Here is a 54,795-nt window from a genome sequence, read left to right on the forward strand (position 1 = left end):
CCCCCCCCCCCCCCCCCCCCCCCCCCCCCCCCCCCCCCCCCCCCCCCCCCCCCCCCCCCCCCCCCCCCCCCCCCGCTCTCGTACGTACGAGTACCGCTGTGCTCAGACGTTGAAGCCGAGCGCGCGCAGCTGCTCACGGCCGTCGTCCGTGATCTTGTCCGGGCCCCACGGCGGCATCCAGACCCAGTTGATCTTCAGTTCGTTGACGATGCCCTCGGTCGCCGACTTCGCCTGGTCCTCGATGACGTCGGTCAGCGGACAGGCCGCGGACGTCAGCGTCATGTCGAGGGTGGCGACGTTGGAGTCGTCGATGTGGATGCCGTAGATCAGGCCGAGGTTGACGACGTCGATGCCCAGCTCGGGGTCGACGACGTCGTACAGCGCCTCACGGACCTCGTCCTCGGAGGCGGGCTTCGTGGTCACAGTGTTCTCGCTCATGCCGTCTTCCTCTCGGCGCCCTCGCCCAGTGCCTGGGCCGTCGCGTCCTTCCACGCCATCCAGCTCAGCAGCGCGCATTTCACCCGGGCGGGGTACTTCGAGACGCCGGCGAACGCCACCGCGTCCTCCAGTACCTCCTCCATGGCCTCGTCCGGTTCGATCTTGCCCTTGGACTGCATCAGCTCCAGAAAGGTGCTCTGGATTTTCTGCGCCTCGGCCAGCTCCTTGCCGACCAGCAGGTCGTTCAGCACGGAGGCGCTGGCCTGGCTGATGGAGCAGCCCTGACCCTCGTACGACACATCGGCGATGCGCGTCCCGTCGTACTTCACGCGCAGCGTGATCTCGTCCCCGCACGTCGGGTTGACGTGGTGCACCTCGGCGTCGCCATCCCGCAAGCCCCGCCCGTGCGGGTGCTTGTAGTGGTCCAGGATGACTTCCTGGTACATCGAATCCAGCTTCACGTGCCAGCCCCTAGCCGAAGAAGTTCCGTACGTGCTCCAGCCCGTCGACCAAGGCGTCGACCTCGGCCGGCGTGGAGTACAGGTAGAACGACGCTCGCGTGGTCGCAGGAATTCCGTACCGCAGGCAGACCGGCCGCGCGCAGTGGTGCCCGACCCGGACCGCGATGCCCTGCTCGTCCAGTACCTGGCCCACGTCGTGCGGGTGGATGTCGCCCAGTACGAAGGAGATCGCGGCGCCGCGGTCCTCGGCCGTGGTGGGGCCGATGATCCGCAGGTCGGGGACCTCCAGCAGGCGCTTCACCGCGTACTCGGTGATCGCGTGCTCGTGGGCGGCGATGTTCTCCATGCCGATCGAGGAGAGGTAGTCCACGGCCGCGCCGAGGCCGACGGCCTGGGCGATCGGGGGCGTACCGGCCTCGAACTTGTGCGGAGCGGGCGCGTACGTCGACGAGTGCATCGAAACCGTCTCGATCATCTCGCCGCCGCCGAGGAACGGAGGCAGGTCCTCCAGCAGCTCCTGGCGGCCCCACAGGACGCCGATGCCGGTCGGGCCGCACATCTTGTGACCGGTGAAGGCCACGAAGTCGGCGCCGAGCGCCTGTACGTCCAGCGGCATGTGCGGCGCGGCCTGCGAGGCGTCGAGCAGCACCAGGGCGCCGACGTCCTGCGCACGCCGGACGATCGCGTCGACCGGGTTGACCGTGCCCATGATGTTGGAGACCAGCGTGAAGGAGACGATCTTCGTCTTCTCGGTGATGACCTCGTCGATGTTGGACAGGTCGAGCCGGCCGTCGTCGGTGAGGCCGAACCACTTCAGCTTCGCGCCCGTGCGCTGCGCGAGCAGCTGCCACGGCACGATGTTGGAGTGGTGCTCCATCTCCGTGATGACGACCTCGGTCTCGCGGTCGACCCGGTAGGGCTCGTCGGCCCAGCCGAGCATGTTGGCCACGAGGTTGAGCGACTCGGAGGCGTTCTTGGTGAAGATCACCTCGTCGCGGCTCGGGGCGTTGATGAAGGCGGCGACCTTGTCGCGGGCGCCCTCGTACAGCGCCGTGGCCTCCTCGGCAAGCACGTGCACGCCCCGGTGGACGTTGGCGTTGTGCCGCTCGTAGTACCCGTTCAGCGCGTCGAGCACCTGGCGCGGTTTCTGCGAAGTCGCCGCGTTGTCCAGATAAACGATCTTCTTCCCATCGTGGACCACACGATCCAGCAGGGGGAAGTCCTTGCGGATCGCTTCGGTGTCGAGGAGGCCCGGCAGCTGTGTCACGCGGTTGCGCCACCCTTCACGTAGGACTCGTAGCCCTCGTTCTCGAGCTTGTCGGCGAGCTCGGCGCCGCCGGACTCGGCGATGCGGCCGTTCGCGAACACGTGCACGAAGTCGGGCTTGATGTAGCGCAGGATGCGCGTGTAGTGCGTGATCAGCATGGTGCCGACCTCGCCGCTCTCGCGGACGCGGTTGACGCCCTCGGAGACGATGCGCAGCGCGTCGACGTCCAGACCGGAGTCCGTCTCGTCGAGGATCGCGATCCTCGGCTTGAGCAGTTCGAGCTGGAGGATCTCGTGGCGCTTCTTCTCGCCGCCGGAGAAGCCCTCGTTGACGTTGCGCTCGGCGAAGGCGGGGTCCATGTTGAGGCGCTCCATGGCCTCCTTGACCTCCTTGACCCACAGCCGCAGCTTGGGGGCCTCGCCGCGGATCGCCGTCGCCGACGTACGCAGGAAGTTGGAGACGGAGACACCGGGGACCTCGACCGGGTACTGCATGGCGAGGAAGACGCCGGCGCGGGCGCGCTCGTCGACGGACATCTCCAGGACGTCCTCGCCGTCGAGGGTGACGGTGCCGCCGGTGATCGTGTACTTCGGGTGACCGGCGAGCGAGTACGCGAGCGTCGACTTGCCGGAGCCGTTCGGGCCCATGATGGCGTGCGTCTCGCCCTGCCTGACGGTCAGGTCGACGCCCTTGAGGATCTCGCGGGCACCGCCCTCGGCTTCGACGGAGACGTGCAGGTCGTTGATTTCAAGCGTTGCCATGGGTGCCTCAGGACTCCTGGGTGACGGAGACGAGCACATCGTCCCCTTCGATCTTTACGGGGTACACGGGGACGGGGCGCGTCGCGGGAAGGCCGGACGGCTTGCCGGTACGGAGGTCGAAGCTGGATCCGTGCAGCCAGCACTCGATCATGCAGTCCTCCACCTCGCCCTCCGAGAGGGAGACGTTCGCGTGCGAGCAGATGTCGTTGATCGCGTACACCTCGCCCTCGGTGCGCACGACGGAGACCGGCGTGCCGTCGAGTTCCACCCGCTTCGGGGTGTCGTCCTCCAGCTCGCTCAGCGCACAGGCCTTGACGAAGGCCATCAGACCGACGCCTCCAGCTCGGCGTCGATCTTGGCGATCAGACGCTCCTCGACGTCCGGCAGACCAATCTGCTGGACCAGCTCGGCGAAGAAGCCGCGCACCACGAGCCGGCGGGCCTCGCCGGCCGGGATTCCGCGCGACTGCAGGTAGAAGAGCTGCTCGTCGTCGAAGCGGCCGGTCGCGGAGGCGTGGCCGGCCCCGACGATCTCGCCGGTCTCGATCTCCAGGTTGGGGACCGAGTCGACCCGCGCGCCGTCGGTGAGGACGAGGTTGCGGTTGAGCTCGTACGTGTCGGTGCCCTCGGCCATGACGCGGATGAGCACGTCGCCGATCCAGACCGCGTGCGCGTCCTGGCCCTGCAGCGCGCCCTTGAAGGCGACGTTGGAGCGGCAGTGCGGCGCGTTGTGGTCGACCAGGAGGCGGTGCTCCTGGTGCTGGCCCTGGTCGGTGAAGTACAGGCCGAAGAGCTCGGCCTCGCCGCCCGGCCCCGCGTACTGCACGCGCGGGTGGATGCGGACGAGGTCGCCGCCGAAGGTGACGGTGATCGACTTGAAGGACGCGTCCCGGCCGACGAGCGCGTTGTGCTGCGCGACGTGGACGGCGTTGTCGTCCCAGTCCTGCACGGAGACGACGGTCAGCTTCGCGCCGTCACCGAGGACGTAGTCCACGTTGGCGGCGAGCACGGCGTCACCGGTGTGGTCGATGACGACGACAGCCTCGGCGAAGGCACCCAGCTCCACGACCTGGTGGCCGAAGGCGGTACCGCCCTCACCGTGCACCGCGATCCGGATCGGCTCGGCGAGGACGGTCTCCTTGGGCACCGAGACGACCGAGGCCTTCTCGAAGGAGGAGTAGGCCTGGGCGGCGACCCGGTCCACCGGGGTGCCGGCCCTGCCGAGCCGCGCGTCGCCGCGGTCCACCGTCTCGACGGTGACGCCCTCGGGGGCGGTCACCTCGACGGTGAGGACGCCACCGGCCTCGGCGGTGCCGTCGTGCAGACCGCGGAGGCGGTCCAGCGGGGTGAACCGCCACTCCTCCTCGCGGCCGTGCGGTACCGGGAAGTCCGCCACGTCGAAGGACGGGGGCGCACTCATACGGGTGGCGACGGTGGACTCGGCGGCCACCGCGATGGACCCGGCGGTGGTGGAACCCGCCGGAATGTTCTGAGCCTCAGCCATGGCTGTCGTCGTGCTCTCTCTCTACGTCGAAACGTCGAAATCAGTCGCTGCGGGGGAACGGTCGGGCGTTATCCGACCGAACCCTCCATCTGCAGCTCGATCAGCCGGTTGAGCTCCAGCGCGTACTCCATGGGCAGCTCACGCGCGATCGGCTCGACAAAGCCGCGCACGATCATGGCCATGGCCTCGAACTCCGTCATACCGCGGCTCATCAGGTAGAAGAGCTGGTCGTCGGAGACCTTGGAGACGGTGGCCTCGTGGCCCATGGACACGTCGTCCTCGCGGACGTCCACGTACGGGTAGGTGTCCGAACGGGAGATCGTGTCGACCAGCAGAGCGTCGCAGAGCACGTTGGACTTCGCGCCCGGAGCGCCCTCGCCGATCTCGATCAGACCGCGGTACGAGGTACGGCCGCCGCCTCGCGCCACCGACTTGGAGACGATGTTGGACGAGGTGTTCGGGGCCATGTGGACCATCTTGGCGCCGGCGTCCTGGTGCTGGCCCTCGCCCGCGAAGGCGATGGACAGGGTCTCGCCCTTGGCGTGCTCGCCCATCAGGTAGACGGCGGGGTACTTCATCGTGACCTTGGAGCCGATGTTGCCGTCGACCCACTCCATGGTCGCGCCCTCGTACGCCACGGCGCGCTTGGTGACCAGGTTGTAGACGTTGTTCGACCAGTTCTGGATGGTCGTGTAGCGGCAGCGGCCGCCCTTCTTCACGATGATCTCGACCACGGCGCTGTGCAGCGAGTCCGAGGAGTAGATCGGAGCGGTGCAGCCCTCGACGTAGTGGACGTAGGCGTCCTCGTCGACGATGATCAGCGTCCGCTCGAACTGGCCCATGTTCTCCGTGTTGATACGGAAGTAGGCCTGCAGCGGGATGTCGACGTGCACGCCCTTCGGCACGTAGATGAACGATCCGCCGGACCACACCGCCGTGTTCAGCGACGCGAACTTGTTGTCGCCGACCGGGATGACCGTGCCGAAGTACTCCTGGAAGAGCTCCGGGTGCTCCTTCAGCGCGGTGTCCGTGTCGAGGAAGATGACGCCCTGCTCCTCCAGGTCCTCGCGGATCTGGTGGTAGACGACCTCGGACTCGTACTGGGCCGCGACACCGGCGACGAGGCGCTGCTTCTCCGCCTCGGGGATGCCGAGCTTGTCGTACGTGTTCTTGATGTCCTCGGGCAGGTCCTCCCACGAAGCGGCCTGCTTCTCGGTGGAGCGCACGAAGTACTTGATGTTGTCGAAGTCGATGCCCGACAGGTCGGAGCCCCAGTTCGGCATGGGCTTCTTGTCGAACAGGCGCAGACCCTTCAGCCGCAGCTTCAGCATCCACTCCGGCTCGGACTTCTTCGCCGAGATGTCGCGGACGACCTCCTCGGAGAGGCCGCGCTTCGCCGAGGAGCCGGCTACGTCGGAGTCGGCCCAGCCGTATTCGTACGTGCCCAGGCCTTCGAGCTCAGGGTGGGCAGTCTCCGTGGGGAGAGTCATGCGGGGTTCCTCCCGGCCGTGCTTGCAGATGCTGTGGTGGTGGTCTGTGGTCCGCTGTGCGGAGTCCCGCTGCGGGGAACGAACGTCGTGCACACTCCGTCGCCGTGGGCGATGGTGGCCAGACGCTGCACATGGGTCCCGAGCAGCTGGGAGAAGACCTCGGTCTCCGCCTCGCACAGCTGCGGGAACTGCTCGGCAACATGGGCGACCGGGCAGTGGTGCTGGCAGAGCTGTTCGCCGACCGGTGCGCTGCGCGCTGTAGCAGCGTACCCGTCCGCGGTCAACGCCCTCGCGAGTGCCTCGGTACGGCCCTCGGGAGCGGCCGTCTCGACGGCCTCCCGATAGGTCTCGGCCTGTGCGGCCAGCCGGGCGCGGGCGAAGGCGGCGACCGCCGCTTCTCCCCGCTCCCCGCCGCCCGCGGCGTCGGAGATCCAGCGCATGGCGTCGACGGCCAGCTTGTCGTACGACTGGTCGAAGGCGTCCCGGCCGCAGTCGGTGAGCGCGAAGACCTTGGCCGGACGGCCACGGGTCCGCGCTCCGTACACCCGCTGCTCCCGGGCCTCGACCACGTCGTCACCGACGAGCGCGTCGAGGTGGCGGCGTACGGCCGCCTGGGTGAGGCCGAGCCGCTTGGCGAGGTCCGCCACGGTCGAGGGACCGTGGTCCAGGATGGACCGCGCGACTCGGTTGCGGGTGGACCGCTCACCGGTCGCGAGCTCCTCATGGGCCTCGCCGACGTATTTCACAACACCATTGTTGCGTAATTCCCCGAGCCGCGACAAGCGCTGTGGGTGGCGGCCTCGGGTGGCCTCGGTCACTAAGGGTTACCTAATCGGCCCCAGGGGCCGGGGTCCCACGGCCGCTCTCTAGACTCGCCCGTATGCGAATCGAGCCCGCCCCGGTCCAGGTCCGTGGCCTGGTCAAACGGTACGGAAAGAAGACCGCGGTGGACGGCCTCGACCTGGACGTCCGGGCGGGTGCGGTCACGGCCGTCCTCGGACCCAACGGCGCCGGCAAAACCACCACCGTCGAAACCTGCGAGGGCTACCGCCGTCCGGATGACGGCACCGTACGGGTCCTCGGCCTGGACCCGGTCGCGGACGCCTCGGCGCTGCGCCCCCGGATCGGCGTGATGCTCCAGTCCGGCGGGGTGTACTCGGGCGCCCGCGCCGACGAGATGCTGCGGCACATGGCCAAGCTGCACGCCCACCCGCTGGACGTGGACGCGCTCATCGAGCGGCTCGGGCTCGGCAGCTGCGGCCGTACGACGTACCGCAGGCTCTCCGGCGGCCAGCAACAGCGGCTCGCCCTTGCGATGGCCGTGGTCGGCCGTCCCGAGCTGGTCTTCCTCGACGAGCCGACCGCGGGCCTGGACCCGCAGGCCCGCCGGGCCACCTGGGCCCTCGTACGCGAACTGCGCACCGACGGCGTCAGCGTCGTCCTCACCACCCACTTCATGGACGAGGCCGAGCAGCTCGCGGACGATGTCGCGATCATCGACGCCGGCCGGGTGATCGCCCAGGGCAGCCCCGAGGAGCTGTGCCGCGGCGGCGCGGAGAACACCCTGCGCTTCACCGGGCGGCCCGGTCTGGACCTGGCGGCCCTCCTCAAGGCCCTGCCCGACGGGACCGCGGCGGCCGAGCTGACGCCCGGCGCGTACCGAATCACGGGCAACGTCGGCCCGCAGCTGCTGGCGACGGTGACCACCTGGTGCGCCCAGCACGGCGTCATGCCGGACGGCATCTCGGTGGAGCGGCACACACTCGAAGACGTCTTCCTTGAACTGACCGGTAAGGAGCTGCGCGGATGAGCGCCGGTACGTTCACGCCGAAGCCGGGGGCGGCGCCGCTGCCCCGGATGATCGCGGCGCAGACCGCCCTGGAGACCCGGATGCTGCTGCGCAACGGCGAGCAGCTGCTGCTGACCGTGGTCATCCCGACCCTGCTGCTGGTGCTCTTCGCCACGGTCGACATCGTCGACACCGGAGCGGGCAGGGCCGTCGACTTCCTGACGCCCGGCGTCCTCGCGCTCGCCGTGATGTCCACCGCGTTCACCGGGCAGGCCATCGCGACCGGCTTCGAGCGCCGCTACGGGGTGCTGAAGCGGCTGGGCGCCTCGCCGCTCCCCCGCTGGGCCCTGATGACCGCCAAGACCCTGTCCGTACTGGTCACCGAGGTGCTCCAGATCGCGCTGCTGACGGTGATCGCGTTCGCTCTGGGCTGGTCCCCCCAGGGCGGTCCGGCCGCCGTGGTGCTCCTGCTCGTCCTCGGTACGGCGGCCTTCTCGGGCCTCGGCCTGCTGATGGCCGGCACGCTGAAGGCCGAGGCGACCCTGGCCGCGGCCAACCTGGTCTTCCTGCTGCTACTGGTCGGCGGCGGGGTGATCGTGCCGCTGGAGAAGTTCCCGGACGCGGTGGCCTCGGTACTCGGCCTGCTGCCGATCTCGGCGCTCTCGGACGGCCTGCGCGACGTACTCCAGCACGGCGCCGGGATGCCGTGGGCCGACCTCGGGATTCTCGCGGTGTGGGCGGTACTGGGGCTGGGCGCGGCGGCGAAGTTCTTCCGCTGGGAGTAACCCCTCGCGTGGGAGCAGCCCCTCGTGAATCGGTGCACAAGCGCTCCGCCTACGATGGAGCCCGTGTTGACCCCCCTCGCCCTTATCGCCCGGCGCTGGACTCCGTCACCCCGGACCCTCCAGCGCGCCGCGCTCGCCGCCCTCGTGATGAGCGTCGTCATCGTCGTCACCGGCGGCGCGGTCCGGCTGACCGGATCCGGTCTCGGCTGCGACACCTGGCCCAAGTGCACGGACGACAGCCTCATCGCGACGCCCGAGCAGGGCGTGCACGGCGCGATCGAGTTCGGCAACCGGATGCTGACGTACGTACTGTGCGCGGCGGTCGGCTGGGCGATCATCGCCGCCCGTTCGACCAAGCCCTGGCGGCGTGGCCTGACGCGGCTGGGCTGGGCCCAGTTCTGGATCGTCATGGGCAACGCCGTCCTCGGCGGCATCACCGTCATGGCGGGCCTCAACCCGTGGACCGTCGCGGGGCACTTCCTGCTCGCCACCTCGCTGATCACCGTCACCACGATCACCTGGCAGCGCACCCGCGAGGGTGATGGCACCGCGCGTCCGCGGGTCCCGCGCCCGGTGCGCAAGCTGTCCTGGGCCCTGATCGCCGCGTCCGTGGTCCTGATCGCGGCGGGCACGGTGGTGACCGGCTCCGGTCCGCACGCCGGCGACAGCAGCGACGTCCCGCGGATGGGGTTCGACTGGGCGGGCGTCGCCCATGTGCACGCCATCGCCGCCTGGGTCGTGTGCGCGCTGGCCCTCGGGATGTGGCTGGTGCTGCGCGTGGTGGACGCGCCGCTGGACACCAGGGCGCGGGCCAGGGATCTGCTGCTGGTGCTGCTGGCCCAGGGGGTCATCGGGTACGTGCAGTTCTTCACCGAGCTTCCCGAGGTCCTGGTCGCTGCCCACATGCTCGGCTCCTGCCTGGTGTGGATCGCGGTGCTGCGGGTCGCGCTGAGTCTGCGGGAGCGCCCGCACACGGCAGCCGGCATCCCCGCCCAGCACGACCAGGCCCTGTCGGCCGCGGTCTAGGGACTGCCCCCTCACCCCGCCTGGCCCGCGTCGAGGCCGTACACGCGGCGGGCATTGCCCGCCGCGATCATGGCGGCGACCCGTTCCGCGTCCCTGCGGGACCACGCCCCGTCGGCGACCCAGCCGCCGAGCACCCGCGCCATCGCCTCCCGGAACACCCGCGCCCCCACCACATGGAGCTCCGGCAGGCCGCGCCCGCCGCTGGAGAACAGCAGCTTGCCGAAGGGCGCCAGTTCCAGGATCTCCGCGAGTACGGCCGCGGCCCTCGCCCCGGTGTGCGCGAGGGCCGGCCCCAGATCGGCGTACACATGCGGAAAAGCGCCGGCCAGATGGGCGGCGTGGCGGTGGTACGGATAGCCGTGCAGCAGCACCAGATCGGTGCCCAGCCCGCCGGTGGCCCGGACGAAGTCGGTGAGCAGGGTCGGGTCGGTACGGTCGATGCGCAGCCTGGGGTCGCCCGCCCCCGCGTGCAGTTGCAGCGGCAGCCCCGAGGAGACCGCGATCCACAGCAGATGTCTGAGCAGGACGGGGTCGGTGAGCCTTCCTCCGGCCGGGCGCCGGGCCAGCCAGCGTCCCGCGGCGCCGCGCACCTCGCCGGGCCCCGGAGGTTCGGGGGCGTACGCCAGTCCGTACCCGATCCCGGCGACCGAGGTGAAGGCGACGGCCGAGGCGGCCGCCCCGTGCACCGCCTCCGCGAGATTGGCGAGGAACGACTCGACGGTGCCGGAGGTGTCGGCCACCTGCTCGGCCAGCAGTTCGAGCCGGACGATCTCATGCGCCTCGGCGGCGCCCGCCACGGCCAGCTCGCCCGGGCCGGTCAGGTCGCCGGGCAGCCCGGTGTCCACCAGATAGGTGGCGATCCCGGTGCCGCGCAGCAGCCGCCTGCCGGACTCGATGACGCCCAGCTCCCTGCGGCGCGCGAGGTAGTGCGCCGGCGGGCAGTGCGGCTCCAGCCCCAGCAGCGGCGGGCACCAGCGGCGCACGGCGAAGCCGGTCTGGGTGTCGAAGAAGGTGGTGCCGGGGGCCGGTGGCCCCTCGGCCCTGCCGAGATACGCCTCGAAGGTGCCGAGGCCCAGCTCCGTACGGAGCACCCCGTGGCAGTACTGGTCCACCAGGGACGGCGTTTCGATCATCCGGGCATCCCGTTGTGGACGAGGGGGTCCCCCGGAGGGAGGACGTGCTTCCACCCCTCCTAACGGGTGAGCACCGCGTCAGGTGTTGCTCGCGCTGTTGCTCGGACCGCCCAGCTGCAGCCCCGCCATGCGCGTCCACTCGTACGGACCGGTGCGCACCTTCGCCGCGAACTCGCCGTCGAACGACTCGTGAAGGGTCAGTCCGGCCTTCTCGGCGGCCTGTGCGGCGATGGCGTGGCTCGGGGCCACGAGGTCGCCCCAGCCGCCGTCGGCGCCGACGAGGACGATGCGGGTGCCCATCTGCCCGATGTACGCGAGCTGCCCCTCGGCGCCGCCGTGCGCCTTGGAGAAGGCACCGATCTGCTTGGCGAGCTTCGCCGCCCTGCGCTCGGCGCGGGCGTCGGGGGCGGTCTCTTCAGCCTTGGTTTCTGCCATGAGTCGCATGCTACTCACGAGTAAGGCCCGTGCCTACTGCCGGCCGGTGCCTACCGCAGGAAGGGGTCCACCGCGACGGCGACGAAGAGCAGCGACACATAGGTGATCGACCAGTGGAACAGCCGCATCTCCTTGAGCTTGGCGCCCGTCGCGCCGCCCTTGGCGCGCGACTGCAGCGCGTGCGCCTCCCAGAGCCACCAGCCACCGGTGACCAGCGCCACAGAGGTGTAGAACCAGCCGGTGTAGCCCAGCGGGGTCAGCAGCAGCGAGACGCCGACCATCACCCAGCTGTAGAGGACGATCTGGCGGGCCACCACCGTGTTGGAGGCGACGACCGGCAGCATCGGCACGCCCACCCGGGCGTAGTCCTCCTTCACCTTCATCGACAGCGGCCAGTAGTGCGGCGGCGTCCAGAAGAAGATGACGAGGAAGAGGATGACGGCGGCCCACGACACCGAGTTCGTGACGGCGGACCAGCCGATCAGCACCGGCATACAGCCGGCGATGCCGCCCCAGACGATGTTCTGAGCCGTGCGCCGCTTGAGCACCATCGTGTACACGACGACGTAGAAGAGCAGCGCGCCGAGCGCGAGCGCGGCGGACAGCCAGTTGACGAGCAGTCCGAACCACAGGGTGGAGACGACGGCGAGGACGATGCCGAAGACCAGGCCCTCCCGCGGACTGACCATGCCGGTGACGAGCGGCCGCTGCGAAGTTCGGTCCATCAGCGCGTCGATGTCGCGGTCGATGTACATGTTCAGCGCGTTGGCGCCGCCCGCGGAGAGGTACCCGCCGACGCAGGTGGCCAGCACGAGCCACAGGTCGGGCACGCCCTGCTCGGCCAGGAACATCACCGGTACGGTGGTGATGAGCAGCAGTTCGATGATCCGCGGCTTGGTCAGTGCCACGAAAGCCTTGACCCGGGCCCCGGACGGCCGGTGGCCGGGGCTCGTCCCGAGCTCCCCCACAGCCCTACGGGCGTGGGAGGTGCCCCCACCCGCTGGACGGGATTCGACGGCCGTCACGTACACCCCTGACGAAAGACTCCCAGCAAGTTCCGGACGTGAAGGCCCGGTAAAAACTTGCGCGTACCACGCCACTCTAGACGTTGCCCGGACACCGCTCTGCGCCGGGGTGGGTCGTGTTGAGCGTCGGGCCCGCGACGCGCGTATTACGTGCCTGAAGAGGCGAAGTCCCCGCGGTGACGGCACCCTGGCAGTACCGGATCAACCACGTACCGGATCAACTGCCTGTACTCGAAAAGATGCGCGTTGCGGCGGGGGTAGGCTCGACAACGCCCGGTGCATCCGTCGTCACCGGGATACGACATGTGGAGAGGAGCCCTGACCCAGGGTGAGCACCAAGCCGACCACCACAGACCTCGAGTGGACCGATCTGGACCAGCGGGCCGTTGATACCGTCCGTGTCCTGGCCATGGATTCCGTACAGAAGGTCGGCAACGGCCACCCCGGTACGGCCATGAGCCTCGCGCCCGCTGCCTATGTCCTGTTCCAGAAGCTGATGCGGCACGACCCGGCGGATGCCGACTGGACCGGCCGGGACCGGTTCGTCCTCTCCGCGGGTCACACGAGCCTCACGCTGTACATCCAGCTCTACCTGGCCGGTTACGGCCTGGAGCTGGACGACCTGAAGGCGTTCCGCACCTGGGGCTCGAAGACCCCCGGTCACCCGGAGTACGGCCACACGGTGGGCGTCGAGACGACGACCGGTCCGCTGGGCCAGGGCGTGGCCAACGCGGTGGGCATGGCGATGGCCGCCCGTTACGAGCGTGGCTTGTTCGACCCGGACGCGGCTGCGGGCACTTCGCCGTTCGACCACACCATCTGGTGTATCGCCGGTGACGGCTGCCTCCAGGAGGGCATCTCGGCCGAGGCGTCCTCGCTGGCCGGGCACCAGAAGCTGGGCAACCTGGTCCTTTTGTGGGACGACAACCACATCTCCATCGAGGGTGACACCGAGACCGCGGTCTCGGAGGACACCCTCAAGCGGTACGAGGCGTACGGCTGGCACGTCCAGCGCGTCGAGCAGCTGGCGAACGGTGACCTCGACCCTCAGGGCCTGTACGAGGCGTTGAAGGCGGCTCAGGCCGAGACCGACCGCCCGTCGTTCATCGCGGCCCGCTCGATCATCGCCTGGCCGGCCCCGCACGCCCAGAACACCGAGGCGGCGCACGGCTCGGCGCTCGGCGAGGACGAGGTCGCGGCGACGAAGAGGGTCATGGGCTTCGACCCCGAGCAGACCTTCGAGGTGTCCGAGGAGGTCATCGCGCACACCCGTGCGGCGCTCGACCGGGGCCGTGAGGTGCGTGGCGAGTGGGAGAAGACCTTCGCCGCCTGGCGCACGGCCAGCCCGGAGCGGGCGGCCGAGTTCGACCGCATCGCCGCGGGCGAGCTGCCCACGGGCTGGGAGGAGAAGCTCCCCGTCTTCGAGACCGGCAAGAGCGTCGCCACCCGCGCGGCCTCCGGCAAGGTGCTGCACGCGCTCGGTGCGGTCATCCCGGAGCTGTGGGGCGGCTCGGCCGACCTGGCGGGCTCGAACAACACCACGATCGACAAGCACTCGTCGTTCCTGCCGGCCGGCAACCCGCTGCCGGAGGCCGACCCGTACGGCCGCACGATCCACTACGGCATCCGCGAGCACTCCATGGCCGCGGAGATGAACGGCATCGCGCTGCACGGCAACACCCGCATCTACGGCGGCACGTTCCTGGTGTTCTCCGACTACATGCGCAACGCCGTGCGGCTGTCCGCGCTGATGCACCTGCCGGTCACCTACGTGTGGACGCACGACTCGATCGGCCTCGGCGAGGACGGCCCCACCCACCAGCCGGTGGAGCACATCGCCTCGCTCCGCGCGATCCCGGGTCTGAACATCGTCCGCCCGGCGGACGCGAATGAGACGGCGATCGCCTGGCGGGAGATCCTGCGCCGCTGGACCAAGGTGTTCGGCAAGGGCGCCCCGCACGGTCTGGCGCTGACCCGGCAGGGCGTGCCGACCTATGAGCCCAACGAGGACGCGGCCAAGGGCGGTTACGTCCTCTTCGACGCCGAAGGCGGCGACGCGGAGGTCGTCCTCATCGGTACCGGCTCCGAGGTGCAGCTCGCCGTCGAGGCGCGCGAGCAGCTCCAGGCCGCGGGTGTGCCGACGCGGGTTGTCTCGATGCCGTGCGTGGAGTGGTTCGAGGAGCAGGACCAGGGGTACCGGGACTCGGTGCTGCCGCCGTCTGTGAAGGCGCGGGTGGCGGTGGAGGCCGGTATCGGTCTGACCTGGCACCGCTACGTGGGCGACGCCGGCCGGATCGTCTCGCTGGAGCACTTCGGTGCCTCGGCGGACGGGAAGGTGCTGTTCCGCGAGTTCGGCTTCACCGCCGAGCACGTGGCCGCCGCCGCCCGGGAATCGCTGGCCGCCACAGCACGCTGACGCCGTACACGACAAGTAGGAGATGCAACTCTCATGACAGACGCACTCAAGCGCCTCTCCGACGAAGGCGTCGCGATCTGGCTGGACGACCTGTCGCGCAAGCGGATCACGTCCGGCAATCTCGCCGAACTGATCGACCAGCAGCACGTCGTGGGTGTCACCACCAACCCGTCGATCTTCCAGAAGGCGATCAGCAGCGGTGACGGTTACGAGCAGCAGCTCGCCGACCTCGCTGTCCGCCGGGTGACGGTGGAGGAGGCCGTACGCATGATCACCACGGCGGACGTCCGCGACGCCGCCGACATCCTGCGCCCGGTGTTCGACGCGACCCAGGGCCAGGACGGCCGGGTCTCCATCGAGGTGGACCCGCGCCTGGCGCACAACACCCACGCGACCGTCGCCGAGGCCAAGCAGCTCGCGTGGCTGGTGGACCGGCCCAACACGCTCATCAAGATCCCGGCGACCGAAGCGGGCCTGCCCGCGATCACCGAGACCATCGGCCGGGGCATCAGCGTCAACGTCACGCTGATCTTCTCGCTGGAGCGCTACCGCAAGGTCATGGACGCCTACCTGGCGGGTCTGGAGAAGGCGAAGGCCGCGGGCCTGGACCTCTCCAAGATCCACTCGGTGGCGTCCTTCTTCGTGTCCCGCGTGGACACCGAGATCGACAAGCGGCTCGACGCGCTGGGCACGCCGGAGGCCAAGGAGGCCCGCGGCAAGGCGGCGCTGGCCAACGCCCGGCTGGCGTACGAGGCGTTCGAGGAAGTCTTCTCGAGCGACCGCTGGGCGGCCTTGGACAAGGCGCAGGCCAACAAGCAGCGTCCGCTGTGGGCCTCCACCGGCGTCAAGGACCCGGCGTACAAGGACACCCTGTACGTCGACGAGCTGGTCGCGCCGGGCACGGTGAACACCATGCCGGAGGCCACCCTCGACGCCACCGCCGACCACGGCCGGATCACCGGTGACACGGTGCGCGGCACGTACGAGCAGGCCCGGGCCGACCTCAACGCCATCGAGAAGCTCGGCATCTCGTACGACGAGGTCGTGCAGCTGCTGGAGGACGAGGGCGTCGAGAAGTTCGCGACGTCCTGGACGGACCTGCTCAAGTCGACCGAGGCGGAGCTGAAGCGCCTCGCCCCTTCGGAGGGCTGACCACGTTGTCTGTTAACGGAGCGAACCCGCTTCGTGACGCACAGGACCGACGGCTCCCGCGCATCGCGGGGCCGTCGGGCCTGGTCATCTTTGGCGTTACGGGCGATTTGTCACGTAAAAAGTTGATGCCTGCCGTCTACGACCTGGCCAACCGCGGACTGCTGCCGCCGGGCTTCTCGCTCATCGGCTTCGCCCGCCGTGAGTGGCAGGACGAGGACTTCGCCCAGGAGGTGCACGACGCGGTCAAGCAGCACTCGCGTACGCCCTTCCGCGAGGAGGTCTGGCAGCAGCTGGTGCAGGGGTGCCGCTTCGTCCCGGGCGACTTCGACGACGACGCGGCGTTCGAGACGCTGAAGTCGACCATCGAGGAACTCGACAAGGCGCAGGGCACTGGCGGCAACTTCGCGTTCTACCTCTCCGTACCGCCCAAGTTCTTCCCCAAGGTCGTCCAGCAGCTGAAGAAGCACGGGCTGGCCGACCAGAAGGAAGGCAGCTGGCGGCGGGCGGTCATCGAGAAGCCCTTCGGACACAACCTGGAGAGCGCGCAGGAGCTCAACCAGATCGTCCACGAGGTCTTCCCGCCCAACGAGGTCTTCCGGATCGACCACTACCTGGGCAAGGAGACCGTCCAGAACATCCTGGCGCTGCGCTTCGCCAACACGATGTTCGAGCCGATCTGGAACCGGTCGTACGTCGACCATGTCCAGATCACGATGGCCGAGGACATCGGCATCGGCGGCCGCGCCGGTTACTACGACGGCATCGGCGCCGCTCGTGACGTCATCCAGAACCACCTGCTCCAGCTGCTCGCGCTGACGGCGATGGAGGAGCCCGGCTCCTTCCACCCCAAGGCGCTGGTCGCCGAGAAGCTCAAGGTGCTCACGGCGGTGCAGCTGCCGGAGGACCTGGGCAAGCACACGGTGCGCGGCCAGTACTGCGCCGCCTGGCAGGGCGGCGAGAAGGTCGTCGGGTACCTCGAAGAGGACGGCATCGACCCGAAGTCGAAGACCGACACCTACGCGGCCATAAGGCTGGAGATCAACAACCGCCGCTGGGCGGGCGTCCCGTTCTATCTGCGCACCGGCAAGCGCCTCGGCCGCCGCGTGACCGAGATCGCGGTCGTCTTCAAGCGCGCGCCGTACCTGCCCTTCGAGTCGGGGGCGACCGAGGAGCTGGGGCAGAACGCCCTGGTCATCCGGGTCCAGCCGGACGAGGGCGTCACCGTGCGGTTCGGCTCCAAGGTGCCCGGCACCTCGATGGAGGTCCGGGACGTCACGATGGACTTCGCGTACGGCGAGTCGTTCACCGAGTCCAGCCCGGAGGCGTACGAGCGGCTCATCCTCGATGTGCTGCTGGGCGACGCGAACCTCTTCCCGCGCCACCAGGAGGTCGAACTCTCCTGGAACATCCTCGACCCGATCGAGCAGTACTGGGACGCGCACGGCAAGCCGGCGCAGTACCCGGCGGGGACGTGGGGGCCGGTCGAGGCCGACGAGATGCTCGCACGAGACGGACGGAGCTGGCGCCGGCCATGAAGATCGACCTCACGGACACCAACTCCAGCAAGATCAACAGCGCACTGGTCCAGGCGCGCCGCGACATCGGCACGCCGGCCATCGGCATGGTGCTCACCCTCGTCATCGTCACCGACGAGGAGAACGCGTACGACGCCCTCAAGGCGGCCAACGACGCCTCCCACGAGCACCCCTCGCGGATCATCGTCGTGATCCGGCGGATCAGCCGCTCGCCGCGCAGCCGGCGTGACGCCCGCCTGGACGCCGAAGTGCGCGTCGGCGCCGACTCCGGCACCGGCGAGACGGTGGTACTGCGGCTCTACGGCGACCTCGTCAACCACGCGCAGTCCGCGGTTCTCCCGCTGCTGCTGCCCGACGCCCCGGTGGTCGTCTGGTGGCCCGAGGGGGCCCCGGCGGACCTGGCGAAGGACCCGCTGGGCGCGCTCGCGCAGCGCCGTATCAGTGACACGTACGCCACCGAGAACCCGCTCGCCGCGCTCGCTCGGCGGGCGGAGGCGTACGCGCAGGGCGACACCGACCTGTCCTGGACCCGGATCACTCCCTGGCGGTCCATGCTCGCGGCGGCGCTCGACCAGCAGTCCGTGGAGATCGCTTCGGCGCTGGTCGAGGGCGAGGACGAGAACCCGAGCTGCGAACTGCTCGCGATGTGGCTGGCGGACCGGCTCCAGGTGCCCGTACGCCGGGTTCTGTCGTCCGGCCCGGGTCTGACGGCCGTACGCCTGGAGACCAAGGACGGCGACATCGTGCTGGACCGGGCGGACGGATCGCTGGCGACGCTGTGCATGCCCGGCCAGCCGGACCGCGCGGTGGCGCTCAAGCGGCGGGAGACGGCCGAGCTGCTCGCGGAGGAGCTGCGCCGGCTCGACCCGGACAACATCTATGAGTCCGCCGTGAAGTTCGGGGTGGACCGGCTGCACCAGGGCGCCGCGCCGGCCGCCGGGTCCGAGGCCCCGGCCGAAGCCCCGGAGCCGGACGCGGAAAAGCCCGCCCCGGCGAAGAAGGCGGCCGCGAAGAAGGCGGCGGCGAAGAAGGTGGCCGCGAAGTGAGTACCCCGCAGGTCGTCGTGCACCGCGACAAGGATCTGATGGCTCAGGCCGCGGCGGCGCGGCTGATCACGAAGATCGTGGACGCCCAGGCCGCGCGGGGCTCCGCGTCCGTCGTCCTGACCGGTGGGCGCAACGGCAACGGGGTGCTCGCGGCCCTGGCCGCGGCGCCCGCGCGGGACGCGGTGGACTGGGCACGCCTGGACCTGTGGTGGGGGGACGAACGGTTCCTGCCGGCCGACGACCCCGAGCGCAATCACACCCAGGCGCGGGCGGCGCTGCTGGACTCGGTCCGGGTGGATCCGGCGCGGGTGCATGTCATGCCCGCCTCGGACGGCCCGTACGGGTCGGACGCCGACTCGGCCGCGGCGGCGTACGCGGACGAGCTGGCCGCCGCGGCGGGACCGGAGAACCACGGTCCGGTGCCGACCTTCGACGTGCTGATGCTGGGCGTAGGCCCGGACACCCATGTCGCGTCGCTCTTCCCCGAGCTGCCGGCCGTACGGGAGACCGAGCGCACGGTCGTGGGTGTGCACGGCGCACCCAAGCCGCCGCCCACCCGTATCTCGCTGACCCTGCCCGCCATCCGCGCGGCCCGTGAGGTGTGGCTGCTCGCGGCGGGCGAGGACAAGGCGGGCGCGGTGGCGATCGCACTGGGCGGCGCCGGGGAGATCCAGGCGCCGGCGGCGGGCGCGTACGGCCGCAGCCGCACGCTCTGGCTGCTGGACCGCGCGGCGGCGGCGAAGCTGCCACCCCAGCTGTACCCGCCCGCGTCGGCCTGAGCGTGAACGTCCGACGGCGGCCCCGCACCCGGGTGGGTGCGGGGCCGCCGTCGTGTGGTGGGCATTTAACGGCCGCGCAGCTCCCGATACGTAGCCACCAGCGCCTTCGTGGACTCGTCCAGGCCCGGGACCTCCGCCGCCCCCGACAGGGCCGGCTCCAGTCGCTTGGCCAGGACCTTGCCCAGCTCGACGCCCCACTGGTCGAAGGAGTCGATGTTCCAGATGGCGCCCTGGACGAACACCTTGTGCTCGTAGAGCGCGACCAACTGGCCGAGCACCGAGGGCGTGAGCTCCTTGGCCAGGATCGTGGTCGTCGGGTGGTTGCCGCGGAACGTCTTGTGCGGGACGAGGTCCTCCGCGACGCCTTCCGCGCGTACCTCGTCGGGGGTCTTGCCGAACGCCAGCGCCTGCGTCTGGGCGAAGAAGTTCGCCATCAGCAGGTCGTGCTGGGCCGCCAGGCCCGAGCTGAGCTCGGCGACCGGCTCCGCGAACCCGATGAAGTCCGCCGGGATGAGCTTCGTGCCCTGGTGGATCAACTGGTAGTACGCGTGCTGGCCGTTGGTGCCGGGGGTGCCCCACACGACCGGTCCGGTCTGCCAGTCCACCGGATTGCCGTCACGGTCCACCGACTTGCCGTTCGACTCCATGTCCAGCTGCTGCAGATACGCGGTGAACTTGGAGAGGTAGTGACTGTACGGCAGCACGGCGTGCGACTGGGCATCGTGGAAGTCGCCGTACCAGACGCCCAGCAGACCCAGCAGCAGCGGCACGTTGGCCTCCGGCGGGGCGGTGCGGAAGTGCTCGTCGACCAGGTGGAATCCGTCCAGCATGTCGCGGAAGCGGTCCGGGCCGATGGCGATCATCAGCGAGAGCCCGATGGCCGAGTCGTACGAGTAACGGCCGCCGACCCAGTCCCAGAACTCGAACATGTTCGCCGTGTCGATACCGAAGTCGGCGACCTTCTCGTCGTTGGTGGACAGCGCCACGAAGTGCTTGGCGACCGCCGCCCGGTCGCCGCCCAGCCCGCCGAGCAGCCACTCGCGCGCCGAAGTGGCGTTGGTGATGGTCTCGATGGTGGTGAAGGTCTTGGACGCGATGATGAACAGCGTCTCGGCCGGGTCCAAGTCCCGTACCGCCTCGTGGAGATCGGCCCCGTCGACGTTCGAGACGAAGCGGAAGGCCAGCTCGCGGGCGGAGAAGGAGCGCAGCACCTCGTAGGCCATGGCGGGGCCGAGGTCCGAGCCGCCGATGCCGATGTTGACCACGGTCCTGATGGGCTTTCCGGTGTGCCCGGTCCACGCGCCGGAGCGGACCTGGTCCGCGAAGCCGGCCATCTTGTCCAGCACGGCGTGCACCGCCGGTACGACGTTCTCCCCGTCCACCTCGATCACCGCGTCGCGCGGCGCCCGCAGCGCGGTGTGCAGGGCGGCGCGGTCCTCGGTGGTGTTGATCTTCTCGCCCCGGAACATCGCGTCCCGCAGCTCCGCCACGCCGGTCGCCGCGGCCAGTTCGCGCAGCAGCGTGAGCGTCTCGTCGGTCACCAGGTTCTTGGAGTAGTCGATGTGCAGGTCACCGACCTGGAGGGTGTACCCGGTGCCGCGCTCCGGGTCCGCCGCGAACAGCTCACGCAGATGGGTCTCCCCCAACTGCTCGCGGTGCTTGCCCAAGGCGGTCCACTCCGGCGTCTGGTTGAGCCTGGTACGGCCGTCTGCGTTCATACCGGTTATCAGCCCACTTCTTCTCGTACCTGCGTACCTGCCCCGCTGCCCCCCAACCTAGTTGATCGGAGCAGTGGCAGCAGGGAGGCGACCGCGCACACGAACAGCCCGGCCGCCAGCAGAGCTGGCGTGTTCAGACCCCAGGCGCCGGCCACCGCCCCGCCCAGCATCGCTCCGAGCGGAGTCCCCGCGATCGTCATCGTGCGGAAGGCCGAGCTGATGCGGCCCAGCATGGATACCGGGCTGCGCTGCTGCATCAGCGTCACCTGGTTGACGTTCCACACCATGCCCATGAAGCCGAACACCGTCAGCGCACCGGCCAGCGCCCACAGTTCGCGGACGGTCCCCATCGCGACGAGACAGCAGATCTGTATCGCGCCGGCCCCGAAGACGCCCCGGATCCGCCCGAACCGCTCCGACAGCCGGCCGGCCAGCAGTCCCCCCGCCACGCTGCCCACCCCGTACGCCGTGATGGCCAGCGCATAGCCGGCGTTCCCCACGTCCAGCCACCCCGTCACATGCAGCACCAGAGTGGCGATGAGCGCCCCCATACCGATGTTGCACAGGGTCGTGGCGGTGCACAGCCCACGCAGCGCCCGGTCCCGCCACAGCACCCGGAGCCCCGCCGCGATGTCCCCGCGCAGGGTGCTCCCGGCGGGCCGCGGCGGCCGGTCCGGCACGGATATTCGCAGCGAGGCGATCAGGACGGCCGCCAGGACGTATGTGGCCGCGTCCGCCGCGTACGGCAGCGCCGCCCCGCCGGCGAGCAGTACGGGCACCAGAGGGGCCGCGAGGAAGGCGCCCGCGATCTGCTGCCCGGTGAGCAGCCGGGCGTTGGCGCTGCCCAGTGCCTCGGCGGGCACCATCGAGGGCAGCAGGGCGGTGGCGGCATTGTCGAAGAGCGTCTGGAGGGTGGTGAGCACGAAGGCCAGCGCGTTCAGCAGGGCGAGCGAGGCGTGCCCGAGCGCCACCGCCACCGCGAAGGCGGCGACCAGAGCGCCCCGCAGCAGGTCGACCATCCACATGGCCCGCCGCTGGTCCACCCGGTCCGCGACCGCTCCGCCGAGCAGCCCGAACACGAGCCAGGGCAGATACCCGCAGGCCGTCACCAGCGCGACGAGCAGCGGTTCCCTGGTCATTGACGCGGCGAGCAGCGGCATCGCCGCCGTCCGCAGCGAGTCCCCGAACCGCGAGACGACGGCGGCCGTCCACAGCCGGCCGAACCCGCCCCGCCACGTGGGCGTACGCACCACCGCGGCCCCCGCGGACTCGATCGCTGCCACAACTCCCCCTGGTGATCGACTGCTTCACCAGCGTAGGAGGCACCACTGACAACGGGCGGAGGTGCGGTGGGGAAGAGGGTGCCGGAAAGCCGTCCGGCCGGGCACCTCGGTGGGTGCCCGGCCGGACGTCAAGTCTTAGATCTCGCCCCGCAGTTTCGCGAGAGCCTCGGCGAGGATCGCCTCGCCATCGGCGTCGCTGCGCCGCTCGCGTACGTACGCGAGGTGGGTCTTGTACGGCTCGGTGCGCGGTGGGTCCGGCGGATTGTCCCGGTCCTGGCCTGCCGGGAATCCGCAGCGCGGGCAGTCCCAGTTGTCGGGGACCTGCGCGTCGCTGGCGAAGCTCGGCTGTGTCTCGTGCCCGTTCGAGCACCAGAAGGAGATGCGGAGCCGCGGCGCGGACTCGCCACGCTCGGCCTCCCCCATCGGCCCCGCTCCGACCCGACTTCCTCGGATCGCGTTGCCACTTGCCACGGTCGTAACTCCCTGCGTGATGGTGCTCGAAGTCAGCCCAGTCTACGTAAGGCCCAACGCGCGTCCAGTGACCGGAGTTACTTATCGGCCCCCAAAACGCAGGCCCATGATAGGCCGCGCAGGCGACGCCGCAGCGGAAGAGCGGTCAGCCCTCCAGCTTGATCAGCAGACCGAGCGCGACAATGCACGCGAACCACATCAGACCGACCACGACGGTGATGCGGTCAAGGTTGCGCTCGGCAACCGAGGAACCACCGACGGACGACTGCATACCGCCACCGAACATGTCGGAGAGGCCGCCGCCCTTCCCCTTGTGCATCAGCACCAGCATCATCAGCAGCAGGCTGAAGACGATCAGGGCGATCGAGAACCCCATAATCACGGCTGAACCCTACTTTCCCGGAATTCCCTCGGACTGAATTGGACGACGGGGGCCGGGTGGCGCCTGCCACCTCGACCCCCGCCAGGGTACGACGGATCCGCTCTACCGCATACTCACTGGTCGCGGAAGCGGACGATCTTGACGAACTCGTCGGCGTCCAGCGCCGCGCCGCCGATCAGCGCGCCGTCGACGTCCGGCTGAGCCATGATCGCGGCGACGTTCCCGGACTTCACCGAGCCGCCGTACTGGATGCGGACCCGGTCGGCCAGCTCCTGCGAGTACAGCTCCGCCAGCCGGCCGCGGATCGCCCCGCAGACCTCCTGTGCGTCCTCGGGAGTGGCGACCTCGCCGGTGCCGATGGCCCAGACCGGCTCGTACGCGATCACGATCGTCCCGGCCTGCTCGGCCGGGATGTCCTTCAGGCCGCCGTCGAGCTGGCTCAGCGTGTACGGGACCTGCTGACCGGCCTTGCGGATGTCCAGGCCCTCGCCGACACACAGGATCGGCGTGAGGTCGTGCTTGAAGGCGGCCTTGACCTTGGCGTTGCAGATCTCGTCGCTCTCGCCGTGGTACTGACGGCGCTCGCTGTGGCCGACGGCCACGTACGTGCACTTGAGCTTGGCCAGCATCGGGCCGGAGATCTCCCCGGTGTACGCGCCGGAGTCGTACGCCGAGATGTCCTGGGCGCCGTACTTGATCTTCAGCTTGTCGCCGTCGACCAGGGTCTGCACCGAGCGGAGATCGGTGAAGGGGGGCAGGACGGCGACCTCGACCGCGTCGTAGTCCTTGTCGGCCAGGGCGAAGGCGAGCTTCTGGACGTGGGCGATGGCCTCGAGGTGGTTGAGGTTCATCTTCCAGTTGCCCGCCATCAGCGGGATGCGCCCTTGAGCAGGAGCAGTCATTGAGAGTCAGTCCTCCAGTGCGGCGAGGCCGGGGAGCGTCTTGCCCTCGAGGTATTCGAGGCTGGCGCCGCCGCCGGTGGAAATGTGGCCGAATGCCTTCTCGTCGAAGCCCAGGATGCGAACGGCCGCGGCGGAGTCGCCACCGCCGACCACCGTGAAGGCGGGGCTGTCGACGAGCGCCTGGGCAACCGCTTTGGTGCCCTCGGCGTAGTCGGGGTGCTCGAAGACGCCCATCGGGCCGTTCCAGAAGACGGTGCCGGCGTCGGCGAGCTTCGAGGCGTACAGCTTGCGGGTCTCCGGACCGATGTCCAGGCCCTCCTCGTCGGCCGGGATGGCGTTCGAGGCGACCGTGGACGGGTTGGCCGGGGCCTTGGTCTTCAGGTCCGGGAACTCGGCCGAGACCAGGACGTCGACGGGGAGGACGAACTCCACGCCGCGCTTCTCCGCGCGGTCCAGGTAGTCCAGGACCGTCGGGATCTGGTCCTCCTGGAGCAGCGAGATGCCGACCTCGTGGCCCTTGGCCTTGAGGAAGGTGTACGCCATGCCGCCGCCGACGAGGATGCGGTCTGCCTTCTCCAGCAGGTGGTCGATCACACCGAGCTTGTCGGACACCTTGGCGCCGCCGAGGACGACGACGTACGGGCGCTGGACGTCCTCGGTGAGCTTCTTCAGGACGCCGACCTCGGTGGCGATCAGGCCGCCGGCCGCGTGCGGGAGGCGGGCCGGGAGGTCGAAGACCGAGGCGTGCTTGCGGTGCACCGCACCGAAGCCGTCGCCGACGTACAGATCGGCGAGCTCGGCGAGCTGGTCGGCGAAGGCGCCGCGCTCGGCGTCGTCCTTGGACGTCTCGCCGGCGTTGAAGCGCAGGTTCTCGAGCACGGCGACCTGGCCGTCGGCGAGGCCCGCGACGGTCGCCCGGGCGGACTCCCCGACGGTGTCGGTCGCGAAGGCGACATCGGCCTCGAGGAGTTCGCCGAGCCGCGTGGCGGCCGGGGCGAGCGAGAAGGCCGGGTCCGGGGCGCCCTTGGGGCGGCCCAGGTGGGAGGCGACGACCACGCGCGCGCCGGCGGCGGCGAGCTTGGCGATCGTCGGCTGGACGGCGCGGATGCGGCCGTCGTCGGTGATGGTGGTGCCTTCGAGCGGCACGTTGAGGTCGGCGCGGACGAATACTCGCTTCCCCGCGACGCCGTCGGCGAGAAGTTCGTCGATCGTCTTCATGTGTTGCTTACTCCTAGAGAAACCGGGGCCTGAGGAGACCGTCACAAGATGCAGGGCTCGAACAGCGCGTCGTTGCGCCGTGCGAGCCCTGCGTCTCACATCGAAGTGCCTACCGGCCCGGGATCAGAGCTGGTTGCCGACGAAGACCGTGAGGTCCACCAGGCGGTTGGAGTAACCCCACTCGTTGTCGTACCAGCCGATGACCTTGACGCTCTTGCCCGACACCATCGTCAGGGAGGAGTCGAAGGTGCAGGAGGCCGGCCAGTTGACGATGTCCGAGGAGACGATCGCGTCCTCGGTGTACTCGAGGATGCCCTTGAGCTGGCCCTCGGCGGCCTTCTGGAAGGCCGAGTTGATCTCGTCCTTGGTGACCTCGCGCTCGAGCTCGATCACCAGGTCGGTCACGGAGCCGGTCGGGACCGGGACGCGCATCGCGATGCCGTCGAGCTTGCCCTTGAGCTGCGGGAGGACCAGCGCGGTGGCCTTGGCGGCACCGGTGGTGGTCGGGATGATGTTCTCGGCGGCGGCACGCGCGCGGCGCAGGTCCGAGTGCGGGAAGTCCAGGATGCGCTGGTCGTTGGTGTAGGCGTGGACGGTCGTCATCAGGCCCTTGACGATGCCGAAGTTCTCGTCGAGAACCTTGGCCATCGGCGCCACACAGTTGGTGGTGCAGGAGGCGTTGGAGATGACGTGGTGGTTGGCCGCGTCGTACTTGTCCTGGTTGACGCCCATCACGATGGTGATGTCCTCGTCCTTGGCCGGAGCCGAGATGAGGACCTTCTTGGCGCCCGCGGCGATGTGCTTCGCGGCGTCGGCCTTCTTGGTGAAGATGCCGGTCGACTCGATGACGATGTCGGCGCCGAGCTCGCCCCAGGGCAGGTTCGCCGGGTCACGCTCGGCCATCGTCTTGAAGGTCTGGTTGCCCACCGTGATGGAGTCCTCGGTGTGGCTGACCTCGTCCTTGAGGCGGCCCAGGATGGTGTCGTACTTGAGCAGGTGAACCAGGGTCGCGTTGTCGGTCAGGTCATTGACACCGACGATCTCGATGTCCGCGCCCTGCTCCAGGAGCGCCCGGAAGTAGTTGCGGCCGATGCGGCCAAAACCATTGATGCCTACGCGGATCGTCACGAACCGATCTCCTCGTTGGTACGCCGGATGTCCGCCGGCGAGCTGTATGGGATGTCCCCGACCGCCTACGACCCTACCCCTCCGCGGGCCGGGTAGTGACATCGGTCGCATTCGTGGCGGGACCAGGCGGCCCGTACCCATGGGTAGGGATACGGGCCGCCCGGGACGTGGCTCCCCTCCCCGGAGCCGGTGCCGCGTCAGTGTTGTCTCAGTGCCGCGTCAACGCCGCAGAGACCGCAGGGCCTTGCCGACCAGCGCTGTGCGGTCGGCGGCGGCCGGGACGTGCTCCAGGCCGAATCCGAGCAGCACGGTGTCACGCGTAGTGACCGCCGCATATGACTTGAAAAGCTCGCCGGAGCGGGCCCAGTCGCCGGCGATCTCAGGGCTCCCGGCGGGTGCGCCCGGGACCGTCCAGGCACCGAGGGAGGTCTCGAAGCCCTCGGCCTCCTTGTCCGCGCCCGCGACGACCAGCCGGGTGTCGTCCGCGAAGACACCGCGTCCGCCGCTGCCGGGGTCGGTGACGGAGCTGAGTGAGAGCTCGACCTTCTTGCCCGCGTAGGCGCTCAGGTCGAAGGAGACCTGCTTCCAGCCGCCGGAGGATCCGGTGAAGCTGTTCCAGGCCCCTCTGGTGCCGGTCGGGGTGCAGCTCCCCGCTCCCACAGTGAGGTAGTGCCGCAGGAAGGGGTGGCCGTTGACGAAGTAGCCGGCCTCGCACTCCTCCGGGACGGCCGTGCTGGTGAGGCCGCTCGCCTCGGGGAGCGTGGTCCAGTCCTCGGCCCCGGCCGTGTGGGCCTCCAGCACGGCGTGGTCGTAGCCCGGCTCGGTGTTCCAGTTGAGGGCGAGGCGCAGTTCCGGCTTGTCGGCCGCGCTGACACCGGTGAGGTCGACGGTACGGGTGAGGCGCTTCCAGTCGTTGTCCACGTGCGTGGCGGCGGCCATCCACTGGCCCGCGTACGGAGCGTACGGGTTGACCACTCCCGCGTAGTTGCCCGCCTGCGCGCTCTCGAACTGCGGGAAACCGTCGGGCGGCAGGGTGTCGGAGGTGACCGTGTAGGCGCCGGCCGCGTTCAGCGGGTTGGCGGGGCTGCCGGCGGCCCCGGCGAGCGGGCCGGTGAACCCGGCCAGCCTTCCGGCGCCGGTGAACCCGGTGGCGGTGGGCGCGGAGGTACGTCCGTACGCACCCAGGTAGTACTGGCTGAAGTCGTTGGTCGTGGCCCGGCCGACCTGGGCGTTGCCGCCGGCCAGCTCGCCGGCCTCGATCAGCTTGCCGCCCTCGTTGAGGAAGGCGCGCAGCGCCAGCTGGGTGGGTCCGCCGGGGGCGCGGTCGCCGGTGTAGTGGACGGCCGTGGAGAAGTGGCCGAGGACGCCGAGCGGGTGCGGGGCGCCCTGGGTGGCGACGTCCCAGACGACGGCCTTGCGGCCGTTGGCCTTCAGCGCGTCGACGTACTTCTGGGCGTGCTGCGCGGGGACTCCCTCTTCGGCGACCACCACGGTGCCGGCCCGGGGCCGTTCGGCGATCGTGTAGGTGAAGTGCTCGCTGGAGGTGGGCTTCCCGCTCCTGGTCTCGCCGGTGAACCACACCTCGACCTTGTCGCCGACGTCTCCGTCCTTGACCTTGGCGCGGTACTCGTCGAAGCGGATGTTGTCCTCGCCGCCGTAGGTCTCGCCGCCCTTCCAGGGCTTGAGTGCCATGTCGTGCGTGCCGCCGCCGTTGACGCGGTACCTGAGCTCCTTGTCACGGACCGACTTGCGGGCGATGACGGACACCTCCTGGTCGCCGCCGCGGGCGTACGAGGTGGTGAAGGGGTCGACGGTGAAGTCGGGAGCCTCCAGGCCGACCGCGGAGGACGGCTGGTCGGGGTGGGCGGCGGTCTCGGCGACGGAGAGCGCGAAGGGGATGTTCTTGGCGAACTCCGCCTGGATCAGCTTCTCGTCGTCGGGGAAGTTGAAGCCGGACTGGCAGTCCTCGGCCTTCCACTGGTCGTTCGGGTCGGAGTTGGAGACGGTCTGGCAGGTGGTCATCTCCGGGGTGAACATCATCATCCCGTTGACGTTGGCCGCGTGGCCGTCGGACTCACCGTTGGTGGTGTACAGCTCGGAGGAGACCTGCGGATAGTAGCCGGGGACGGCCGGGTTCTCGGGGGTTCCCGCGAGAGCCTTGTACAGGACGTCGTCGGGGGTCGGGGTGGCGACCTGCCAGCCGACGCCGTAGAGGATCAGCTCGGCGGCGGAGTGGTAGTTGATGCCGTACTCGAAGCCGATGCGCTTCTGGAAGCGGTCGAGCGCGACGGTCTCGGGCTCGGAGGAGGGGCCGGCGCCGCGGTAGGTCTGGCTGGCCGGGGCGGGGGACGAACCCTCGTTGTCGTAGCCCCACTTGTAGGCGAAGTTGCGGTTCAGGTCGACACCGTCGGCGTTGGTGATCTCGCCGTCGCCGTCGTTGTCGCGGAGGTTCTTGCGCCACAGCCGGTTGTCGGTGGACTGGTGGGTGTGGTCGTAGCCGTCCGGGTTGGCGGAGAGCACGAACCACAGCTCGGTGGAGTTGACCACCTTGGTGATGCGCGGGTCCTTGCCGTAGTTGTCGAGGTAGTGGTGCAGCAGCCGGCGGGTCATCTCCGGGGTGATCCACTCGCGGGCGTGCTGGTTGGACAGGTACAGCACGGACGGCTTGGCACCGTCCTTGGTCCGCTTGGCGCCCTTGGTCAGCTTGAGGGCGAGGATGTCCTGGCCCTTCACGGTCTTCCCGATGGAGACGACCTTGGTGATGTCCGGGTGGGCCTGCCCGGCCTTGACGATCTCCTCCTGGAGATTGCCGTCGCCGCTGTACGGGCGGTAGACGCCGTCGCCGGCCGCCTGCAGCCGCGCCTCGGTCTTCGCCGAGACCTTGCGCTCGGTGACCTTGACGCCCTGCTTCGCGAGGCCGCGGGCCTGGGCGTCGGTGAGGAAGAGCTCGACCCGGGCGGTGCCCTGGTCGGGGGCCTGTTCGCCCAGTTCGTGGGCGTCCTGGCCGAGTGCGAGAAGCAGGGGTACCTGCTCCTTGGTGACATCGGCGTTGAAGACCTTCACCGCGTCGGCGGCGGGGTCGGCGGCACGGTCGGCGCTTCGCCCGGCCTCGGCCTGGGCGACCGGTGCGGCCGCCAGTCCGCCGAGCAGCAGTGCACCCGCTGCGAGGATCGATCTCGCTCTGGGTCTCATGAGCCCCCCTTGCATTTGTTTGCCACAAAAGGACAGATGCCAGGCTCATGACACCCCATGATCATGTCAATAGGGCACCGCGACACGGAAACGCCGCTGCCGATGACCCGAATGGCCGACGGCAGCGGCGAATTGACGCCATGTCATGGAGGTCAGCCGACCAGATTGTCGGCCATGTCCTCGGTCAGATTGCACTCCGTACCCGGGATACCCAGATCCTGCGCCCGCTTGTCCGCCATCGCCAGCAGCCGGCGGATCCGGCCCGCGACCGCGTCCTTGGTCAGCGGCGGGTCGGCGAGTGCGCCCAGCTCCTCCAGCGAAGCCTGCTTGTGCTCCATACGCAGCCGGCCCGCGGCGGCCAGATGCTCGGGCACCTCTTCGCCGAGGATCTCCAGCGCGCGCTGCACCCGCGCGCCCGCGGCCACGGCGGCCCGCGCCGAGCGGCGCAGATTGGCGTCGTCGAAGTTGGCCAGCCGGTTGGCGGTCGCGCGCACCTCACGGCGCATCCGCCGCTCCTCCCAGGCCAGTACGGACTCGTGCGCACCGAGCCGGGTCAGCAGCGCGCCGATCGCGTCACCGTCGCGTACAACGACCCGGTCGACCCCCCGCACCTCGCGGGCCTTGGCCGCGATGGAGAGCCGGCGCGCCGCGCCGACCAGGGCCAGCGCCGCCTCGGGACCCGGGCAGGTCACCTCCAGCGAGGAGGAGCGACCGGGCTCGGTGAGCGACCCGTGGGCGAGGAAAGCGCCGCGCCAGGCCGCCTCGGCATCGCAGGTGGCACCGGAGACGACCTGCGGGGGCAGACCCCGGATGGGCCGGCCGCGGCCGTCCACCAGGCCGGTCTGGCGCGCCAGCTGGTCGCCGCCGGCCACCACCCGTACGACGTAACGCGAACCGCGGCGCAGACCGCCCGGCGCCATCACGATGAGCTCCGAGCCGTGTCCGAAGATCTCCAGGATGTCCTTCTTCAGCCGGCGCGCCGCCATGGCGGTGTCCAGCTCCGCCTCGATCACGATCCGGCCGCTGACCAGGTGCAGCCCGCCCGCGAACCGAAGGATCGCCGAGACCTCTGCCTTTCTGCAGCAGGTCCGGGTGACGGGAAGCCGGGAGATCTCGTCCTTCACCGCTGCCGTCATCGCCATGGGCCGATCCTTCCATGCATCCGAAAAATACGGTCGTACGCGGCGGCCAACAGCTCCGGGTCGTGCTTGGGGCCATCGGGCGCGGCGACCGGCGCCAGCTCGACCGCGGCGCCGAGCCGCTTGGCGGCGTCGGCGAGGGACTCGCGGTCGGGCACGGCGGCCTCGTCGGCCAGCACCACGTCCAGGGCGAGTTTAGGGGCGTGTCGGGCCAAAACCTCCAAATGACGCTGCGGGGAGAAGCCATCGGTTTCGCCGGGCTGAGGCGCGAGGTTGAGCGACAGGACCCGCCGGGCCTTGGTCTCCATGAGCGCGTCGCGCAGGTCCGGCACCAGCAGGTGCGGAATCACCGAGGAGAACCAGGAGCCGGGGCCGAGCACCACCCAGTCCGCGTCGAGGACCGCCTCGACGGCCTCGGGCACGGCGGGCGGGTCGTGCGGGACGACATGCACGGACTGCACCTCGCCCGGGGTCAGCGCGACGGTCGCCTGACCGCGTACGGTGGCGATCTCGTCGGGCCGGTCCGGGTTGTGCCCCCGTACCAGCGCCTGCAGTTCCAGCGGTACGGCGGACATGGGCAGCACCCGGCCGTGTGCGCCCAGCAGCCTGCCGACCAGGTCGAGCGCGCTCACATGGTCGCCGAGCTGCTCCCACAGCGCGACGATCAGCAGATTGCCGACCGCGTGCTCGTGCAGCTCACCCTGGGACTGGAAGCGGTGCTGGATGACCCGGGCCCAGGTCTGGCCCCATTCGTCGTCGCCGCAGAGCGCCGCGAGCGCCTTGCGCAGGTCGCCGGGCGGCAGTACGCCCAGTTCCTCGCGCAGCCGCCCGCTGGAGCCGCCGTCGTCGGCGACGGTGACGACGGCGGTGAGGTCGCCGGTGATCCGGCGCAGCGCGGCGAGCGACGCGGACAGGCCACGGCCGCCGCCGAGGGCGACGACCTTGGGCTGTGCACCGCGTCTTCGGTTCGTGCGCACCGCGTCACCGCCGCGCTGCGGAGTGATCCGGCGCAGCCGCCGCAACCTGCCCACCTGCGGGTTCGTGCCACTCACTCGCGCCCCATGTCCCGGTGGACGACGACGGTCTCGACTCCCTCGGAGGCGAGGCGGGCGGCGAGCTTCTCGGACATGGCGACACTGCGGTGCTTGCCACCGGTGCAGCCGACGGCGACGGTCACGTAACGCTTGCCCTCGCGCCGGTAGCCGGTCGCGATGAGCTGGAGCAGCTCGGCGTACCGGTCGAGGAACTCCTTGGCGCCCGGCTGGTTGAAGACATAGCCCGACACCTCCTCGTTCAGGCCGGTGAAGGGCCGCAGCTCCGGGACCCAGTGCGGGTTCGGCAGGAAGCGGCAGTCGACCACCAGGTCGGCGTCGACCGGCAGGCCGTACTTGTAGCCGAAGGACATGACGGTGGCCCGCAGCTCCGGCTCCTCGTCGCCGGCGAACTGGGCGTCCATCTTGGCGCGCAGCTCGTGGACGTTCAGGCTGGAGGTGTCGATCACCAGATCGGCGTCGCCGCGCAGCTCGCGCAGCAGGTCGCGCTCGGCCGCGATGCCGTCGACGATGCGGCCGTCGCCCTGCAGGGGGTGCGGCCGGCGGACGGATTCGAAACGACGTACGAGGGCTTCCTCGGACGACTCGAGGAAGACGATCCGCCGGGTGACGTTCTTGGCCTCGAGGTCCGCGAGCGACTCGCGGAGGTTGTCGAAGAAGCGGCGGCCGCGGACGTCGACGACGACCGCGATCCGGGCCACATTGCCCTGGGAACGTGCGCCGAGCTCCACCATGGTGGGGATCAGCGCGGGCGGCAGGTTGTCGACGACGAACCAGCCGAGGTCCTCCAGGCACTTGGCGGCGGTGCTGCGGCCCGCGCCGGACATACCGGAGATGATCACCAGCTCGGGAATGGCCGCCTCGGCGGCCTGGCCGGCCTCCACGCTCGTGCCCGTACTCACCTGTGCTCCGTCTCGGTCGTGCTCAGTCATTCCTTGATCCCCCGATCGGACAAGGTCCCCGCGGGTGCGGGATCCTCATCCTCAATGATCTCTCCTGTCGCGGTGTTCACCGCAGGGCCGGCGGGTGCCGCCGAGGCGAGGGCCGCGGCCACGGTCTCGGCCGTCTTGCGGCCTATGCCGGGCACCTCGCAGATCTCGTCGATTGTCGCCTGCTTCAGCCTCTTCACCGAACCGAAGTGCTTGATCAGCGCCTGCTTGCGCGTCTCACCGAGCCCAGTGACGGCGTCCAGCGGGCTCGCCTTGATCCGCTTCGTCCGCTTGCTGCGCTGGTAGCGGATGGCGAAGCGGTGCGCCTCGTCACGGACCCGCTGGAGGAGGTACAGCCCCTCGCTGGAGCGGGGCAGGACCACGGGATCGCCCTCGCCGGGCAGCCAGATCTCTTCCAGGCGCTTGGCCAGGCCGCACACGGCGACATCGTCGATGCCCAGCTCGTCGAGGGCCCGCTGGGCGGCCGCGACCTGCGGCTGCCCGCCGTCGACCACGACGAGCTGCGGCGGATACGCGAAACGCTTGGGCCTGCCGCTCTCGTCTCCGTCCGACGCGGTCCCGGGCGCCGGCTCCTCCTCGGCCCCCTCCTCCGGCCACTCCCCCGTCTTCAGCTTCTCCTGGACGTAGCGCCGGAAGCGCCGGCTGATCACCTCGTGCATGGACCGGACGTCGTCCTGACCGGCGAACGACTTGATCTGGAAGCGGCGGTACTCGCTCTTGCGGGCCAGGCCGTCCTCGAACACCACCATCGAGGCCACGACGTCCTCACCCTGGAGGTGCGAGATGTCGAAGCACTCGATCCGGAGTGGTGCGGAATCCAGGCCGAGCGCCTCGGCGATCTCCTCCAGCGCCCGGGAGCGGGTGGTCAGGTCGGAGGCCCGCTTGGTCTTGTGCAGCGCGAGCGACTGCTGCGCGTTGCGCCGGACCGTCTCCATCAGGTCCTTCTTGTCCCCGCGCTGCGGGATGCGGAGGCTCACGTTCGAGCCACGGCGCTCGGTGAGCCACTGGACGACGGCCGCGGCGTCCTCCGGGACGGCGGGAACCAGGACCTCCTTGGGGACGGCGTCGCCCTTCTCCTCGCCGTACAGCTGCTGCAGCGCGTGCTCCACCAGGCCGGCCGTGTCGACGGCCTCGACCTTGTCGGTGACCCAGCCGCGCTGGCCGCGGACGCGGCCGCCGCGGACATGGAAGATCTGGACGGCGGCTTCGAGTTCGTCCTCGGCGACGGCGATCAGGTCGGCGTCGGTGGCGTCCGCCAGGACGACGGCGTTCTTCTCCATGGCCCGCCGCAGCGCCCCTATGTCGTCGCGCAGCCGGGCCGCCCGCTCGTACTCCATCTCCTCGGCGGCGTCGTGCATCTGCTGTTCGAGCCGGCGCAGGTACGTGCCGGTGCGCCCGGCCATGAAGTCGCAGAACTCCTCGGCCAGCTCCCGGTGTTCGTCGGGGGTGACCCGGCCGACGCAGGGTGCGGAGCACTTGCCGATGTAGCCGAGGAGGCAGGGCCGGCCGATCTGGGCGGAGCGCTTGAAGACCCCGGCGGAGCACGTACGCACCGGGAAGACGCGGAGCATCAGGTCGACGGTCTCGCGGATGGCCCACGCGTGCGCGTACGGACCGAAGTAGCGGACGCCCTTCTTCTTGGGGCCGCGCATGACCTGGACGCGCGGGTACTGCTCGTTGAGTGTCACCGCGAGGGACGGATAGCTCTTGTCGTCCCGGTACTTGACGTTGAAGCGGGGGTCGAACTCCTTGATCCAGGAGTACTCCAGCTGAAGCGCCTCGACCTCGGTGGAGACGACGGTCCACTCGACGGAGGCGGCCGTGGTGACCATGGTGCGGGTGCGCGGGTGGAGGCCGGCGACGTCCTGGAAGTAGTTTGCGAGCCGCTGGCGCAGGCTCTTCGCCTTGCCGACGTAGATCACCCGGCGGTGTTCGTCGCGAAACCGGTAGACCCCCGGCGAGTCGGGGATCTGTCCCGGCTTGGGGCGGTAGCTGGAGGGGTCTGCCATGCCTCACACCCTACTGGCGGGGACCGACAGTCCAGCGGCCGAATCCGCGGCGGGGCGGGCAGCGGGGCGGGCAGCGGGCGAGCTGCGGGGTGAGCTCCGGGCGAGCTGTTGCGGGTCAGGCGCCGCCGGGGCCCGCGATGAGCTTTCCGCCCTCCGCCCTGACGGGTACCGCGGGCAGCGGATCGGTGGCGGGGCCGCGCAGCACCTGGCCGGTCGCCACGTCGAACCGGCTGCCGTGGCAGGGGCAGTTGCCCTCGGTCCTGTTCTCGGTCTCGTCGAGCTTGTCGAGTACGCAGCCGGCGTGGGTGCACTGCGCGCTGAACGCCCGGTACTCGTTCTCCGCCGGGCGGCTCACCACCAGCTTCTGCTCGCGGTAGAGCTTCGCACCGCCGACCGGCACCTCGCCGGCGGCGCCCAGGTCGACCGGGGCAGTCGGGGTGGGGGGTGTGGAGCCGCCGCTGTTCGTCTGCGGCGAGCAGGCCGTGAGCCCGAGGCCGAGCCCGGCGGCGCCGGCCAGCGCCGCCCCTCGCAGCACGGTACGGCGGGCGGCGTCGGGCTGGGCGGGCATGGCTGTCTCCACTGGTGGGGGTGTCGGTGTCAGGGGGTACGGGAGGCCCTGGGGGCCGGGAGGAGACGATACCGGTGGGCCTTACGCCTCCCACGGGCCATGGGATACGTTCCCCCGCATGATCGTCGTCGCCGGAGAAGCCCTGATCGACCTGGTGCCGCAGGGCACGGCGGCCCCCGGCGCCCCGCTGCCCGCGCTGTTGCCGCGGCTGGGCGGCGGCCCGTACAACACGGCCCTCGCCCTGGGCCGCCTGGGGGCTTCGGCGGGCTTCTGCTCGCGGGTCTCTACGGACGGCTTCGGCGAGGCGCTGCTCGACGGTCTGCGGTCGGCCGGGGTCGATCTGGCCCTCGTCCAGCGCGGGCCCGAGCCGACCACGCTGGCCGTGGCGTCCATCGGGACGGACGGCTCGGCGGGGTACGGCTTCTACGCCGAGGGCAGCGCGGACCGGCTCTTCGAGACGCCGGCCGCCCTCCCCGCCGAGACCCGGGCCCTGGCGCTGGGAACGTGTTCGCTGGTGCTGGAGCCCGGCGCGAGCGCGTACGAGGCGCTGTTGCGGCGAGAGGCGGCGCGCGGGGTGTTCACCCTGCTCGACCCGAACATCCGGCCGGGGCTGATCCCCGATGCGGAGGCCTACCGGGCGCGGTTCGGGGGCTGGCTGCCGCACGTGGATCTGCTGAAGCTGTCCGAGGAGGACGCGCGGTGGCTGGGCGGCGCCCCGGCGGACTTCCTGGCGGGGGGTGCCGCGGCGGTGGTACTGACCCGGGGTGCGGCCGGGATGACCGTACGGACACGGGCCGGGCTCGAACTCGCGGTACCGGCGGAGCGGGTCGTGGTGGCCGACACGATCGGCGCGGGCGACACGGTGAACGCGGCGCTGCTGCACCGGCTGGCCGCGCACGACGCGCTCTCGGCGCGGGCGATGGGCGCCCTGGACGAAGCGGCGTGGCGGGACATCCTCCACTTCGCGGCCCGGGCAGCAGCGGTCACCTGCTCCCGCCCAGCCGCCCAGCCCCCGTACGCGAACGAACTGACCTTCTGACCCGCGGCCCCGCCCGCACGGCATCACCCGGACCACGGCCGGCGCGGCCCTGCCGATCCGGGCCGGCCGGTGCCGCGAGTGGCCACGACCCGTCAGGACCTGTCCGGCGGATCTTGGCCGGGACCACGACTCCCCCAGACTCCGTCCGGGGGTGTGCCCCCAGGCCCGGCACCTCGCCGCGTTGCCGAACCAGGCGCCGCGTCCTGTCCGGACCTGATCCGCCGGACAGGCCCTACGCCTTTCGCGTGCGCGCCGCCTTTGCCGTTCCTGCCGCCTTCGCCGTCACCGTCTTCCTCGCGACCGCATTCGCCTTCGCCGCCACCGTCTTCTTCGCCGCCGCCCGCTTCAAGGGCGTCCGCGCCGCCGGCACCACCGCGTCGCTGATCCGGTCCGCGCCCAGGATGTCCCGCAGGAACTTGCCGGTGTGGCTGGCCGGGACCGAGGCGACCTGTTCCGGCGTGCCCTCGGCCACGACCAGGCCTCCGCCGCTGCCGCCCTCCGGGCCCATGTCGACGACCCAGTCGGCCGTCTTGATGACGTCCATGTTGTGCTCGATGACGATCACCGAGTTGCCCTTGTCCACCAGATTCGACAGCACCTTGATCAGCTTGCTGATGTCCTCGAAGTGCAGCCCGGTGGTCGGCTCGTCCAGGACGTACACCGTCCGGCCCGTCGAGCGCTTCTGGAGCTCGGAGGCGAGCTTGACGCGCTGCGCCTCGCCACCCGACAGCGTGGGCGCGGACTGGCCGAGCCGGACGTACCCGAGGCCCACCTCGTTGAGCGTCCTGAGGTGGCGGGCGATCGTCGGCACCGCCTCGAAGAAGTGCAGCGCCTCCTCGATCGGCATGTCCAGCACCTCGGCGATGGACTTGCCCTTGTAGTGGACCTCCAGCGTCTCCCGGTTGTAGCGCGCCCCGTGGCAGACCTCGCACGGCACGTACACATCCGGCAGGAAGTTCATCTCGATCTTGATCGTGCCGTCACCGGAGCAGTTCTCGCAGCGGCCGCCCTTGACGTTGAAGGAGAACCGGCCCGGCAGATAGCCGCGCACCTTCGCCTCCATCGTCTCCGCGAACAGCCGGCGAACATGGTCGAAGACACCGGTGTACGTGGCCGGGTTCGACCGGGGCGTACGGCCGATCGGCGACTGGTCGACGTGCACCACCTTGTCGACGAGGTCGTCGCCGTCCACCCGAGTGTGCCGCCCCGGCACCGACCGGGCGCCGTTCAGTTCCCGCGCCAGGTGCGTGTACAGGATGTCGTTGACCAGCGTCGACTTCCCGGAGCCGGAGACTCCGGTGACCGCGGTGAGCACACCGAGCGGGAAGGAGACGTCGATGTCCTGCAGGTTGTTCTCCCGGGCACCGTGAACCGTCAGCCTCCGCCCGGGGTCCACCGGACGCCGGATGTCCGGCATGAGGATGGCCTTCTGGCCGGACAGGTACTTGCCGGTCATCGACTCCTCGTTGGCCAGCAGCTCCTTCAGGGAACCGCTGTGCACGACCTTGCCGCCGTGCTCACCCGCACCCGGGCCGATGTCGACGACCCAGTCGGCCACCTTGATGGTGTCCTCGTCGTGCTCCACGACGATCAGCGTGTTGCCCATGTCCCGCAGCCGCACGAGCGTCTCGATCAGGCGGTGGTTGTCACGCTGGTGGAGTCCGATGGACGGCTCGTCCAGGACGTACAGCACGCCGACCAGACCCGATCCGATCTGCGTCGCGAGCCGGATGCGCTGCGCCTCCCCACCGGACAGCGTGCCGGCCGCGCGGTTGAGGGAGAGGTAGTCCAGGCCGACGTCGACCAGGAACCTCAGCCGCTCGTTGACCTCCTTCAGCACCCGCTCGGCGATCTTCTTGTCCCGCGCGTCGAGGCGCAGCACACCGAGGAAGTCGGCGCACTCGCTGATCGACATCGCGGAGACCTCGGCGATGGACTTCTCCATCACCGTGACCGCGAGGACGATCGGCTTCAGGCGGGTGCCCTCACAGGTCGGGCAGGGCACCTCGCGCATATAGCCCTCGAAGCGCTCGCGGCTGGAGTCGCTCTCCGCCTCCGAGTGCCGGCGCTTGACGAACGGCACCGCCCCCTCGAAGGAGGTGGTGTACGCCCGCTCGCGTCCGTAGCGGTTGCGGTAGCGGACCTCGATCTGGGTCTTGTGCCCGTACAGCAGCGCCTTCTTGGCCCGCTGGGGCAGCCCGGCCCACGGGATGTCCGTACGGAAGCCGAGTTCGTCGGCGAGCGCGCCGACCAGGCGGGCGAAGTAGTCCTTGGTGTGGCCGAGCGACCAGGGCGAGACCGCCCCCTCGTCGAGGGACTTCTCCTCGTCCGGGATGATCAGCTCGGGGTCGACCTCCATCCGCGTACCGATGCCGGTGCAGTCGGGGCAGGCGCCGAACGGCGAGTTGAAGGAGAAGGAGCGCGGCTCCAGCTCCTCGAAGGAGAGGTCGTCGTACGGGCAGTAGAGGTGCTCGGAGAACATCCGCTCACGCTCGGGGTCGTCCTCCGGGAGGTCGACGAAGTCGAGGATGACCATGCCGCCGGAGAGGCCGAGCGCGGTCTCGACCGAGTCGGTCAGCCGGCGCTTGGCACTGTCCTTGACGGTGAGGCGGTCGACGACCACCTCGATGGTGTGCTTCTCCTGCTTCTTCAGCTTGGGCGGGTCGGTCAGCTGAATCGTCTCGCCGTCCACCCGTGCCCGGCTGTACCCCTTGGTCTGCAGGTCGCTGAACAGGTCGACGAACTCGCCCTTGCGCTCGCGCACCAGCGGCGACAGCACCTGGAAGCGGCTGCCCTCCGCGAGGCCCAGCACCCGGTCGACGATGGCCTGCGGCGACTGGCGCGTGATCGGGCGGCTGCACTCGGGACAGTGCGGCTTGCCGATCCGGGCGAACAGCAGACGCAGGTAGTCGTAGACCTCGGTGATGGTGCCGACCGTCGAGCGCGGGTTGCGCGAGGTCGACTTCTGGTCGATGGAGACCGCCGGGGACAGGCCCTCGATGAAGTCCACATCGGGCTTGTCCATCTGGCCGAGGAACTGGCGGGCGTACGACGACAGGGACTCGACGTAGCGGCGCTGGCCCTCGGCGAAGATCGTGTCGAAGGCGAGGGACGACTTGCCCGAACCCGAGAGTCCGGTGAAGACGATGAGCGAGTCGCGGGGCAGGTCGAGCGAGACGTTCTTGAGATTGTGCTCGCGAGCGCCACGAACGATGAGACGGTCGGCCACGCCGGTCCGCACCTTTCTTGAGAGAAGCAGGGGGACTATGCAGACAGCCCCGTCCCAGGGTATGGGGGGCGCCGGGCGATGTCGTAAGGATTCAGCTCCGAGCCTATAGCACGCGCATTCGATTTCCGGCACGCGCCCGAAGGCTTCACCCGAACGAGTGGGCGGCGCTATCGTCAGCGTCATGATCGATCATGAGCGCGACCTGGCATCCGTACGCGAAGCGACCGAGCGGCTGCTCGCCGCGACCGGCAAACTGGACAACGCGGCGGTCGCCGAGCCGTCACGGCTGCCCGGCTGGAGCCGCGGTCACGTCCTTGCTCACCTGTCCCGTAACGCCGACGCCCTCGTGAATATTCTCGAAGGCCGGCCGATGTACCTCAGCGCGGAGGCCCGCGAGGCGCACATCGAGCGCGACGCCCCCCGCCCCCTCGACACACAGCTCGCCGACGTCCGCGACAGCGACGCCCGATTTCACGAGGCGGCCGGCGTTCCGGCCGACTGGGCCCGCATCGTCTCCCTGCGCAACGGCGTCACCGACGTCGCCGCGCGGCTGCCCTTCCGCCGGCTGATCGAGGTCGAACTGCACCACGTCGACCTGGGCATCGGCTACGAGCTGGAGGACCTCCCGGAGGACTTCACCGCGCGCGAGATCGAGTTCCTGGCGGACCGTTTCTCCGGCCATCCGGACGTCCCGTCCCTCACCCTGACGGCGCCGGACGGACGCCAGTGGAGCACCGGGCGCACCGGCGACGCCGCCCCGCTCACGGTCCGCGGCAACGCTGCCGCGCTGCTGGGCTGGCTGGCGGGCCGCGGCGACAGGGGTGCGGGCCTGGACACCGGCGGAGCCCCGCTGCCGTCGCTGCCCCCGCTATAGGCTGAGCCCATGACGTACAGCGGAGCGGTGAGGGTCGGCGGGCCGGCCGACGTGCACGAGCTGGCGGACCTGATGATCTCCAAGGTCGCCGTGGGCCCGATGGACAACAACGCCTATCTGCTGCGCTGCCGGGCCACCGGCGAGCAGCTGCTCATCGACGCGGCCAACGACCCCGCCACCCTGCTCCAGCTGATCGGTGACGACGGCATCGCGTCCGTCGTCACCACCCACCGGCACGGGGACCACTGGCAGGCCCTGGAGGCCGTGGTCGCCGCGACCGGCGCCCGTACCTTCGCGGGCCGGTACGACGCCGAGGGCATTCCGGTGGCGACCGCGGTGCCGGTCGAGGACGGCGACACCATCGCGGTCGGCCGGGTCTCCCTGACCGCCCGCCACCTGGTCGGCCACACGCCGGGCTCCATCGCCCTCGTGTACGACGACCCCCACGGCCACCCGCACCTGTTCACCGGCGACTGCCTCTTCCCGGGCGGTCCTGGGCGGACAACACGCCCGGATGACTTCAAGAGCCTGATGGACGGCCTCGAAGAGAAGGTGTTCGGCGCCCTGCCTGACGAGACGTGGGTGTACCCGGGCCACGGGAAGGACACGACGCTCGGTGCCGAGCGGCCACATCTCGGGGAGTGGCGCGCCAGGGGCTGGTGACCTGGCCAAGACCGCCGCATGCAGCTGAAGCCCGCCACTATGGCGGGCTTCTTCGCGTTCCGAGGGCTCGAGCCGATCAGCCGGCGTCACCATCCGCGCTGGTTGACCAAGGCCCCATCGGAGGGCGCTCGGGCAGCTTCGCCCCTGGCCGGCGCATGTACCAACGGATGAACTCGCGCAGGACTCGCGCGCGAGGACTGCGGCCCTCGGGGTGCACGGCGCGGGTAGCGGCTTCGAACGGCTCCCACTCATCATCGGGCGCGCGGAAGCGGCGGGGGGTGTCGTACTCGTTCTCTACCTCGGGCGTCATGCCCGTGAGCGTATGCGCTTGTGGCTACAGGCCGCAAGCTTCGAGGGCGCCGTTTGTAGCTACAAGATCTTCCGGTAAACCACTTGCTTTGTGGCTACGAAGCACGTAAGTTTGTAGCCACAAGGACGGCCCCCGGCGGTGCTACCAACACCAGCCGAGGGCCTGACGGAAACCTGAGTCAACCAGGAGCCCGCTGTGATCAAGTCTCTCATCCGCGAGACCGGCCGCCTCATCTCCACCGTCACCGACGCCGTCCGCAGCGTCATCGACCCCGCCTCGCTTGCCGGCACGGCCACCGAGGCCCCGGAGCCCACCGGCCTGTACGAGGCCGACGAGATGCCCGCCGTTGAGGACATCGAGGCCGCGGCCGCCGGCTACCAGCGGGCCGCCGAGCAGGCCCGCGCCGGAGACCGCGGCAAGCGCGCCGCTAAGAAGGTCCTCGACCGCCTCCCCGCCGGCCGCTACGGCGCTTGGCTCGTGTCCCGGGTGACGTCGAACCGTCAGACCGCGGACCTGGAAGAGATCCGCCGCATCTTCAAGGCGCACGGCCTGGGCCCCGTGCCGATGAAGTCGGCCGCCCCGTCCCTCAAGGTCGAGCGCGCCGCCGTCGAGGAGACCGAGCCCGCGTCCGTCCTGGTCGCCGCGTAACCCACCCCGGCCCCTGACCTGTCCCGTGCAGAGAAACGGGACGGCCCCGGTCGGTGCTGGAACACCGGCCCGGGGCCTCGGTCAGGACCCTTCAGCGTCAAGGAGTCCAACCGTGAGCAACACCGTACAGAACAGGCTCGTCCCGGCCATCGGCGTCGAGCACACGGGTCGCCTGCCCCACGTCGTCGCGATCGCCCACACCCTCAGCACCGCGTTCACCACCGCGCTCAGCGTCGCCCACCAGCACATCCACGACGGCAGCCGCTCCGCGGCGTCGGGGCAGCCCGTCCCCACGGCCTGCCCCGACGGCGTCGCCTGGTGCATCGGCCGGCCGGTCGACCACGCCGACCCGAGCGAGCGCATCCACTACGGCCCCGCTACCGCCCTCACCACGGCCAGCGGCGACGAGGTGATGACCTTCTCCCTCGTCCAGTGGGACGACGAAGACCCTGGGCTCGAGTTCGAGGGCGACGGCGATTGGGACCAGCTCACCCTGAGCCAGGTCGACACGTTGCGCGCCGACATCGCCGAGTACCTCGCTCGGCTGGATGCCGCCCGCGACCAGCTGGCCGGGCTTCTCGACGCCGAGCAGAAGCGCACCGCGCCGGCAAGCGTGCGGGCCGAGGCGGCGGAGCGGGCCGCCATCGAGGCCGGCAAGTGAGCGCCGACCAGTCGCCGATCGGTGGGGCCGCCCGCGAGGTTCGCGGGCGGCTCGCCGCCACCGGCGAGACCCGCGCGCTCCTCACCGCCGTCCTCGAAGCGCTCGCCATCCCCCACCCCGCGACCATCGGCGACAGCGAGACCCACGACCGGATCCTCGCCGACCGCGTCATGCACGCCCGCATCGCCCTGGAGAACGTCCTCCAGCGCGGCGACGACCCCGGATGGTCCGCCGACTACCTCCGGGCCCGACTGACCGAGCACCCGGCCATCGGATACCGCGCCGCCGGCACGCCGCGGACCGAGGCCGGCCGATGACCGGGCCCCGCACCGTCACGGTGCACACCCTCGACCACGGCAACGTCACCCTCTCCGAGCCGTCCTGGTGCCTCGGCCACGAAGCACAGCACCCCGAGTACCAGGTCGACCTGATCCACACCGGGCCCGCGTACACGCTCGACTTCCGCGGCGTGCAGCTGGTCGCCGCAATGTTCGTCCAGTCGCCCCACGCCGACGCGCCCGAGGCCCAGCAGACCGGGGTGTACGTCGAGTTCACCAGCTACGGCAAGAGGCTCGACCCCGCAGGGCTCGACCAGCTCGCCGCGGCCCTCGTCGAGGAGGCAGCCGAACTTCGCGCGCTCGCCCGCCAGCTGTCCGTGATGCTCGCCGGGGGTGGCCAGTGAGCCGTCGACACCGCGCCGGATGCATCCGCGGCGATCGAGGCCGCGCCCTGCGGTACCGCCTCGCACGCCGAGACGGCCGCCACTGCTTCTACTGCCGGCGGCCGTTCACGGACGTCACCACAGCGACGCTCGACCACTACGTGCCCTACAGCCTGTGGGCCACGAACGTCCGCTTCAACCTGGTGCTGTCCTGCGAGCCGTGCAACACCCGCAAGGGTTCGACGCTGCCGCTCGGCCTGGTGCTGCTCCTCACGGCCCGCCATCCGGCCGAGTTGGCGGTGACCGCATGAGCACCCCGCCCGCGGCCGGCGCCCGCACCTCCGTGCGCGTCGACCAGGAGCTGTCCGACGACCTCGCCGTGATGATGCGCACCGGTATGACAGCGTCCGACGCACTCCGCCACGCGGTCAGCATCGTGGCCGGCGCCTACCGCAACGCATGGGCCGCCGGGGTCGTCCCGGACAAGGTCGAGCCGCGGATTGTCGCCTGCCAGATCGCCCCGTCCGACGCCCCTCACCAGGGCGGACGTACGACGGCGGACACCCGCCGGGACACCGGTCCGACGCCGGGCACCGCGCGTCGGACACCCGTCGGACAGCGGGGGTAAGCCGTGCTGCCCGTGCTGTTCGCTGCGGCGATGGTCGGAGGCTTCATCGGCCTCCGCCTCGCCGGGCCCCGTCGCGACCGCGACCTGTACGCGCTGCCCGTGCTCGGGACGTGCGCCCTCATCTTCACGCTCGCGGCCCTGTACGCCGCCATCGTCCACTGAGGATTGCTGTGAACTTCGCACCCATCGGCGTCAGCCTCGGCGGCGCCGCATTCGGCACAACCATCCTCGCCCTCGTGCTCCAACGCTGGTGGCTCAAGGGCGCCAAGGCAGCGAAGGGAGAAGACGGCAGCGGCCGCAGCTGGAAGACCCTCATCCCGTTCATCCTCGGCGGCCTCTACGGGATGCTCGCCATCCTCGCGGCCGGCGGCTTGCTCGGCGTCGTCACCGGTATCGCCTTGTGGGGCGCCAACGGCCTCGGCGACCTCGCCCTCGTCTACGGCGTCGGCGGGAACGCCCCTATGGCCTCACGCGCCCGACAGATGGCTCTCACCGACGGCGGACACGTCGTCGTGCTCCTCACGACCGCCCTTGTCGTCGGCGCCTGGCGCTGGTCGAAGAAGTTCCCCCGCAAGCAAGTCGGGCTCGGTGTCCTGTGCGGCATCAGCCTCGGCCTGAACGCGGGTGTGGCCGGGGTGATGGCCGTACCGCTGGCCAACTTCGCGAACGTGGCCGGCGCCTGGTGGACCGGAGCCGTGTCATGACCGCCGTACGGGCGGTGGCCGCGCATCTGTGCGCCGGATCGGCGGCCTTGTGCCGCGCGTACGGGGCGTGGCTGCTCCCGGGCAGCCTCGGGACCGCTTCGGCGCGGCTGGCAGGGTCGGCCGCCACAGGGGCGTTCGTCGGGCTGATGCTGTACGGCAGCCCTGCCCTGTTGTGGCTGGCCGCTGGCGCCTGGTGTGTCGCCTCCTGGCGCACTGCCGTCACCTCTTCCGTATCGGGGCATCAGGAGGCGCCCGGCCTCGAAGAGGGGGAGTTCCTCGACCTGCTGCGCGCCACCATCGGGGATGCCCGCGGCGTGCACCTGGCCACCCTCCGGGACCGGCTCGACGACATCGCCTCCGAGCAGTCGTGGGACATCCCCGCGGTGCGCGCACTGTGCGATGCGGCAGGGGTGGCCGTGCGCCCGTCCGTACGCGTCCGCGGCCTCGGGGTCTCGGTCGGGGTGCATGCAGACGACGTTCCAGCCCCTCCCCTGGCCCCTTCCGAGAGGGGTCCTGTAGGCGGTAGTTCCGCAGGTCACGGCTCAACTACAGCTACAACTACACCCCGCGTCGTCGTGCAGCACGGCGGGGCCCAGACGACGATCTACCCCGCGCGCGAGGGGGTGAACGAGTCGTGATCCGACGCCTGCTGAACGCTGTAGACCTCGTGTACTGCGCCGCCTGTGGCTGGTGGTACCCGCCGCACAACCACTGAACATCTTCTGCACCTAGTTGCAAAACAGAGGCCCCCGAGGCGCGGAGACGCGTACACACCTCGGGGGCCGACTGCTGCCCGTCCGCCGCTCGTTCCGCCGTCGGTTGAGCAGCGGGCGGGAGTCTCATGGGCAGGCCCACACCTCGGTATCGAGGACGTGCACGCCTTCCCGGCCGCGCGCCCAACCGCGAGGCACCGCGCCAGTCGTCAGCGGCTTCCCACACGCGCAGCAGGCCCGCCCGGCGTACTGCTCCCACGACAGTTCGCCCACGGGCGGTACCGGAGCAAGGCGGCAGTCCGGCAGCCGTACGGCTGCCCGGGTCTCGGCCGGGGCGGTCACGGCTTCCCGCCAGGTTTCGGGGGCCAGGACGTCCCCGAATACTCGTGGAAGTGATCGCCGTCGTGCCGTGGGGTCAGCGTGCAGTTGCGCGTCGGCGCATCAGGCTTCGGTGCCCAGCAGAGGTTGAGTCCCACGGGCGGCCTGGTCGCTACCGTCTCGCCGGTCATGAGGCGACCCGCTCGCCAGCGGCGGCCACGAGGCCGCGCTGCTCGCGGCACGGAGCGCACGCGAACAAGGAGTTCGCGGCGCTGTCGCCGCCCGACGTGCGCGGGACGGTGCGGATCAGCTGGGCGGTTCCGGATGGTCCCCGGTGCCAGTGGCACCAGCCGGCTTGTGCTGCTTCGGGGTTGGCGCCCGTGGCGCCCGCTCGCGTGGCCATGACCAGGACGGTAGGAAGGCCAGCTGGGCTACAGCCTGCTGGTTGCGCCGGATTGCGCGTGTGACTGGGGAGGTTGGCGGCGGTTGCTCAGGCCGGGCTGACCAGGTTTCGCGCGCGGGCGATCAGCCGGTGCGCCTGCGGGCCGTACGCCGCGGCTTCGTTGAGCTGTTCCCACACCCGCCCATACAGCGCAAGGTCGTCGGCGGAGTCGAACTGCAACTCCGTGTTGATGGTCTCGACGACGACGCGCTCCTCGTCGAAGATCCAGAAACCATGCTTCGGGGTCAGCTTCAGCGGAGCTCCGAGCGGCACAATGCCGAGCTCCACCGTGCTCATGCCGATCAGCCCCACCAGCCGATCCAGTTGTCCGGCCATCACCACGCGGGGGCCGACCAACGCGTGAAGGGCGCCCTCCCACACCAGGACGCGGAAGAGCTTGCCCGCCTCGTACAGCACCTCTTGGCGCCGCATGCGGGCGTGTACGGCCGCCTCGGTGTCGCGTGGCGACTGCATCAGCTCGGCATTCTGGGCCAGCAGGTGCCGGGCGTAGTCCGGGGTCTGGAACAGGCCCGGGATCACCGTGGTCTCGTAACCGCGCATCGTGGCTGTGCGCTTGTACTCGACGACGTACCGGTCCTGTACGGGGCGGTGGCCGGCGGCGAGCTGCCTGCGCCAAGAGCGTTGCTGCGACTCCAGGCCGCGCAGACGGCTCTTCAGGTCGGCGGCCTGCGACGGCGCCCCGGCCGCGTCCGCCCATGCATCGAGGTCGTCCGTCGTCGCGGTCTGCTTGCCGTTCTCCAGCCGCGAGACCTTCGAGCGCTGCCATCCGAGCCGGGCGGCGAGATCCTTGCCGGTCAGGCCGGCCTCGGCGCGCAGCTCCCGAAGGCGCGCACCGAGGGCGACCCTGGCGCTCTGAAAGTCCGTGCTCACACGGACGAACGTACCTGCGCCCAGACCTCGGCAGTAGGGACCGCGACGGGCCAGGCGGCGTCACGCGCCCGGCACGCGGCGAGAACCTGCGCCGGGTCGTCGACGACCTCAACGCCGATCGTGGTGTCGGTGTCGTCGATGTGCATGCGGACCAGGACGCGGGAGTCGAACAGCCACAGGTCGAAGTCGGGCAGCTCCAGCCGCTCGGCCTCGGACCGAGGCAGCACGCGGATGTCCTCGCCGGCCTCGACGTTTCCGGCCGCGGTCGCCATGAGGAACCGCTGCCCGTCCGTGGGCGGCTCGTCGATGATCCGTACGCGGGAGAACCGGGCGCCCTGAGCGGTCTTCTGCCGCACGTTCACGTTCCACGGATGGTCGGGCTCCGCCTGCGGCTCGATGCCGCGCGTGAAGGCCTGGAAGCGGGCTCCCTGCCGGTCCGAGGCGTACCCGCGGCGGGTCTCCAGTCGCCATGCGGTGTGCTCGAACTCAGCGAACAGGTGGGTGATCTCGTCGAACGGGATCAGGGGTGGCACCGTCACTCCTTCGGGGCGAAGCGGGTCAGCAGCTCACGAGGGATCACGACGAACGTCTCCCCAGCGCCCACGTCGCGGAGCTGGGCGAGGTGCTCGGGGTCGGTGAGTTGGTCGCCCTGGACGACGATGTCTCCCGTCTCTTCGACCTCGTACAGGGTGGGGCAGTTGCCGTGCTCGGACGTGGTGCCGATGAACCTGAGCGTCATGTCGTGCTCCGTTCTGGCTGGTTGGGAGTCCAGCATGCGTCTGATGGAGCCACGGCGGCCGCGAGTTGCGCGAGATTGCCGCCGGCCCCTGCCCGGCGGATCGTTGCGCGCAACAGAGCGCCCGGCCCCCTCGCGGTGAGGATGCCGGGCGCCGTGTCAGCCGTGCAGCCTCTCCAGCGAGGGGCCGAGAGGCCCCGGCGCGCCCGAGCGGCCGGGAGGGACAGGAGCCGCGGCTCTCAGCCCATTGACGGCGGCCAGCCGGGAACGGGTATCGCCTCGCTGACGAAGTTGAGGATGCGCCACCCGGGCCCCTCCTCGTACCGCATCAGCAAGGGAACCATCTCGTACCGTTCGCCCGGCTGGATCACGCCGCTGGCCGGGATCGGCGTGAACTGCACCAACTCGACGTCAGGCGCCACGATGTCAGGGTTCACCTTCATGCCCCAGGTGTCACGCTGGACCGCGCTGTCGGCGCCGCGCAGCTGCGTGCGAGCGAAGGCGTCCCACAGTTCGTGATCCGGCCGATCGGCGGTGAAGGCCTCGACCACCGCGTCCGGGTCGTATCCGTCGCCGCGGGCTTTGTCGAGCATCGGGTGCAGCCATGCCTGAGCCCAGCACAGGCGCACAGCGGGTCGACGCATACCCACGCCGCGTCCATGTCGTGGTCGATCCAGAAGGCCTCAGCGAACGCCCAGGCGCCCCGGATAACAGGGGCCTGCGTCTCGTACGGAACATCGACTTCATCGTCTGGTGTCATGCGCTGATTGTGCTCTCGCCCCTGCCGCCGGTGATCAGTTGCGCTCCCTGTCTCGCTTGCGGATGGCGTCGGAGATGTCGCCGGCCATAGCTCCGGCCCACTGCTTCCGCTCCGCCGCCGAAGGCATGGCGAGGCTGTTCATGGTCAGGTTGACGATGACGTCTCCGCCCCGGCCTGTGGCTGCGCTGGCGAGGATCGCGTCGAGCTTCGCCGTGTGGTCCGCGGTCAGCACCCGCTCGGGCCGCCTGGTGCCGTTGAACAGCCCGGGTGGCAGGATCCCGCCCTCATCAAAGCTGGTCGCCGGCTGGAACCCGTACCGGTCGGTGAACATCGAGTCGCGGTAGCTGCGGGCCCGGGAGCCGACGACCACACCGTCACCGCCCCGCGACTCGACGTTGACGCCGCCGATCGTGCCGGCGACGTGGCCGACACCGGCGTTGGTGATGCCGATCATGTACGGCGAGTTGAGGTTGCGGACCCAGCCGCCGGGGGCGGTGCTGCCGGAAAATGCGCCGGTGGCCCAGCGCCGGTGGGGGCGCTGCCCGCGGATGACGGACTCGATCGCGCTGGTGAACCCGGAGCAGTCCCAGCTCGGGTTGCCGTTGCCTGCCCACTGGTAGGGCAGGCCGTGCTGCGTCTTGGCCCACGACAGTGCACGCTGCACGCCGGGCCCACCGACGGCCTTCTTGTCCTCCTTGCCCAGCCACTCCAGCATGCGGGTGAGCAGCGTGTTCGGGATGCCCTTCGCGAGCCGGCCCCACTGGGTGCCGCCGTCGGGGATGCGGTTGATCAGCGGCCGGACCGTGGAAGAGATCGCCTTGCTGGCTGCGGACTTCAGCCCGCCGACGACGAGATCCTTGGCCCAGCTGAGGCCGGACCCGATGGCGCCGCCGATGTCGGTGATGGTGCCGACGATGCCGCCCCGGTCGAAGAACTGGGTGGTGGGCTGCATCTTCTGGGCCTGCTGCTTGTTGGGGTTGCCGCCGGTGCCGGTGGGCCGGTCCTTGCCGAGCATGGCGTCGATCGCGCGGTAGCCGCCGAGCTGGTCGACTTCGTCGTTGGACAGGACGCGTTCGCCGGGGGTGAGCATGGCGGGCGTGTTGTCCTTGGTGCCGCGGCCGCCGGGGACGATGCCGCCCTTGTTGAACTTCAGCGAGATGGCGGGGAGGGTGATCTTGCTGGAGATCTTCGAGGCGATCGTGTTCCACATCGAGCGGATGCCGCGGTTGTAGACGGCGTCGACGATGAACCGGATCGGTGAAGAGATCTTCGACTTCACGCCGGACCAGATGGTGCCGAGCCCGTCCCGCAGGAGCGTGAACATGCGGGTCAGGTTTGATTTGAAGGAGTTGAACCGGTCGCGGATGGTGTTGATCACGCCGGTGAAGCGGTCGCGGAGCCCGTTCCATAGGCTGTTCCAGGTGTTGCTGATGCTGGTCTTCAGGTTCGTGACCGAGGTCCGCAGGAACGACCAGGCCTGGTTGAAGGCTGACCGGATTGAGCCCCAGAAGATGTCCCACCTGGTCTTGACGATCGACCAGAGGCCGTTCCAGATGGCGACGATGCCGTCCTTGAGCTGCGTGAAGATCTTCTTCGCGCGGTCCCAGAGGTCTTGGAACCACTTGACGATCAGCCGGACGAGGTCCGGGATGATCGAGTGGCCGACGAGGACGTCGAACAGCCACTGGAACTTCTCGACGATCCACTTCACGGCGTCGGTGACCGCGTCGACGAACTTGACGATCCAGCCGATCACCGTGGTGATGACTGGCACGAGGATCCCGAGCGCGGCAGCCAGGACCGTCGTAAGGATCTGGGCCAGGCCGACGATCAGCGGCATGAGCGGCGTGACTACCTCCATGGCCAACTTGAACAGCGAGCCGATCAGCTCACCGATCGGCGGGATCAGCGGCAGCAGCGCGGCGAGCAGCGGCGGGAAGAGCTGAGCAAGCTGCGCGAACATCCCGCCGAGGTTGCCGACGTGCTCCGCGACCAGGCTGATGATGGGCACCAGCGCCGTGGCCAGCACGCTGATGAGCTGGGTGATGACCGGCCACAGCATCGTCAGCACGGGCGCGAACGCCGCAATCACGGTGCCGATCAGCTTTCCGATCGGTTCGAGGATCGGCATCAGTGCGGTCAGACCGTCGACGAGGAGGACGGTGAAGTCGTCGATGACGGGAAGCAGCGCTTCGATGATCGGCATCAGCGCCTTGCCGAGCGACTCCGCCAGCTTGGCAAGGACGGGGCCGAGCGCATTGGCCAGTGTCGAGATGGTTGGGGCGAGGGCTGCGAGGAGCGGCAGTACGGCTTGGATGACCGCGCCGAGAGTGCCGGCGAGCAGCTTGGCAATGTCGTTGATCGCCGTGAAGATCGTGGTAAGCATCTTCTGGACTTCCGGCATCGCCGTGATCCGGCGCAGCTCCTCGAACACTGCACCGATCGCGCCCAGCGCATCACCGCCGCCCGCAGAGGCGGCCTTCATGATGTTGCCGATCGTGCCGAAGATGTCGCCCAGCAGGCTGCCGAACTGCTTCGCCACCTCGACCGCCTGGTCGATGACCTCGGTCAGATGCCCGGACTCGAAGGCCTGCGTCAGCTGCTGCGACACCCGGTCGGCGACCCCGCCCATCGCCGTCGTCATCCGCTGGAACGCCGGCGCCGCCGCCACCGAAAGCTGCACGAACGCCTGCCCCAGCTGGCCCGGGACGCGCTCCAGCGGCTTCATGCCGTTGGTGAAGCCGTCGAACATCCGCTTCAGGACGCCCTGATCGCCGAGCCGCGCGAAGGTGTCCATCAGGTTGCGGCCCATGTTGTTGAGCACGCCCGCCATGCCGACCAGCCCGCCGCGCACCGACGGCAGCACCGACGCCGACATCCGCGTCAGCGTCGACCCCAGCCCCCGGAACAGCGCGTCCTGCACATCGACCCGCACCGCCGACCAGGCCGGCGCGATCCCGCGGACCGCGTTGACGAACTCCCGCGCGTTCGGCGACAGCTGGGCCATCGCGTCGTTGAACTTGGTGGCCTCCGTGCTGCCCTGCGCCATCGCCGCGGCGACCGCGCGCTGTGCATCGGCGAGGGCCTCCTGCGCGCCGCGTACCTGCCGTGCGGCGGACACCTGCGCGTCGGCGACACCCTGCTGCGCGTCGGCCAGCGCCTGCTGCGCATCGCGTACGGCCTCGGCCCCGTCCCGGGCGACCTGCGCAGCGGCCGCCTGCGCCTCACCGACCGCCCGCGCGCGGTCGCCCACGTTCCGCTGCGACTCGGCCACCCGGTCCTGCGCCGCCCGGACCGCGTCGGAGCCCTCGACGCCCTTCTTCGCGGCGTCGGCGTTCTCCTCCTTCAGCCGCTGCGTCTCCAGCTGCTGCTCGTCCAGCCGCTGCACGGCCCGGTCGTAGGCGAGCTGAGCCCTGGCCAGGTCGTCGGCGTTCGCCTTCGCGCCCTTGGCCTTGATCGCGGCGAGGTCCTTCTCGGCCTCGGCGACGTCCATGACGGCGTCGCGCTGGTCGAGCTCGGCCGACTTCAGCCGGTTGCCCAGGTCCTGCAGCTGCTCGGCAGCCGTCTTGCGGGCGTCGTTGAGGTCTTCCTGCGCGCGGACGGCGTCCTGCTGTGCGTCGGCGAGGTCCCGCTCGGCGTCCGCGACGCGCTGGAGCGCGGCCTTGCGGTCGGCGGCCGCGCGGACTTCGGCGTCCCGGACGTCCTCGGCGGCCTCCCGCACCCGCTGCTGCGCGTCGGCGATCTGCCGGGCCGCGTCGACCTGCGCCTCCTTCAGCGCGCGCGAGGAGCGGGCCACCTGGATCTGCGCCGCCTCCAGCGCCCGGGTCGCGGAGGCGGCCGCGGTGGCGGAGGAAGCGCCGGTCTGGAACGCGGACTTGAAAGCCGTACCGACGCCGTGCAGGCCGACACCGAGCGCGGCGCCCATCGTGATGAGCGACCCGAGCGCCGGGGCGGCGAGCGCTGCGGCCGGGCCCATCTGCGCGATCGCGGACCCCAGCGACGCGACGGCCGGCAGCGCGAGGAGCGCCGCACCGGCGAGCATCACGAACCGGGAGCCGAGCATGCCCGCGCTGGCGCCGGCGGAGCCGAGGGTGCCGCCCAGGCTCGCCAGGTTGCCGAAGCCGAGCATGTTGGTGCGGATGTTGACGCGCCGGTCGCGGGTCAGGAACGCCAGGCTCGAGTTGGCCGCCGCGGTGTCGGCGTCCGCGGTGACGCGGAGCGTCCGGCGGCGGGTGAGGTTGGCGATGTCGTTGGCGGCGACGCGGGTGTCGACGTCGACGCCGATGCGTACCCGCTGGCGGCGGGTGAGGCCCCGGATCTCGTCGGCCGCGACGCGGGTGTCGGCGGAGGCGAGGATCCGGACGGTCCGGTCTCCGGTGAGTTTGTCGAGCTTCTTCTCCGCGCGGTCGTAGGCCGGCTGGTTGATCTCCGGGGAGATGTCGACGGTGTGGTCTGCGCTGAGCAGGGTGCCCAGCGCGGTGTCGTCGACCTCGACCTTGACCTGGACGGTGCGGTCCCGGGTGAGGAGCGTGAACTTCTCGGCCGCCGCCCTCGTGTCCGCGTCCGCGGTGATCCGCAGCGAGCGGGAGCGGGTGAGGAGGGCGAGCTCGTCGGCCGCGACGCGGGTGGCGAGGTCCGCGGTGAGCTGGATCTCCCGCGCCTTCGTGATCTTGGCGAGGGAGGCGACCGTCGCCTTCGAGTCGAGATCGAGCGAGACCTTCATCCGCCGCGCCTTGACCAGCGTGGCGATCCGCGCCGAGGCCGCGACGGTGTCGAGATCGACGCGGGCCTTCAGCCGGACGTCCTGCTTCTGCAGGCGGGCGATGTCCGCGTCCAGCTTGGTGCGGTCCATGCGCGCCTCGACGTAGGCGCCGGCCAGGCGGAATTCGCCCATCAGGCGGCCGCCTTCGAATCGTCGGCCAGCAGTTCCATCAGGGGCTGGCCGACCGCGTCAGCGAGGGCATCAGCGATGGGGATGGGCGGCTGCGCTGCGCCCCGTTCGTAGGCGTACAGCGCCCAGACAGAGCGGCCCGCCCGGGCGGCGACGTCGTGGATGCTCAGGCCGGCGGCGCGGCGGGCGGTGCGGAAGCGGTGGCCGGAGAAGGTGCGCGGCACGGGTGACCCCAGGTGTGGGCAGCGGCGGGACGGAGGATCGTCCGCGGGCCCGAGTGGTCCCGCCCCTCTCGCCTGGCATCCGCATCACGCGGTGGCACGCAGCCCGTGGCCGGCTGCTCGTTCGCCTGCCGTGTCAGTGCCTCTGGTCCGGTTGGGCATCACGCCCTTGGCATCTCGCCTGCGGATCGTTGGCTGTCGACAGCGCTCGGCTCGTCCTCATTGGAAGGATACTCCAATGAGCTTACGATTCGAAGGAGAGGAATAGGTGACTCCATGGAATCGAAGGCATTCATTCGCGTTCGCCGTACACCCCCCGCCGAGCTGGGCCCGATGCTGCGGCAGGCCCGAGAGCGCGCACAGCTGACTCAGGCAAAAGCTGCCGAGGCAGTTGGCGTGCAACGGCCCTACATATCGAAGCTCGAGGACAGCTCCCGCTGCCCGTCGCGCGTCGTGGCCCTGCGCCTTGTCGACATCTTGGCGTTGGGCGAACATGACGCCGCGCTGCTGCTGGGAGCCACCGTCGAGGACGCGGGCCGCAGCCACCCCAGACGCTCCCCCGCCCGGACATGACGGAGCCCCCACCCGGAGGGCAGGGGCTCGATACGTCCGGCTGCTACTTGAGCGGGCAGGGGGCGGGCTGGGCCTGCGCGTCGAAGTGGCGCACGTTCTTGGGCTCCTCGCCAGGCCTGGCGGGCGTAAAGGTGATGACGCCGCCGCAGCGGCAGTTGTCGGTGATCATGTACGCGACCTTTCATAGAGGTTCCTTCGCCTCTTACTTCAGCCGGTCCATCCCGGACAGCAGGTCTCTACAAGGATGTTCAGCGTGCCGGATCAGGCGCCGCCGTCGGCGATGTGCATGGCCTTGGTCAGCTCCTCCTGCATGCGATAGCTGGGCGAGCGGTGCAGTGCTCCGGCGAGACGGTCGTAGCGGCGGGTGGTGCGCGGGTCCGCGTGCCCCATCGCGTCCTGCACATCCGCGAGCGGGACACCCTTGTCGAGCATCGCCGTGGCGTAGGAGTGGCGCAGCGAGTGGGGCGAGAGCGCGTCGGCATGCGGGAGGCCGGCTGCCCTCGCGACGCGGCGCACCGTGCGGAACGCGGCCGGCTCATCCATCGGCCGGCCCGTACTGGTGGCGAACAGCCACTCGTCCGCGCCGACTTCACCGCGCTCCGCAAGGTACGTCTCCACCGCCTCGACGGCGAGCGGCACGAGGACGACCCGCTTCACCTTGTTGCCCTTCACGACCAGGTCCGCCGTCCGGTGACCCTGGTCGGACCCGATGGCGCCGACCGTGGCGGCCAGGATGGAGCCGATCCGGCCGGCGGTGGTGGCGAGCACGACGAGCAGCGC

The 54,795-nt window shown here is 70.2% G+C and carries 56 protein-coding genes (1 of these 56 only partly in view); 21 read left to right on the forward strand and 35 right to left on the reverse strand.

Features of this window, described 5'->3' with window-relative positions; genetic code table 11:
* Window positions 1–102 precede the first annotated feature (102 nt).
* From ACWV17_RS28790 to ACWV17_RS28825, 8 genes are all read right to left on the reverse strand, one after another.
* Window positions 103–438, reverse strand: coding sequence for a metal-sulfur cluster assembly factor (locus ACWV17_RS28790; RefSeq protein ID WP_455354224.1), 336 nt, complete (start codon window positions 436–438; stop codon window positions 103–105).
* The gene (gene sufU / locus ACWV17_RS28795) at window positions 435–899 is read right to left on the reverse strand and encodes a Fe-S cluster assembly sulfur transfer protein SufU (RefSeq protein WP_455354225.1); all 465 of its coding nucleotides are present in this window, start codon (window positions 897–899) and stop codon (window positions 435–437) included. The genes ACWV17_RS28790 and sufU overlap by 4 nt, the downstream gene beginning before the upstream one ends.
* A 10-nt stretch (window positions 900–909) precedes the next feature.
* Window positions 910–2,166, reverse strand: a complete 1,257-nt coding sequence (locus ACWV17_RS28800; protein WP_455354226.1) for a cysteine desulfurase — start codon at window positions 2,164–2,166, stop codon at window positions 910–912.
* On the reverse strand, window positions 2,163–2,927 hold the full coding sequence (sufC, locus tag ACWV17_RS28805) for a Fe-S cluster assembly ATPase SufC (protein WP_455354227.1): 765 nt from the start codon (window positions 2,925–2,927) through the stop codon (window positions 2,163–2,165). Before sufC ends, ACWV17_RS28800 begins: the two co-directional genes overlap by 4 nt.
* A gap of 7 nt (window positions 2,928–2,934) precedes the next feature.
* On the reverse strand, window positions 2,935–3,252 hold the full coding sequence (locus tag ACWV17_RS28810) for a bifunctional 3-phenylpropionate/cinnamic acid dioxygenase ferredoxin subunit (RefSeq protein WP_028813879.1): 318 nt from the start codon (window positions 3,250–3,252) through the stop codon (window positions 2,935–2,937).
* Window positions 3,252–4,430, reverse strand: a complete 1,179-nt coding sequence (sufD, locus tag ACWV17_RS28815) for a Fe-S cluster assembly protein SufD (RefSeq protein WP_455354228.1) — start codon at window positions 4,428–4,430, stop codon at window positions 3,252–3,254. Before sufD ends, ACWV17_RS28810 begins: the two co-directional genes overlap by 1 nt.
* Window positions 4,431–4,498: 68 nt before the next feature.
* Complete coding sequence (gene sufB / locus ACWV17_RS28820; RefSeq protein ID WP_455361960.1) at window positions 4,499–5,920, reverse strand: Fe-S cluster assembly protein SufB; 1,422 nt, start codon at window positions 5,918–5,920, stop codon at window positions 4,499–4,501.
* A complete protein-coding gene (locus ACWV17_RS28825) occupies window positions 5,917–6,666 on the reverse strand; it encodes a helix-turn-helix transcriptional regulator (protein WP_455361961.1) in 750 nt (249 codons plus the stop codon). The genes sufB and ACWV17_RS28825 overlap by 4 nt, the downstream gene beginning before the upstream one ends.
* Before the next feature lie 134 nt (window positions 6,667–6,800).
* On the opposite strand from ACWV17_RS28825, the gene ACWV17_RS28830 reads away from it, so the two are divergent.
* From ACWV17_RS28830 to ACWV17_RS28840, 3 genes are read left to right on the forward strand one after another with little or no spacing between them, the layout of a single operon-like run.
* Window positions 6,801–7,730 (forward strand): ABC transporter ATP-binding protein, encoded by a 930-nt coding sequence (locus tag ACWV17_RS28830; protein ID WP_455354231.1) that lies wholly within the window; start codon window positions 6,801–6,803, stop codon window positions 7,728–7,730.
* The gene (locus ACWV17_RS28835; RefSeq protein WP_455361962.1) at window positions 7,727–8,494 is read left to right on the forward strand and encodes an ABC transporter permease; all 768 of its coding nucleotides are present in this window, start codon (window positions 7,727–7,729) and stop codon (window positions 8,492–8,494) included. Before ACWV17_RS28830 ends, ACWV17_RS28835 begins: the two co-directional genes overlap by 4 nt.
* A 54-nt stretch (window positions 8,495–8,548) precedes the next feature.
* Complete coding sequence (locus ACWV17_RS28840; RefSeq protein ID WP_455361963.1) at window positions 8,549–9,520, forward strand: COX15/CtaA family protein; 972 nt, start codon at window positions 8,549–8,551, stop codon at window positions 9,518–9,520.
* An 11-nt stretch (window positions 9,521–9,531) separates the two neighbouring features.
* Here the strand turns inward: ACWV17_RS28840 and ACWV17_RS28845 are convergent, their stop codons facing one another.
* The 3 genes from ACWV17_RS28845 to ACWV17_RS28855 all read right to left on the reverse strand — a co-directional run bounded on the left by ACWV17_RS28845 (window position 9,532) and on the right by ACWV17_RS28855 (window position 12,113).
* A complete protein-coding gene (locus ACWV17_RS28845) occupies window positions 9,532–10,653 on the reverse strand; it encodes an amidohydrolase family protein (RefSeq protein ID WP_455361964.1) in 1,122 nt (373 codons plus the stop codon).
* Between the two features lie 78 nt (window positions 10,654–10,731).
* Window positions 10,732–11,088, reverse strand: a complete 357-nt coding sequence (locus ACWV17_RS28850) for a hypothetical protein (RefSeq protein ID WP_455354235.1) — start codon at window positions 11,086–11,088, stop codon at window positions 10,732–10,734.
* A gap of 50 nt (window positions 11,089–11,138) precedes the next feature.
* Window positions 11,139–12,113, reverse strand: a complete 975-nt coding sequence (locus ACWV17_RS28855) for a heme o synthase (protein WP_455354236.1) — start codon at window positions 12,111–12,113, stop codon at window positions 11,139–11,141.
* A gap of 328 nt (window positions 12,114–12,441) precedes the next feature.
* Here ACWV17_RS28855 and tkt point away from each other — a divergent pair, with 328 nt between their 5' ends.
* Genes tkt through pgl form a run of 5 tightly spaced genes read left to right on the forward strand, consistent with a single transcriptional unit; the run spans window position 12,442 to window position 19,041 of the window.
* On the forward strand, window positions 12,442–14,529 hold the full coding sequence (gene tkt / locus ACWV17_RS28860; protein WP_455361965.1) for a transketolase: 2,088 nt from the start codon (window positions 12,442–12,444) through the stop codon (window positions 14,527–14,529).
* Window positions 14,530–14,562: 33 nt separating this feature from the next.
* Window positions 14,563–15,681: a transaldolase gene (gene tal / locus ACWV17_RS28865; RefSeq protein ID WP_455361966.1), complete on the forward strand. Its 1,119-nt coding sequence runs from the start codon at window positions 14,563–14,565 to the stop codon at window positions 15,679–15,681.
* A 5-nt stretch (window positions 15,682–15,686) separates the two neighbouring features.
* Window positions 15,687–17,216, forward strand: a complete 1,530-nt coding sequence (zwf, locus tag ACWV17_RS28870) for a glucose-6-phosphate dehydrogenase (RefSeq protein WP_455354239.1) — start codon at window positions 15,687–15,689, stop codon at window positions 17,214–17,216.
* Complete coding sequence (opcA, locus tag ACWV17_RS28875; protein ID WP_455361967.1) at window positions 17,213–18,262, forward strand: glucose-6-phosphate dehydrogenase assembly protein OpcA; 1,050 nt, start codon at window positions 17,213–17,215, stop codon at window positions 18,260–18,262. Before zwf ends, opcA begins: the two co-directional genes overlap by 4 nt.
* Window positions 18,259–19,041 carry a 6-phosphogluconolactonase gene (pgl, locus tag ACWV17_RS28880; protein ID WP_455361968.1) on the forward strand — a complete coding sequence of 261 codons (783 nt, stop codon included), beginning with the start codon at window positions 18,259–18,261 and terminating at the stop codon, window positions 19,039–19,041. Before opcA ends, pgl begins: the two co-directional genes overlap by 4 nt.
* Window positions 19,042–19,106: 65 nt before the next feature.
* On the opposite strand, the gene pgi is transcribed toward pgl, so the two are convergent.
* The 13 genes from pgi to ACWV17_RS28945 form a co-directional block, all read right to left on the reverse strand.
* Window positions 19,107–20,759: a glucose-6-phosphate isomerase gene (gene pgi / locus ACWV17_RS28885; RefSeq protein WP_455361969.1), complete on the reverse strand. Its 1,653-nt coding sequence runs from the start codon at window positions 20,757–20,759 to the stop codon at window positions 19,107–19,109.
* An 8-nt stretch (window positions 20,760–20,767) separates the two neighbouring features.
* The gene (locus ACWV17_RS28890) at window positions 20,768–22,042 is read right to left on the reverse strand and encodes an MFS transporter (protein ID WP_455361970.1); all 1,275 of its coding nucleotides are present in this window, start codon (window positions 22,040–22,042) and stop codon (window positions 20,768–20,770) included.
* A 135-nt stretch (window positions 22,043–22,177) separates the two neighbouring features.
* The gene (locus tag ACWV17_RS28895; RefSeq protein WP_078947476.1) at window positions 22,178–22,513 is read right to left on the reverse strand and encodes an RNA polymerase-binding protein RbpA; all 336 of its coding nucleotides are present in this window, start codon (window positions 22,511–22,513) and stop codon (window positions 22,178–22,180) included.
* Between the two features lie 145 nt (window positions 22,514–22,658).
* Window positions 22,659–22,889 carry a preprotein translocase subunit SecG gene (gene secG / locus ACWV17_RS28900; RefSeq protein WP_455354406.1) on the reverse strand — a complete coding sequence of 77 codons (231 nt, stop codon included), beginning with the start codon at window positions 22,887–22,889 and terminating at the stop codon, window positions 22,659–22,661.
* Between the two features lie 119 nt (window positions 22,890–23,008).
* Window positions 23,009–23,797: a triose-phosphate isomerase gene (gene tpiA / locus ACWV17_RS28905; protein ID WP_455361971.1), complete on the reverse strand. Its 789-nt coding sequence runs from the start codon at window positions 23,795–23,797 to the stop codon at window positions 23,009–23,011.
* Between the two features lie 6 nt (window positions 23,798–23,803).
* On the reverse strand, window positions 23,804–25,015 hold the full coding sequence (locus ACWV17_RS28910; RefSeq protein ID WP_455361972.1) for a phosphoglycerate kinase: 1,212 nt from the start codon (window positions 25,013–25,015) through the stop codon (window positions 23,804–23,806).
* A gap of 123 nt (window positions 25,016–25,138) precedes the next feature.
* Complete coding sequence (gene gap / locus ACWV17_RS28915; protein ID WP_455354246.1) at window positions 25,139–26,143, reverse strand: type I glyceraldehyde-3-phosphate dehydrogenase; 1,005 nt, start codon at window positions 26,141–26,143, stop codon at window positions 25,139–25,141.
* Window positions 26,144–26,362: 219 nt separating this feature from the next.
* Window positions 26,363–29,335 (reverse strand): M14 family zinc carboxypeptidase, encoded by a 2,973-nt coding sequence (locus ACWV17_RS28920; RefSeq protein WP_455361973.1) that lies wholly within the window; start codon window positions 29,333–29,335, stop codon window positions 26,363–26,365.
* Between the two features lie 152 nt (window positions 29,336–29,487).
* On the reverse strand, window positions 29,488–30,477 hold the full coding sequence (gene whiA, locus ACWV17_RS28925) for a DNA-binding protein WhiA (RefSeq protein WP_455354248.1): 990 nt from the start codon (window positions 30,475–30,477) through the stop codon (window positions 29,488–29,490).
* Window positions 30,468–31,496 carry a gluconeogenesis factor YvcK family protein gene (locus ACWV17_RS28930; RefSeq protein ID WP_455354407.1) on the reverse strand — a complete coding sequence of 343 codons (1,029 nt, stop codon included), beginning with the start codon at window positions 31,494–31,496 and terminating at the stop codon, window positions 30,468–30,470. Before ACWV17_RS28930 ends, whiA begins: the two co-directional genes overlap by 10 nt.
* A 26-nt stretch (window positions 31,497–31,522) precedes the next feature.
* Window positions 31,523–32,458: an RNase adapter RapZ gene (gene rapZ / locus ACWV17_RS28935; protein ID WP_455354249.1), complete on the reverse strand. Its 936-nt coding sequence runs from the start codon at window positions 32,456–32,458 to the stop codon at window positions 31,523–31,525.
* Window positions 32,455–34,485 (reverse strand): excinuclease ABC subunit UvrC, encoded by a 2,031-nt coding sequence (gene uvrC, locus ACWV17_RS28940; protein ID WP_455354250.1) that lies wholly within the window; start codon window positions 34,483–34,485, stop codon window positions 32,455–32,457. The genes rapZ and uvrC overlap by 4 nt, the downstream gene beginning before the upstream one ends.
* Window positions 34,486–34,600: 115 nt before the next feature.
* On the reverse strand, window positions 34,601–35,053 hold the full coding sequence (locus tag ACWV17_RS28945) for a Rieske (2Fe-2S) protein (protein WP_455361974.1): 453 nt from the start codon (window positions 35,051–35,053) through the stop codon (window positions 34,601–34,603).
* Between the two features lie 118 nt (window positions 35,054–35,171).
* On the opposite strand from ACWV17_RS28945, the gene ACWV17_RS28950 reads away from it, so the two are divergent.
* Window positions 35,172–36,092 carry a carbohydrate kinase family protein gene (locus tag ACWV17_RS28950; protein WP_455361975.1) on the forward strand — a complete coding sequence of 307 codons (921 nt, stop codon included), beginning with the start codon at window positions 35,172–35,174 and terminating at the stop codon, window positions 36,090–36,092.
* 232 nt (window positions 36,093–36,324) lie between these two features.
* Here ACWV17_RS28950 and uvrA read toward each other — a convergent pair whose 3' ends face one another.
* Window positions 36,325–39,321 (reverse strand): excinuclease ABC subunit UvrA, encoded by a 2,997-nt coding sequence (uvrA, locus tag ACWV17_RS28955; RefSeq protein WP_455361976.1) that lies wholly within the window; start codon window positions 39,319–39,321, stop codon window positions 36,325–36,327.
* 181 nt (window positions 39,322–39,502) lie between these two features.
* On the opposite strand from uvrA, the gene ACWV17_RS28960 reads away from it, so the two are divergent.
* Complete coding sequence (locus tag ACWV17_RS28960) at window positions 39,503–40,195, forward strand: maleylpyruvate isomerase family mycothiol-dependent enzyme (RefSeq protein ID WP_455361977.1); 693 nt, start codon at window positions 39,503–39,505, stop codon at window positions 40,193–40,195.
* Between the two features lie 9 nt (window positions 40,196–40,204).
* Entirely contained in the window at window positions 40,205–40,858 is a 654-nt protein-coding gene (locus ACWV17_RS28965; RefSeq protein ID WP_455361978.1) for an MBL fold metallo-hydrolase, read from the forward strand.
* A 76-nt stretch (window positions 40,859–40,934) separates the two neighbouring features.
* Here the strand turns inward: ACWV17_RS28965 and ACWV17_RS28970 are convergent, their stop codons facing one another.
* Window positions 40,935–41,168, reverse strand: a complete 234-nt coding sequence (locus ACWV17_RS28970) for a hypothetical protein (RefSeq protein WP_455361979.1) — start codon at window positions 41,166–41,168, stop codon at window positions 40,935–40,937.
* A gap of 195 nt (window positions 41,169–41,363) precedes the next feature.
* Between ACWV17_RS28970 and ACWV17_RS28975 the strand changes: the two genes are divergently transcribed.
* The 9 genes from ACWV17_RS28975 (at window position 41,364) to ACWV17_RS29015 (ending at window position 45,108) form a co-directional block, all read left to right on the forward strand.
* Window positions 41,364–41,816 (forward strand): hypothetical protein, encoded by a 453-nt coding sequence (locus ACWV17_RS28975; protein ID WP_455361980.1) that lies wholly within the window; start codon window positions 41,364–41,366, stop codon window positions 41,814–41,816.
* A gap of 112 nt (window positions 41,817–41,928) precedes the next feature.
* A complete protein-coding gene (locus ACWV17_RS28980) occupies window positions 41,929–42,477 on the forward strand; it encodes a DUF6907 domain-containing protein (protein WP_455361981.1) in 549 nt (182 codons plus the stop codon).
* Window positions 42,474–42,794 (forward strand): hypothetical protein, encoded by a 321-nt coding sequence (locus tag ACWV17_RS28985; RefSeq protein ID WP_455361982.1) that lies wholly within the window; start codon window positions 42,474–42,476, stop codon window positions 42,792–42,794. The genes ACWV17_RS28980 and ACWV17_RS28985 overlap by 4 nt, the downstream gene beginning before the upstream one ends.
* Complete coding sequence (locus ACWV17_RS28990; RefSeq protein WP_455361983.1) at window positions 42,791–43,159, forward strand: DUF6907 domain-containing protein; 369 nt, start codon at window positions 42,791–42,793, stop codon at window positions 43,157–43,159. The genes ACWV17_RS28985 and ACWV17_RS28990 overlap by 4 nt, the downstream gene beginning before the upstream one ends.
* Complete coding sequence (locus ACWV17_RS28995; protein ID WP_455361984.1) at window positions 43,156–43,449, forward strand: HNH endonuclease; 294 nt, start codon at window positions 43,156–43,158, stop codon at window positions 43,447–43,449. Before ACWV17_RS28990 ends, ACWV17_RS28995 begins: the two co-directional genes overlap by 4 nt.
* Window positions 43,446–43,766 (forward strand): hypothetical protein, encoded by a 321-nt coding sequence (locus tag ACWV17_RS29000; protein ID WP_455361985.1) that lies wholly within the window; start codon window positions 43,446–43,448, stop codon window positions 43,764–43,766. The genes ACWV17_RS28995 and ACWV17_RS29000 overlap by 4 nt, the downstream gene beginning before the upstream one ends.
* Window positions 43,767–43,769: 3 nt before the next feature.
* Window positions 43,770–43,928, forward strand: coding sequence for a hypothetical protein (locus ACWV17_RS29005; protein ID WP_455361986.1), 159 nt, complete (start codon window positions 43,770–43,772; stop codon window positions 43,926–43,928).
* A gap of 8 nt (window positions 43,929–43,936) precedes the next feature.
* Window positions 43,937–44,470, forward strand: coding sequence for a hypothetical protein (locus tag ACWV17_RS29010; protein WP_455361987.1), 534 nt, complete (start codon window positions 43,937–43,939; stop codon window positions 44,468–44,470).
* Window positions 44,467–45,108 (forward strand): hypothetical protein, encoded by a 642-nt coding sequence (locus ACWV17_RS29015; RefSeq protein ID WP_455361988.1) that lies wholly within the window; start codon window positions 44,467–44,469, stop codon window positions 45,106–45,108. Before ACWV17_RS29010 ends, ACWV17_RS29015 begins: the two co-directional genes overlap by 4 nt.
* 580 nt (window positions 45,109–45,688) lie before the next feature.
* Here the strand turns inward: ACWV17_RS29015 and ACWV17_RS29020 are convergent.
* The 7 genes from ACWV17_RS29020 to ACWV17_RS29050 form a co-directional block, all read right to left on the reverse strand.
* Window positions 45,689–45,904 carry a hypothetical protein gene (locus tag ACWV17_RS29020; protein WP_455361989.1) on the reverse strand — a complete coding sequence of 72 codons (216 nt, stop codon included), beginning with the start codon at window positions 45,902–45,904 and terminating at the stop codon, window positions 45,689–45,691.
* 87 nt (window positions 45,905–45,991) lie between these two features.
* The gene (locus ACWV17_RS29025; protein WP_455361990.1) at window positions 45,992–46,834 is read right to left on the reverse strand and encodes a helix-turn-helix domain-containing protein; all 843 of its coding nucleotides are present in this window, start codon (window positions 46,832–46,834) and stop codon (window positions 45,992–45,994) included.
* Window positions 46,831–47,367, reverse strand: coding sequence for a DUF6879 family protein (locus ACWV17_RS29030; protein ID WP_455361991.1), 537 nt, complete (start codon window positions 47,365–47,367; stop codon window positions 46,831–46,833). The genes ACWV17_RS29025 and ACWV17_RS29030 overlap by 4 nt, the downstream gene beginning before the upstream one ends.
* 2 nt (window positions 47,368–47,369) lie before the next feature.
* On the reverse strand, window positions 47,370–47,573 hold the full coding sequence (locus tag ACWV17_RS29035) for a hypothetical protein (RefSeq protein ID WP_452805083.1): 204 nt from the start codon (window positions 47,571–47,573) through the stop codon (window positions 47,370–47,372).
* 236 nt (window positions 47,574–47,809) lie between these two features.
* Window positions 47,810–48,214, reverse strand: a complete 405-nt coding sequence (locus ACWV17_RS29040) for a hypothetical protein (protein WP_455361992.1) — start codon at window positions 48,212–48,214, stop codon at window positions 47,810–47,812.
* 150 nt (window positions 48,215–48,364) lie between these two features.
* On the reverse strand, window positions 48,365–53,224 hold the full coding sequence (locus tag ACWV17_RS29045; RefSeq protein ID WP_455361993.1) for a hypothetical protein: 4,860 nt from the start codon (window positions 53,222–53,224) through the stop codon (window positions 48,365–48,367).
* Window positions 53,224–53,445, reverse strand: a complete 222-nt coding sequence (locus ACWV17_RS29050; protein ID WP_455361994.1) for a helix-turn-helix domain-containing protein — start codon at window positions 53,443–53,445, stop codon at window positions 53,224–53,226. The genes ACWV17_RS29045 and ACWV17_RS29050 overlap by 1 nt, the downstream gene beginning before the upstream one ends.
* A 273-nt stretch (window positions 53,446–53,718) precedes the next feature.
* On the opposite strand from ACWV17_RS29050, the gene ACWV17_RS29055 reads away from it, so the two are divergent.
* The gene (locus ACWV17_RS29055) at window positions 53,719–54,015 is read left to right on the forward strand and encodes a helix-turn-helix transcriptional regulator (protein ID WP_455361995.1); all 297 of its coding nucleotides are present in this window, start codon (window positions 53,719–53,721) and stop codon (window positions 54,013–54,015) included.
* A gap of 43 nt (window positions 54,016–54,058) precedes the next feature.
* On the opposite strand, the gene ACWV17_RS29060 is transcribed toward ACWV17_RS29055, so the two are convergent.
* Together ACWV17_RS29060 and ACWV17_RS29065 are read right to left on the reverse strand one after the other, a co-directional pair.
* Window positions 54,059–54,184, reverse strand: a complete 126-nt coding sequence (locus tag ACWV17_RS29060; protein WP_455361996.1) for a hypothetical protein — start codon at window positions 54,182–54,184, stop codon at window positions 54,059–54,061.
* 92 nt (window positions 54,185–54,276) lie between these two features.
* Window positions 54,277–54,795, reverse strand: partial view of a tyrosine-type recombinase/integrase gene (locus tag ACWV17_RS29065; protein WP_455361997.1) — the 3' portion only. It continues 360 nt past the right edge of the window; the window shows 519 of its 879 coding nt (coding positions 361–879); its start codon lies off the right edge, out of view; the stop codon is at window positions 54,277–54,279.

The sequence above is a fragment of the Streptomyces mabaensis genome (assembly GCF_053763515.1).

Bases quoted from the DNA above. Each gene is read 5' to 3' on its own strand.
- ACWV17_RS28790 (WP_455354224.1), bottom strand. From the start codon at position 438: ATGAGCGAGAACACTGTGACCACGAAGCCCGCCTCCGAGGACGAGGTC.
- sufC (WP_455354227.1), bottom strand. From the start codon at position 2,927: ATGGCAACGCTTGAAATCAACGACCTGCACGTCTCCGTCGAAGCCGAG.
- ACWV17_RS28810 (WP_028813879.1), bottom strand. From the start codon at position 3,252: ATGGCCTTCGTCAAGGCCTGTGCGCTGAGCGAGCTGGAGGACGACACC.
- sufD (WP_455354228.1), bottom strand. From the start codon at position 4,430: ATGGCTGAGGCTCAGAACATTCCGGCGGGTTCCACCACCGCCGGGTCC.
- sufB (WP_455361960.1), bottom strand. From the start codon at position 5,920: ATGACTCTCCCCACGGAGACTGCCCACCCTGAGCTCGAAGGCCTGGGC.
- ACWV17_RS28830 (WP_455354231.1), top strand. From the start codon at position 6,801: ATGCGAATCGAGCCCGCCCCGGTCCAGGTCCGTGGCCTGGTCAAACGG.
- ACWV17_RS28835 (WP_455361962.1), top strand. From the start codon at position 7,727: ATGAGCGCCGGTACGTTCACGCCGAAGCCGGGGGCGGCGCCGCTGCCC.
- ACWV17_RS28840 (WP_455361963.1), top strand. From the start codon at position 8,549: ATGGAGCCCGTGTTGACCCCCCTCGCCCTTATCGCCCGGCGCTGGACT.
- ACWV17_RS28845 (WP_455361964.1), bottom strand. From the start codon at position 10,653: ATGATCGAAACGCCGTCCCTGGTGGACCAGTACTGCCACGGGGTGCTC.
- ACWV17_RS28850 (WP_455354235.1), bottom strand. From the start codon at position 11,088: ATGGCAGAAACCAAGGCTGAAGAGACCGCCCCCGACGCCCGCGCCGAG.
- tal (WP_455361966.1), top strand. From the start codon at position 14,563: ATGACAGACGCACTCAAGCGCCTCTCCGACGAAGGCGTCGCGATCTGG.
- opcA (WP_455361967.1), top strand. From the start codon at position 17,213: ATGAAGATCGACCTCACGGACACCAACTCCAGCAAGATCAACAGCGCA.
- pgi (WP_455361969.1), bottom strand. From the start codon at position 20,759: ATGAACGCAGACGGCCGTACCAGGCTCAACCAGACGCCGGAGTGGACC.
- secG (WP_455354406.1), bottom strand. From the start codon at position 22,889: ATGGGGTTCTCGATCGCCCTGATCGTCTTCAGCCTGCTGCTGATGATG.
- tpiA (WP_455361971.1), bottom strand. From the start codon at position 23,797: ATGACTGCTCCTGCTCAAGGGCGCATCCCGCTGATGGCGGGCAACTGG.
- ACWV17_RS28910 (WP_455361972.1), bottom strand. From the start codon at position 25,015: ATGAAGACGATCGACGAACTTCTCGCCGACGGCGTCGCGGGGAAGCGA.
- ACWV17_RS28920 (WP_455361973.1), bottom strand. From the start codon at position 29,335: ATGAGACCCAGAGCGAGATCGATCCTCGCAGCGGGTGCACTGCTGCTC.
- whiA (WP_455354248.1), bottom strand. From the start codon at position 30,477: ATGGCGATGACGGCAGCGGTGAAGGACGAGATCTCCCGGCTTCCCGTC.
- rapZ (WP_455354249.1), bottom strand. From the start codon at position 32,458: ATGACTGAGCACGACCGAGACGGAGCACAGGTGAGTACGGGCACGAGC.
- uvrC (WP_455354250.1), bottom strand. From the start codon at position 34,485: ATGGCAGACCCCTCCAGCTACCGCCCCAAGCCGGGACAGATCCCCGAC.
- ACWV17_RS28945 (WP_455361974.1), bottom strand. From the start codon at position 35,053: ATGCCCGCCCAGCCCGACGCCGCCCGCCGTACCGTGCTGCGAGGGGCG.
- ACWV17_RS28950 (WP_455361975.1), top strand. From the start codon at position 35,172: ATGATCGTCGTCGCCGGAGAAGCCCTGATCGACCTGGTGCCGCAGGGC.
- ACWV17_RS28960 (WP_455361977.1), top strand. From the start codon at position 39,503: ATGATCGATCATGAGCGCGACCTGGCATCCGTACGCGAAGCGACCGAG.
- ACWV17_RS28965 (WP_455361978.1), top strand. From the start codon at position 40,205: ATGACGTACAGCGGAGCGGTGAGGGTCGGCGGGCCGGCCGACGTGCAC.
- ACWV17_RS28970 (WP_455361979.1), bottom strand. From the start codon at position 41,168: ATGACGCCCGAGGTAGAGAACGAGTACGACACCCCCCGCCGCTTCCGC.
- ACWV17_RS28990 (WP_455361983.1), top strand. From the start codon at position 42,791: ATGACCGGGCCCCGCACCGTCACGGTGCACACCCTCGACCACGGCAAC.
- ACWV17_RS29000 (WP_455361985.1), top strand. From the start codon at position 43,446: ATGAGCACCCCGCCCGCGGCCGGCGCCCGCACCTCCGTGCGCGTCGAC.
- ACWV17_RS29015 (WP_455361988.1), top strand. From the start codon at position 44,467: ATGACCGCCGTACGGGCGGTGGCCGCGCATCTGTGCGCCGGATCGGCG.
- ACWV17_RS29020 (WP_455361989.1), bottom strand. From the start codon at position 45,904: ATGGCCACGCGAGCGGGCGCCACGGGCGCCAACCCCGAAGCAGCACAA.
- ACWV17_RS29035 (WP_452805083.1), bottom strand. From the start codon at position 47,573: ATGACGCTCAGGTTCATCGGCACCACGTCCGAGCACGGCAACTGCCCC.
- ACWV17_RS29040 (WP_455361992.1), bottom strand. From the start codon at position 48,214: ATGCGTCGACCCGCTGTGCGCCTGTGCTGGGCTCAGGCATGGCTGCAC.
- ACWV17_RS29045 (WP_455361993.1), bottom strand. From the start codon at position 53,224: ATGGGCGAATTCCGCCTGGCCGGCGCCTACGTCGAGGCGCGCATGGAC.
- ACWV17_RS29055 (WP_455361995.1), top strand. From the start codon at position 53,719: ATGGAATCGAAGGCATTCATTCGCGTTCGCCGTACACCCCCCGCCGAG.
- ACWV17_RS29060 (WP_455361996.1), bottom strand. From the start codon at position 54,184: ATGATCACCGACAACTGCCGCTGCGGCGGCGTCATCACCTTTACGCCC.